The sequence below is a fragment of the Streptomyces sp. R818 genome (assembly GCF_056172735.1).
The window spans coordinates 50,386-107,377 of record NZ_JAOCNE010000004.1; the positions used below are offsets into that span (position 1 = coordinate 50,386).

46 protein-coding genes and 3 pseudogenes (1 of these 49 cut by a window edge) are annotated in these 56,992 nt (G+C 72.6%); 23 read left to right on the forward strand and 26 right to left on the reverse strand.

Annotated elements, in window-relative coordinates; all coding sequences use genetic code 11:
* Positions 1–179: 179 nt before the first annotated feature.
* The 8 genes from N5I75_RS13115 (at position 180) to N5I75_RS13150 (ending at position 10,139) form a co-directional block, all read left to right on the forward strand.
* Positions 180–1,787 carry an alpha-amylase family glycosyl hydrolase gene (locus N5I75_RS13115; RefSeq protein WP_476677115.1) on the forward strand — a complete coding sequence of 536 codons (1,608 nt, stop codon included), beginning with the start codon at positions 180–182 and terminating at the stop codon, positions 1,785–1,787.
* A gap of 89 nt (positions 1,788–1,876) precedes the next feature.
* A complete protein-coding gene (locus N5I75_RS13120; protein ID WP_476677117.1) occupies positions 1,877–2,089 on the forward strand; it encodes a DUF5999 family protein in 213 nt (70 codons plus the stop codon).
* Between the two features lie 76 nt (positions 2,090–2,165).
* On the forward strand, positions 2,166–3,179 hold the full coding sequence (locus tag N5I75_RS13125; RefSeq protein ID WP_476677119.1) for a LacI family DNA-binding transcriptional regulator: 1,014 nt from the start codon (positions 2,166–2,168) through the stop codon (positions 3,177–3,179).
* A 275-nt stretch (positions 3,180–3,454) separates the two neighbouring features.
* Positions 3,455–4,873, forward strand: coding sequence for an extracellular solute-binding protein (locus tag N5I75_RS13130; protein ID WP_476677121.1), 1,419 nt, complete (start codon positions 3,455–3,457; stop codon positions 4,871–4,873).
* 84 nt (positions 4,874–4,957) lie between these two features.
* Positions 4,958–5,860, forward strand: coding sequence for a carbohydrate ABC transporter permease (locus N5I75_RS13135; RefSeq protein WP_476677868.1), 903 nt, complete (start codon positions 4,958–4,960; stop codon positions 5,858–5,860).
* A gap of 43 nt (positions 5,861–5,903) precedes the next feature.
* Positions 5,904–6,779 (forward strand): carbohydrate ABC transporter permease, encoded by an 876-nt coding sequence (locus N5I75_RS13140; protein ID WP_476677870.1) that lies wholly within the window; start codon positions 5,904–5,906, stop codon positions 6,777–6,779.
* A 96-nt stretch (positions 6,780–6,875) separates the two neighbouring features.
* The gene (locus tag N5I75_RS13145; protein WP_476677123.1) at positions 6,876–8,483 is read left to right on the forward strand and encodes a glycoside hydrolase family 13 protein; all 1,608 of its coding nucleotides are present in this window, start codon (positions 6,876–6,878) and stop codon (positions 8,481–8,483) included.
* 252 nt (positions 8,484–8,735) lie between these two features.
* Positions 8,736–10,139 (forward strand): PP2C family protein-serine/threonine phosphatase, encoded by a 1,404-nt coding sequence (locus N5I75_RS13150; RefSeq protein ID WP_476677125.1) that lies wholly within the window; start codon positions 8,736–8,738, stop codon positions 10,137–10,139.
* 33 nt (positions 10,140–10,172) lie between these two features.
* Here the strand turns inward: N5I75_RS13150 and N5I75_RS13155 are convergent, their stop codons facing one another.
* Positions 10,173–11,654, reverse strand: coding sequence for a DNA-binding protein NsdB (locus N5I75_RS13155; RefSeq protein ID WP_476677126.1), 1,482 nt, complete (start codon positions 11,652–11,654; stop codon positions 10,173–10,175).
* 234 nt (positions 11,655–11,888) lie between these two features.
* On the opposite strand from N5I75_RS13155, the gene N5I75_RS13160 reads away from it, so the two are divergent.
* Together N5I75_RS13160 and N5I75_RS13165 are read left to right on the forward strand one after the other, a co-directional pair.
* Entirely contained in the window at positions 11,889–13,040 is a 1,152-nt protein-coding gene (locus N5I75_RS13160) for an aminoglycoside phosphotransferase family protein (RefSeq protein ID WP_476677128.1), read from the forward strand.
* 220 nt (positions 13,041–13,260) lie between these two features.
* Entirely contained in the window at positions 13,261–15,240 is a 1,980-nt protein-coding gene (locus N5I75_RS13165) for an N-acetylmuramoyl-L-alanine amidase (protein WP_476677872.1), read from the forward strand.
* 107 nt (positions 15,241–15,347) lie between these two features.
* On the opposite strand, the gene N5I75_RS13170 is transcribed toward N5I75_RS13165, so the two are convergent.
* The 3 genes from N5I75_RS13170 to N5I75_RS13180 form a co-directional block, all read right to left on the reverse strand.
* Complete coding sequence (locus N5I75_RS13170) at positions 15,348–15,845, reverse strand: hypothetical protein (protein ID WP_361061644.1); 498 nt, start codon at positions 15,843–15,845, stop codon at positions 15,348–15,350.
* Positions 15,846–15,946: 101 nt separating this feature from the next.
* Positions 15,947–18,832: an ATP-binding protein gene (locus N5I75_RS13175; RefSeq protein WP_476677130.1), complete on the reverse strand. Its 2,886-nt coding sequence runs from the start codon at positions 18,830–18,832 to the stop codon at positions 15,947–15,949.
* A 36-nt stretch (positions 18,833–18,868) separates the two neighbouring features.
* On the reverse strand, positions 18,869–19,528 hold the full coding sequence (locus tag N5I75_RS13180) for an ABATE domain-containing protein (RefSeq protein ID WP_476677132.1): 660 nt from the start codon (positions 19,526–19,528) through the stop codon (positions 18,869–18,871).
* A gap of 48 nt (positions 19,529–19,576) precedes the next feature.
* Here N5I75_RS13180 and N5I75_RS13185 point away from each other — a divergent pair, with 48 nt between their 5' ends.
* Positions 19,577–20,302, forward strand: coding sequence for a leucine-rich repeat domain-containing protein (locus N5I75_RS13185; protein WP_476677134.1), 726 nt, complete (start codon positions 19,577–19,579; stop codon positions 20,300–20,302).
* A gap of 17 nt (positions 20,303–20,319) precedes the next feature.
* On the opposite strand, the pseudogene N5I75_RS13190 reads toward N5I75_RS13185, so the two are convergent.
* The 6 genes and pseudogenes from N5I75_RS13190 to N5I75_RS13215 form a co-directional block, all read right to left on the reverse strand.
* Positions 20,320–21,245 (reverse strand): annotated as a pseudogene (locus N5I75_RS13190) (universal stress protein).
* 149 nt (positions 21,246–21,394) lie between these two features.
* A complete protein-coding gene (locus N5I75_RS13195) occupies positions 21,395–21,637 on the reverse strand; it encodes a DUF397 domain-containing protein (RefSeq protein ID WP_476677136.1) in 243 nt (80 codons plus the stop codon).
* An 84-nt stretch (positions 21,638–21,721) separates the two neighbouring features.
* Entirely contained in the window at positions 21,722–22,903 is a 1,182-nt protein-coding gene (locus tag N5I75_RS13200) for a thiolase domain-containing protein (RefSeq protein ID WP_476677138.1), read from the reverse strand.
* Positions 22,903–23,994 (reverse strand): thiolase domain-containing protein, encoded by a 1,092-nt coding sequence (locus tag N5I75_RS13205; protein WP_476677140.1) that lies wholly within the window; start codon positions 23,992–23,994, stop codon positions 22,903–22,905. The genes N5I75_RS13200 and N5I75_RS13205 overlap by 1 nt, the downstream gene beginning before the upstream one ends.
* A gap of 1 nt (position 23,995) precedes the next feature.
* On the reverse strand, positions 23,996–24,970 hold the full coding sequence (locus N5I75_RS13210) for an OB-fold nucleic acid binding domain-containing protein (RefSeq protein WP_476677142.1): 975 nt from the start codon (positions 24,968–24,970) through the stop codon (positions 23,996–23,998).
* Positions 24,971–25,393: 423 nt separating this feature from the next.
* Entirely contained in the window at positions 25,394–26,194 is an 801-nt protein-coding gene (locus N5I75_RS13215; RefSeq protein ID WP_476677144.1) for a crotonase/enoyl-CoA hydratase family protein, read from the reverse strand.
* Positions 26,195–26,354: 160 nt separating this feature from the next.
* Here N5I75_RS13215 and N5I75_RS13220 point away from each other — a divergent pair, with 160 nt between their 5' ends.
* On the forward strand, positions 26,355–27,977 hold the full coding sequence (locus N5I75_RS13220) for an acyl-CoA synthetase (protein ID WP_476677146.1): 1,623 nt from the start codon (positions 26,355–26,357) through the stop codon (positions 27,975–27,977).
* A gap of 40 nt (positions 27,978–28,017) precedes the next feature.
* The gene (locus N5I75_RS13225) at positions 28,018–28,800 is read left to right on the forward strand and encodes a GNAT family N-acetyltransferase (protein ID WP_476677148.1); all 783 of its coding nucleotides are present in this window, start codon (positions 28,018–28,020) and stop codon (positions 28,798–28,800) included.
* Here the strand turns inward: N5I75_RS13225 and N5I75_RS13230 are convergent.
* Entirely contained in the window at positions 28,797–29,636 is an 840-nt protein-coding gene (locus N5I75_RS13230; protein ID WP_476677149.1) for an alpha/beta fold hydrolase, read from the reverse strand. The genes N5I75_RS13225 and N5I75_RS13230 overlap by 4 nt on opposite strands.
* A gap of 129 nt (positions 29,637–29,765) precedes the next feature.
* Between N5I75_RS13230 and paaK the strand changes: the two genes are divergently transcribed.
* Positions 29,766–31,067 carry a phenylacetate--CoA ligase PaaK gene (paaK, locus tag N5I75_RS13235; RefSeq protein WP_476677151.1) on the forward strand — a complete coding sequence of 434 codons (1,302 nt, stop codon included), beginning with the start codon at positions 29,766–29,768 and terminating at the stop codon, positions 31,065–31,067.
* 7 nt (positions 31,068–31,074) lie between these two features.
* Here the strand turns inward: paaK and N5I75_RS13240 are convergent, their stop codons facing one another.
* Complete coding sequence (locus N5I75_RS13240) at positions 31,075–32,580, reverse strand: acyl-CoA synthetase (protein WP_476677153.1); 1,506 nt, start codon at positions 32,578–32,580, stop codon at positions 31,075–31,077.
* 140 nt (positions 32,581–32,720) lie between these two features.
* Here N5I75_RS13240 and N5I75_RS13245 point away from each other — a divergent pair, with 140 nt between their 5' ends.
* On the forward strand, positions 32,721–35,216 hold the full coding sequence (locus tag N5I75_RS13245) for a penicillin acylase family protein (protein WP_476677155.1): 2,496 nt from the start codon (positions 32,721–32,723) through the stop codon (positions 35,214–35,216).
* A gap of 33 nt (positions 35,217–35,249) precedes the next feature.
* Here the strand turns inward: N5I75_RS13245 and N5I75_RS13250 are convergent.
* Positions 35,250–36,804 (reverse strand): annotated as a pseudogene (locus N5I75_RS13250) (acyl-CoA synthetase); the annotation flags it as partial.
* Between the two features lie 283 nt (positions 36,805–37,087).
* Positions 37,088–38,191, reverse strand: a complete 1,104-nt coding sequence (locus tag N5I75_RS13255; protein WP_476677157.1) for an NAD(P)H-dependent flavin oxidoreductase — start codon at positions 38,189–38,191, stop codon at positions 37,088–37,090.
* A 179-nt stretch (positions 38,192–38,370) separates the two neighbouring features.
* On the opposite strand from N5I75_RS13255, the gene N5I75_RS13260 reads away from it, so the two are divergent.
* Entirely contained in the window at positions 38,371–40,188 is a 1,818-nt protein-coding gene (locus N5I75_RS13260; RefSeq protein WP_476677159.1) for a serine hydrolase domain-containing protein, read from the forward strand.
* Positions 40,189–40,207: 19 nt separating this feature from the next.
* On the opposite strand, the pseudogene N5I75_RS13265 reads toward N5I75_RS13260, so the two are convergent.
* The 5 genes and pseudogenes from N5I75_RS13265 to N5I75_RS13285 all read right to left on the reverse strand — a co-directional run bounded on the left by N5I75_RS13265 (position 40,208) and on the right by N5I75_RS13285 (position 46,745).
* A pseudogene (locus N5I75_RS13265) lies at positions 40,208–41,772 on the reverse strand (phytoene desaturase family protein).
* Positions 41,773–41,800: 28 nt separating this feature from the next.
* Positions 41,801–44,074: a serine/threonine-protein kinase gene (locus N5I75_RS13270; protein WP_476677161.1), complete on the reverse strand. Its 2,274-nt coding sequence runs from the start codon at positions 44,072–44,074 to the stop codon at positions 41,801–41,803.
* A complete protein-coding gene (locus tag N5I75_RS13275; RefSeq protein WP_476677163.1) occupies positions 44,038–44,988 on the reverse strand; it encodes an oxygenase MpaB family protein in 951 nt (316 codons plus the stop codon). Before N5I75_RS13275 ends, N5I75_RS13270 begins: the two co-directional genes overlap by 37 nt.
* Before the next feature lie 55 nt (positions 44,989–45,043).
* Positions 45,044–46,222, reverse strand: a complete 1,179-nt coding sequence (locus N5I75_RS13280) for an acyl-CoA dehydrogenase family protein (RefSeq protein WP_476677165.1) — start codon at positions 46,220–46,222, stop codon at positions 45,044–45,046.
* A 91-nt stretch (positions 46,223–46,313) separates the two neighbouring features.
* A complete protein-coding gene (locus N5I75_RS13285; RefSeq protein ID WP_476677874.1) occupies positions 46,314–46,745 on the reverse strand; it encodes a four-helix bundle copper-binding protein in 432 nt (143 codons plus the stop codon).
* Between the two features lie 441 nt (positions 46,746–47,186).
* Between N5I75_RS13285 and N5I75_RS13290 the strand changes: the two genes are divergently transcribed.
* From N5I75_RS13290 to N5I75_RS13305, 4 genes are all read left to right on the forward strand, one after another.
* On the forward strand, positions 47,187–48,125 hold the full coding sequence (locus tag N5I75_RS13290; protein WP_476677166.1) for a cation diffusion facilitator family transporter: 939 nt from the start codon (positions 47,187–47,189) through the stop codon (positions 48,123–48,125).
* 143 nt (positions 48,126–48,268) lie between these two features.
* Entirely contained in the window at positions 48,269–48,673 is a 405-nt protein-coding gene (locus N5I75_RS13295; RefSeq protein WP_476677168.1) for a VOC family protein, read from the forward strand.
* A 375-nt stretch (positions 48,674–49,048) separates the two neighbouring features.
* On the forward strand, positions 49,049–49,555 hold the full coding sequence (locus N5I75_RS13300; protein WP_476677169.1) for a response regulator: 507 nt from the start codon (positions 49,049–49,051) through the stop codon (positions 49,553–49,555).
* Positions 49,556–49,662: 107 nt separating this feature from the next.
* Positions 49,663–50,775, forward strand: coding sequence for an ABC-2 transporter permease (locus N5I75_RS13305; protein ID WP_476677171.1), 1,113 nt, complete (start codon positions 49,663–49,665; stop codon positions 50,773–50,775).
* A gap of 72 nt (positions 50,776–50,847) precedes the next feature.
* On the opposite strand, the gene N5I75_RS13310 is transcribed toward N5I75_RS13305, so the two are convergent.
* Positions 50,848–51,483, reverse strand: a complete 636-nt coding sequence (locus N5I75_RS13310) for an HdeD family acid-resistance protein (RefSeq protein WP_476677172.1) — start codon at positions 51,481–51,483, stop codon at positions 50,848–50,850.
* A gap of 167 nt (positions 51,484–51,650) precedes the next feature.
* On the opposite strand from N5I75_RS13310, the gene N5I75_RS13315 reads away from it, so the two are divergent.
* Positions 51,651–52,040: a DUF488 domain-containing protein gene (locus tag N5I75_RS13315; RefSeq protein WP_476677174.1), complete on the forward strand. Its 390-nt coding sequence runs from the start codon at positions 51,651–51,653 to the stop codon at positions 52,038–52,040.
* A gap of 21 nt (positions 52,041–52,061) precedes the next feature.
* Here N5I75_RS13315 and N5I75_RS13320 read toward each other — a convergent pair whose 3' ends face one another.
* From N5I75_RS13320 to N5I75_RS13330, 3 genes are all read right to left on the reverse strand, one after another.
* Complete coding sequence (locus tag N5I75_RS13320; RefSeq protein ID WP_476677175.1) at positions 52,062–52,430, reverse strand: helix-turn-helix domain-containing protein; 369 nt, start codon at positions 52,428–52,430, stop codon at positions 52,062–52,064.
* A 79-nt stretch (positions 52,431–52,509) separates the two neighbouring features.
* Complete coding sequence (locus tag N5I75_RS13325; protein ID WP_476677177.1) at positions 52,510–52,869, reverse strand: luciferase domain-containing protein; 360 nt, start codon at positions 52,867–52,869, stop codon at positions 52,510–52,512.
* Between the two features lie 57 nt (positions 52,870–52,926).
* Positions 52,927–53,499 carry a PadR family transcriptional regulator gene (locus tag N5I75_RS13330; protein WP_476677179.1) on the reverse strand — a complete coding sequence of 191 codons (573 nt, stop codon included), beginning with the start codon at positions 53,497–53,499 and terminating at the stop codon, positions 52,927–52,929.
* 102 nt (positions 53,500–53,601) lie between these two features.
* On the opposite strand from N5I75_RS13330, the gene N5I75_RS13335 reads away from it, so the two are divergent.
* Positions 53,602–53,994, forward strand: a complete 393-nt coding sequence (locus N5I75_RS13335; RefSeq protein ID WP_476677181.1) for a nuclear transport factor 2 family protein — start codon at positions 53,602–53,604, stop codon at positions 53,992–53,994.
* 4 nt (positions 53,995–53,998) lie between these two features.
* On the opposite strand, the gene N5I75_RS13340 is transcribed toward N5I75_RS13335, so the two are convergent.
* The 3 genes from N5I75_RS13340 to N5I75_RS13350 form a co-directional block, all read right to left on the reverse strand.
* Positions 53,999–54,799 carry an isocitrate lyase/PEP mutase family protein gene (locus N5I75_RS13340; protein ID WP_476677183.1) on the reverse strand — a complete coding sequence of 267 codons (801 nt, stop codon included), beginning with the start codon at positions 54,797–54,799 and terminating at the stop codon, positions 53,999–54,001.
* Between the two features lie 75 nt (positions 54,800–54,874).
* Positions 54,875–55,306, reverse strand: a complete 432-nt coding sequence (locus N5I75_RS13345) for a Zn-ribbon domain-containing OB-fold protein (RefSeq protein WP_476677185.1) — start codon at positions 55,304–55,306, stop codon at positions 54,875–54,877.
* Between the two features lie 124 nt (positions 55,307–55,430).
* Positions 55,431–56,123: a TetR family transcriptional regulator gene (locus tag N5I75_RS13350; protein WP_476677876.1), complete on the reverse strand. Its 693-nt coding sequence runs from the start codon at positions 56,121–56,123 to the stop codon at positions 55,431–55,433.
* A 165-nt stretch (positions 56,124–56,288) separates the two neighbouring features.
* Between N5I75_RS13350 and N5I75_RS13355 the strand changes: the two genes are divergently transcribed.
* Positions 56,289–56,992, forward strand: the 5' portion of a protein-coding gene (locus N5I75_RS13355) for an electron transfer flavoprotein subunit beta/FixA family protein (protein WP_476677187.1). The gene runs 85 nt beyond the window's last position; 704 of the gene's 789 nt are visible here — the first part of the coding sequence; the start codon lies at positions 56,289–56,291; its stop codon lies beyond the right edge, outside the window.

Here is a 56,992-nt window from a genome sequence, read left to right on the forward strand (position 1 = left end):
GCGTCGACGGGGGCGAGCCTCACGGTGATCGGACGCGACGCCGACGCGGCCGAACTGGGCCGCACGGCGCACTCGGTGGTGCACCATGTGATGAGTCCGGTGGCCGTGGTCCCGCACACCTGATCCACGGGGACGCCCGGCCCGCCCGGCCTTTCCCGACCGAGAGGCAGCTCGCGTCCATGACCTCGTTCCGCCCCGCCCCGGCCTGGCTGTCCGACGCCGTCTTCTACCAGATCTACCCCCAGTCGTTCGCGGACTCGGACGGGGACGGCATCGGGGACCTCGGCGGCATCACCGAGCGGCTCGACCACCTGTCCTGGCTCGGCGTGAACGCCGTCTGGATCAACCCGTGCTTCGCCTCCCCGTTCCGTGACGCGGGCTACGACGTCGCGGACTACTTCGCGCTCGCCCCGCGCTACGGCACCGACGACGACCTGGCCGCGCTGGTGGACGCCGCCGGGCGGCGCGGCATCCGGGTCCTGCTCGACCTGGTCGCCGGGCACACCTCCGACGAGCACGCGTGGTTCCGCGCGTCCGCGCACGATCCGGACGACCACCGCTACATCTGGAGCGCGGACGGCGTCCCCCCGGGGTTCGTCCGCTCGCCCGGGCCCCGGCCCGGCGGCTACCTGCCGAACTTCTTCGACTCGCAGCCCGCCCTCAACTTCGGTTACGCGCGCGAGAGCGCGGCCGAACCGTGGCGCCAGCCCGTCGACGCCGAGGGCCCGCGCGCCAACCGGGAGGCGCTGCGCGCGGTCATGGACCACTGGCTGCGGCTCGGCGTGTCAGGGTTCCGGGTCGACATGGCGGCGTCGCTGGTGAAGGACGATCCGGGCAAGCGGGCCACGGCGCGGATCTGGACCGAACTGCGGCACTGGCTCGACCGGGCCCACCCGGACGCCGTACTGCTCGCCGAGTGGGGCGATCCGCAGGTGTCGGTGCCGGCCGGGTTCCACGCCGACTTCTTCCTCCAGTTCGGCGGGGAGACGGACGGGCTCGCGATGCGTTCGCTGTGGAACAACGGGGCGGGCACGCGGAACGAGGCATGGGCGCCGCTCGACTGCTTCTTCGACGCCTCGGGGCTCGGCTCGCCCCGCCCGTTCGTCGAGGCGTGGCGCGCGGCGGACAGCGCGCTCGGCGACACCGGGTTCGTGTCGCTGCCCACGTCCAACCACGACTTCTCCCGCCTCCACTGCGGGCCGCGCACGGCGGAGCAGCTCCCGGCGGCGTTCGCCTTCCAGCTCACCTGGCCGACGCTGCCCGCCCTCTACTACGGCGACGAGATCGGGATGCGGTACGTCCCCGGCCTGCCCGACACCGAGGGAAGTGTCCTCGGGCCGGACTACAACAGGGCCGGTTCCCGTACGCCGATGCAGTGGGACGACGGTCCCGGCGCGGGTTTCTCCTCCGCGCCCGAGGAGCGTTTCTACCTGCCGCTCGATCCCGCGCCGGACCGCCCGTCGGTCGCCGCGCAACGGGCCGACGAGGGCTCGCTGCTGCACCTCGTACGCCGCCTCGTCGCCCTGCGCGCCTCCGCTCCGGCACTCGGCGCCCGCTCCCCCGTCGAGGTGCTGCACGAGGGGCATCCGTTCGTCCACGTCCGGGGCGGGGAGTTCCTGGTGGTGGTGAATCCGGCGGGCGGGCGGCGGACCTGGGCCCCGTCCGAGCCGGGGCGGCTCGCGGGGGCGCGGCCCGTGGAGGTGTCCGGGGTGCGGATCGCCGCGGACGGCTCGACTGTCGAGGCGGACGGATTCGGGTACGGCGTCCTCGCTCTGACGACGGACTGAGACATTGCCGCGACGATGACTTCACACCCGGGCGGGAGTCTTACCCCACGAGGAACTTCTCCCGAGAACTCTCCGTCCGGAGGTGCCCGATGTGCTCCCACCAGCCCCCGTGCCCGGCCGCCGACCGCCCCGACCACGACGCGGCCCGCGTCGTCGCCGCCCACCCCGAGCAGGGATGGAGCCTGCTGTGCAACGGCACGATCGTCTTCGACGACACCGGGGAGCTGCTGCCGGGCGGCGACGTCCGGGCGCCGGTGCGGCAGTTGTGGCCGGGGGCGCGGAGGGTCTCGCTCGCGGCGTGAGGCACGTCCCTGAGTCCGTGACCGGATGTCACCATCACGCAAACTGCTCGCAATCTTTTGCGCTAATCTTGCGCACATGACGCGCAGACTTGCTCAGGTGGCGAAGAAGGTCGGAGTCAGTGAGGCCACGGTCAGCCGGGTGCTCAACAACAAACCCGGCGTCTCGGAGGCCACACGACAAGCGGTCCTCACCGCACTCGACGTACTCGGCTACGAGCGGCCGACCCAGCTGCGCGGGGAGCGGGCCCGCCTGGTCGGCCTGGTCCTGCCGGAGCTGCAGAACCCGATCTTCCCCGCCTTCGCGGAAGTGATCGGCGGCGCCCTCGCCCAGCAGGGCCTCACACCGGTGCTCTGCACGCAGACCAAAGGCGGGGTCTCCGAGGCGGACTACGTGGAGCTGCTCCTCCAGCAGCAGGTCTCCGGGGTGGTCTTCGCCGGCGGTCTGTTCGCGCAGGCCGACGCCGAGCACGGGCACTACCAGCGCCTCGCGGAGCGCAACGTCCCGGTGGTGCTCGTGAACGCCTCCATCGAGCGGCTCGGCTTCCCGCGCGTGGCCTGTGACGACGTGGTCGCCGTCGAGCAGGCATGGCGCCACCTGGCCTCCCTCGGCCACGAGCGGATCGGGCTCGTCCTCGGCCCCGAGGACCACATGCCCTCGCGCCGCAAGCTCACCGCGGCCCGCGCGGTCGCCCGCGCCACCGGCGGCAAGCTCCCCGACCACGCGATCGAGCGCGCCATGTTCTCCCTTGAGGGCGGCCACGCGGCGACGACCCGGCTCCTGGAGCGCGGCATCACCGGCATCATCTGCGCCAGCGACCCGCTCGCGCTCGGCGCCGTGCGCGCCGCCCGCCGCGCCGGGCTCTCCGTGCCGCAGGACGTGTCGGTGGTCGGCTACGACGACTCGGCGTTCATGAACTGCACGGAGCCGCCGCTGACGACGGAGCGCCAGCCGATCGAGGCGATGGGCCGCGCCGCGGTCGAGCTCCTCGTGGCGCAGATCCAGGGCGGCACGGTCCCCGCCGGCGAGCTGCTCTTCGAACCGGAACTGGTCGTGCGCGGCTCGACGGCACCGCCCCCGGCCGCCAAGTAACCGCGCGACGAGCGCAACCAAGCGCAACAGAACGCAAGAAACGGACGCCACGGGTCCGCCGCACGACGGCGGGCCCGTGACGCGTACTCCCCCCTTGACTTCAACCTGTTAATTTTTTGCGGAGTACGCGCGACATCTTGCGGAGATCCGTCGTCGGTGCTTGAGTGTGGCACGCCCCCGGCACGCACCTCCCCGTGCAGCCCAGTGCCGCGGGCCTCCACGTTCCTGCCTGCCTGTACGCACAGGCGGGCTCAGGCCCGAAGGGGACTCAACCGATGAGAAGCACCACCTGGTCACGTCCTGTCCGCCGCACGTCCGCGGTCGCCATCGCCACCGCCCTCGCCCTGGGCTCGCTCGCCGCTTGCGGCACCAGCAGCAGCTCCGACGACGGCGGTTCGGGCGGCACCGGGTCGAAGGCCGACATCAGCGCACCGCTCGACCCGAAGACCAAGGTCACGCTGACCATCGACTGCATGCCGCCGAAGAACAAGGCGGCCGAGCGGAAGGAGTGGGTGGAGGACGTCAAGGAGTTCAACAAGAAGTACCCGAACGTCACGATCGACGGTAAGTCGACCGCCGGTCAGTGCGAGGAGCCGGCCCGGTTCACCGCCGCCCTGAAGGCGAAGTCGCAGCCGGACGTCTTCTACACCTACTTCACCGACCTCCAGCAGGTCCTCGACAACAACGGCGCCGAGGACATCACGGCGTACGTCACCCCCAAGACCGTTCCGGCGATCGACTCGATCGACCCGAACGTGATGAACGCCCTGAAGAAGGACGGCAAGCTCTACGGCCTGCCGACCAGCAACTACACCATGGGCCTGCTCATCAACCGCAAGCTGTTCAAGCGGGCCGGGCTCGACCCGAACAAGCCGCCAGCCACCTGGGACGAGGTCCGCACCGCCGCGAAGAAGATCGCCGGGCTCGGCAACGGCATATCCGGGTACGGCGAGTACAGCGCGGAGAACACCGGCGGCTGGCACTTCGCCGCGGCCCAGTACAGCCTCGGCGGCGACATGGTCACGGCCGACGGCAAGAAGGCCGCGTTCAACGACGCGACCGGCAAGCAGGTCGTCCAGCAGCTGCACGACATGCGCTGGACCGACGACAGCATGGGCAAGACGCAGCTGCTGAAGTGGGGCGACCTGCAGAAGCAGATCGCGTCCGACAAGCTCGGCATGTTCCTCGCCGCGCCCGACGACGTGACGTACATGGTCCAGCAGCTCGGCGCCGAGTACGAGAACTTCGGCATGGGCCCGATCCCCGGCGGCAAGGCCACGCTGTTCGGCGGCAACGACTACATGATCAAGAAGGGCTCCTCGCCCGACAAGATCAAGGCGGCCGTCGCCTGGCTGAACTTCAAGACGCTCACCCCCGCCAAGGGCCAGTTCGACTGGGCCCGCACGAAGGCGGACAAGCTGCCCGTCGGCCTGCCGCAGCCGAACTTCTTCACCGGTGAGATCAAGGAGCAGGACCTGAAGTCCCGTACCGACAACGCCACGATGCCGGTCGAGAACTTCAAGGCGTTCATGGACAACCCGGTGCCCGGCAAGGCCGAGCCGCCGAAGGCGCAGGAGATCTACAAGGTCCTCGACAACGTCATGTCGGGCGTCCTGACCAACAAGGACGCCGACATCGACAAGCTCCTGTCCACCGCCGAGCAGCAGGTCAACCAGGTGCTGGCCAACCAGTAAGCCGCCCCGCCAGTACCTGTGATCCGAGGAGTGACCATGTCGGCCCCGACGCTGCCCGCGAAGTCCCCGCAGGCCGCACCGCCCATGAAGCGCCAACTCAGCACCCCGAGCTGTTCGCTGGCGCGCGCCGTGAGACGCAACCTGACCGCTCACGGATTCCTGATCGGCGCGGTGCTCTGCTTCTCCTTCTTCTCCTGGTTTCCCATGGTCAGGGAGTTCATCCTGGCCTTCCAGAAGACGAAGGACGGCCGCACCACCTGGGCCGGCTGGTCCAACCTCACGTACGTCTTCAACGACCCGGCCTTCGGGCAGGCCTGGCGCAACACCCTGCTCTACACCGCGCTCGCCCTGGTCCTCGGCTTCGCCGTCCCGTTCCTCGTGGCGGTCCTGCTCAACGAGTTCCGCCACGGCCAGGGCTACCTGCGGATGCTCGTCTACCTGCCGGTGATGCTCCCGCCGGTCGCCTCGGTCCTGCTCTTCAAGTACTTCTACGACCCCGGCTACGGCCTGTTCAACCGCGTCCTCGGCGTCTTCGGAATCCCCGAACAGCAGTGGCTGCAGTCGACCGACACCGCGATGCTCTCCGTCGTCATCGCGGCGACGTGGATGAACATGGGCGGCGCCACCCTCATCTACCTCGCCTCGCTCCAGGGCATCCCCGGCGAGCTGTACGAGGCCGCCGAACTGGACGGCGCCGGTCTGTGGCGCAAGATCTGGCACGTGACGATCCCGCAGACGCGGCTGATCCTCTCGCTGATGTTCCTCATGCAGATCATCGCGACGATGCAGGTCTTCACCGAGCCGTTCCTGCTGACGAACGGGGCGGGCCCGGAGGGCTCCACGACCACCGTCGTCTACCTCATCTACCAGTACGCCTTCAACTTCAACAACTACGGCGGCGCGGCGGCCCTCGGCCTCGTCCTGCTCGTCCTGCTCGCGGTCTTCTCCGCGGTGTACGTCCGCCTCAGCCGTTCGCAGGACGACTGACGCCCAAGGGAGTTGGGATCTCACCGACATGGCTACCGACACGATGCGCCCCCGCACCCTGATCTCGCCGTCCACGCTCGGCCGGCGCCGCGGGAAGATCATCTACTGGACCGTCTTCGGCGTGACGATGGGCCTGTTCACGCTCGTCTTCCTCGGCCCGCTGTACTGGATGGTGACCGGCGGTCTCAAGACCACCGCCGAGATCGTCCAGTCCCCGCCCACCCTCGTCCCGCACAGCTCGCACCCCGAGAACTACAAGGACGCCTGGCAGGTCATGGACCTCGCCAAGCTCCTCTTCAACACCCTCTACTACGCGTTCGGCGCGCTCGCCTTCCAGCTCGTCCTCGACGTGGCCGCCGCGTACTCCCTGTCCAAGCTGCGGCCGGTCTTCGGCAACGTCGTCCTCGGCATGATGCTGGCGACGCTGATGATCCCGGCGACCGTCCTCGTCGTCCCGCAGTACCTGACCGTGCTCGATGTGCCGATCTTCGAGCGCAACCTCCTCAACAGCCCGTGGGCGATCTGGCTGCCGTCCGTCACGAACGCCTTCAACATCTTCCTGCTCAAGCGGTTCTTCGACTCGATCCCGCAGGAGCTCCTCGACGCGGCCTCCATCGACGGCGCCTCCTCCATGCGCACCCTGCGCTCCGTGGTCCTGCCGATCTCCCGGCCGATCCTCGGCGTCGTCTCCATCTTCGCGGTGGTCGGCGTGTGGAAGGACTTCCTCTGGCCGATGCTGACGCTGCCGGACCCCGCCAAGCAGACCCTGAACGTCGGGATCTACTCGCTCTCCAACGGCGTCCCGCAGAACCAGCTGATCGCCGCGCTCACCATCGCGTCGGTGCCGACGCTGATCCTGTTCCTGCTCTTCCAGCGCAACATCATGGGCGGTCTGACCGCCGGCGGCCTCAAAGGCTGATCCCGGCCCGCCCGCACTCTCCACTCTCTGTCGCGTGCCGCCGCGCACCCCCTCATCGGGGCGCGGCGCGCACCGCCCTGCCCGAAAGGACCCCTCGTGGCCGACGACTGGTGGCGTTCCGCAGCCATCTACCAGGTGTACGTCCGCAGCTTCGCCGACGGTGACGGCGACGGGACGGGAGACCTCGCCGGGGTCAGAGCACGCCTGTCCTACCTCGCCGAACTGGGCGTCGACGCCATCTGGTTCACGCCGTGGTACCGCTCCCCCCTCGCCGACGGCGGCTACGACGTCGCCGACTACCGCGTGATCGACCCGGCGTTCGGCACCCTCGCCGAGGCCGAGAAGCTGATCGCGGAGGCCCGGGACCTGGGCATCCGCACCATCGTCGACATCGTGCCCAACCACGTCTCCGACCAGCACCCCTGGTTCCAAGCGGCGCTCGCGGCGGGCCCCGGCAGCCCCGAGCGCGAGCTGTTCCACTTCCGTCCCGGACGCGGCGACAACGGCGAGCTGCCGCCCAACAACTGGCCCTCGCAGTTCTCCGGCGAGACCTGGACCCGGGTGCCCGACGGCGAGTGGTACCTGCACCTGTTCACCGCCCAGCAGCCCGACCTCAACTGGGCGCACCCGGCGGTCCGCCAGGAGCACGAGGACGTACTGCGCTTCTGGTTCCAGCGCGGCGCGGCCGGCGTCCGCATCGACTCCGCCGCCCTCCTCGCCAAGGACCCGGCGCTCGCCGACGCCGTCGACGGCGACGAGTCCGGCTACGTGGACCGCGACGACCTCCACGCGATCTACCGCTCCTGGCGCGCGATCGCCGACGAGTACGACGGCGTCCTCATCGGCGAGCTGTGGGTGCCCGACCCCGAGCGGTTCGCCCGCTACCTGCGCCCCGACGAGCTGCACACCGCCTTCAACTTCGACTTCATGGCCCGGTCCTGGGACGCGGCCGAGCTCCGCGCGTCCATCGACAACACCCTCGCCTACCACGCCCCGGTCGGCGCCCCGGCGACCTGGGTCCTGTGCAACCACGACGTGACCCGCACCGTCACCCGCTACGGCCGCGAGGACACCCGCTTCGACTTCGCCGCCAAGCGGTTCGGCACCCCGACGGACCTGACGCTCGGCCTGCGCCGCGCCCGCGCCGCCGCCCTGCTCTCGCTCGCGCTGCCGGGCTCCGTGTACCTGTACCAGGGCGAGGAGCTGGGCCTGCCCGAGGCCGAGGTCCCGCGCGACCGCATCGAGGACCCGATGCACTTCCGCTCCGGCGGGGTCGATCCTGGGCGCGACGGGTGCCGGGTGCCGCTGCCGTGGTCCGCGCACGGGGTGTCGTACGGCTTCGGGAACGCGGGCGAGCCGTGGCTGCCGCAGCCCGCGGAGTGGGGCACGTACTCCGTCGAGAGCCAGGAGGCCGACCCCGCCTCGATGCTGGCGCTGTACCGCGCGGCGCTGCGGCTGCGCGCCGCCGAGCCGGGGTTCGAGGGCCTCGACCTGACCTGGCTCGACTCGCCCGAAGGCGCACTGGCGTTCGCACGTGCCGACGGTGTCGTGTGCGTCGTGAACCTGGGCGCCGCCGAGCCGGTTCAACTGCCGCCGTACGAGCGGCTGTTGTTGTCGAGCGACGCTCTCGACCCCGATGGCCGGCTGCCGAGCGACACGGCGGTGTGGCTCAGCACGACGCCCCGGACGACCCCCCAGGCGTAGCCTTCCCTACGGCGTTCGGCTTCTCGCGCATCGGCGCACGATCGAACGCGTCTACGCCGTTTCCTACGCTTCTCCCGGCCGTCAGTTCGACTGCGACGGCCGGGAGAGGCGTCCCGGAGGACAACGACATATGCCAGAAGCACCACCGCATCGGGTCTGGCGAAATGCCTTACGAGGCCAGGCGGCCTGTGCCACAGTCGTAGACGGTCCTCCCGTCCGCCGTGGCCCTCGGCGCCTGCATCGGAGTTCGTCATGTCTCCCCATGTCTTCGCGGACCGCCCCACCGGCCAGCCGCCGGAGCGTGGCACGGTCGACGCGCTGATCTCGCAGACACGGCGGCTCCTCGGTGACGTCGACGCGGTCCGCCGGGACACCCCGGGCCCCACCGACGGCGAGGCGGACGCCGAGCTGCGCTGGCAGCGCGCCCTGTACGAGCTCGCGGTGCACCAACTCAGCGACCTCGACCGGCACTTGGCCCAGCTGCGCGAGGGACCCGCGCCCCGGACCGCCGCCGCCGTCGACGCCGAGCGGCTCCACAGCTCCCTGGTCAGCCGGGTCGGCAGCGCCGAGTGGAACCTGCTCACCGACGAGGTGACCTGGTCCGACGAGCTCTACCGCATCCTCGGCCGCGACCGCTCCGCCCCCGCCCTGACCCTCGACGAGCTGCCGGCGCTCGTCCACCGCGACGACCAGCCGAGACTGACCGCGATGGTCACGGACTGCCTCATCGACGGCAAGTCGATCGACGGGGAGTTCCGCGTCGTGCGCCCGGACGGATCCGTGCGCACGGTGCACATGATGGGCGAGCCCGTGCTCGACGCCGACGGCTCGACCGCCTCGATGTGGGCGGTCGTGCGCGACGTCAGCGAACTGCGCCGCAGCCAGCGCGCGGTGAGCGAGACCCGTGACTCGCTCCAGCGCCAGCGGCACATCGCGCAGACCGAGCACAGGCTCGCGGTCGAGCTGCAGGAAGCCGTGCTGCCGCCGTGGCGTGGCTCCCTGCGGCTCCCGCACGGACTCGACGTGGCCGCCCGCTACCTCCCCTCCCCCGTCGGCGGCCTCATCGGCGGCGACTGGTACGACGTACTCGAACTACCCGATGAGCGCGCCCTGTTGACGGTCGGCGACCTCTCCGGGCACGGTGTCGCCGCCGCCTCGGGCATGGCGATGCTGCTCGGCACCGTCCGCGGCATGGCGGTCTGCGGCACCGCCCCGGACGAGGTGCTCGCCCGGCTGAACCACCTCCTCCTCGCTACCCCGGGCCCCTCCCTGGCCAGCGCCCTGTGCTGCCGGTACGACCCGGCGGCCCGCACACTGGCGTGGGCGCAGGCGGGACACCCCGCCCCGCTGCTCTTCCGCGACGGGTCGGGGCGTGCGCTCACGCCACCCGAGGGCGCGCTCCTCGGAGCGGCTCCCGGCGCCCGCTACGGACACGCGCGCCAGACACTGCGCGCCGGTGACGTCCTGCTCCTGCACACCGCCGGTCTGGTGCCCCGGCACAACGGTGACATCGCGGCGGAACGGCTGCTCGCGCTCGCGCCCGGACTGGCCACGGCCTCCAGCGCACAGGAGTGCGTCGGCGTGGTCGTGGACGAACTGGGCACGGGTGAGCGCGAGGACGACGCCTGTGTCCTGGTCGCCCGGATCGGGCACTGAACTCCCCGCGGTACTCCTCGTACGGGGACCGGGTCAGGCCTGGGCCCGCTTCACCCTCGGCCTCGGCAGGGCCAGCTTGATCTCCGTCCGCAGCTCCTCGATCTTCGGGTAGCCCGCGAACTGGCCGGTGAGCCGGTACATCTCGCGCAGCCGGTCCCAGGTGCGGTGGGACGAGTTCGACCCCATGGACGACAGGGCGAGGCGGGCGTAGCGGTCCGCCTGTTCGGGGTCGTCGGCGATGAAGCAGGCCGATGCCATGGACAGGTGGTCGAAGATCTTCGAGCGGTCGCGGCCGCCCGCGCGGAGCGCGAGCGCCTCCTTGGCGTGGCGCTGCGCGATGATCGCGGCGCCCGGCTCGTGCTCGGCGAGGGTGCGGTAGGCGAGGGCCTGCATACCGTGCAGGTCCGCCTCGTCGAACATCTGCATCCAGGTGGGCGGCTCCACATCGCCCCGGTCGGAGACGAAGAGGTCCTCCGCCTCGCCGAGGGTGCGGCGCATGGCCTGGCCCTTGCCGAGCGAGGCCTGCGCCCAGGCCTCGATCGTGTAGAGCATGGCCTTGGTGCGGGGCAGCACCTCGTCGCCCGAGCCGGACTTGGCGAGCTTCATCAGGTCGAGCGCCTCGTCGGGGGCGCCCAGGTGGATCTTCTGACGGGCCGCCCGGGAGAGGGCCTCGCCCGCTCTCGGGCGGTCGCCGCCCTCGCGCGCGGCGTGCGCGGCGATGACGAAGTACTTCTGGGCCGTGGGTTCGAGGCCGACGTCGTGGGACATCCAGCCCGCGAGGACGGCGAGGTTGGCGGCGACGCCCCACAGGCGCCGCTGCAGATGGACAGGGTGTCGGTAGGAGAGCATCCCGCCGACCTCGTTGAGCTGGCCGACGACCGCCTTGCGCTGCAACCCGCCGCCGCGGGAAGCGTCCCAGGCCCGGAACACCTCGACCGAGCGCTCCAGCTCCTCGATCTCCTGCGACCCGATGGGGGCGGCCTCGTAGCGGTCGAACCCAGCGGGGTCGGCATGCAGGGGATCGTGGGAGGTCGGTGCGTCGGCCGCGAGGACCGGGTCGGTGTGCAGCCAGTCGTGCATGGCGCTGCTGAGTGCGGATCCTGCGGCGAGCGCGGCACCCGCGCCCACCAAGCCGCGTCGGTTGAGCATGAGGTCCATTCCCGTGAATTCGGTGAGGACCGCAGCTGTCCGCTCGGGCGCCCACGGCACTCCGTCGGGGCCCTGTTGCTCCGGGCCCTGCCGTCTTCCTGCGCGCCCGCGTCGGACGAGACCGAGATCCTCGATGGTCACGACACGGCCGAGTCGCTCGGTGAACAGCGCCGCCAGCACCCGCGGCACCGGATCGCGCGGGATCTCTCCCATGTCGATCCAACGCCGCACCCGCGAGGTGTCCGTCGCCAGCTGGGGGTGGCCCATGGCCGCCGCCTGCCGGTTGACGAGCCGCGCGAGTTCGCCCTTGGACCAGCCGGCCAGGCCGAACAGGTCGCTCAGGCGGGTGTTGGGTTGTCCGTTCACGTGAGCCCCCAGGTTCTCGGCTGCAATCGACAGTAGCCCTCTGTCAGTTGCTGAGCGACTATTCGCCAGGGTTCGCCAGGGTGCGCCAGCTGTCGGGCTCCTGCCCCTGGGGTGTCAGGTAGGAATGCGCCACCCCGACCCGGTCGACGCAGGGGCATTCCCCAGGGTGTACCGGTCGGCCGGGCCGGGGCCGCGCACGCAACTCGTCGGCACGCGAAGGGATCTGTCTCGCCCATGTACGCAGCATCGTCCTCCGTGTCCGCCCCGCCCCGGTCGCCCCGTCCCCTCCGTCCGGTGGTGCCCGGCAGCGGCCCGTACCTCGACCCCGTGCGGCCCGCGGGCCCGGCGCTCGGTGGCGTCGGCCGGCCGCGTCGCGCCCCGGGGATCGGCACCCCACCGCTCAGCGGGAGACTCGACTTGTCCGGCCCCCAGGGCGCCCAGTTGCGCACGGCGATCGCCACCGTGCACCGGATCTGCCCGGAGTTCCATCCGGTGCAGGTGCTGCGGCGCAGTCCGCGCTCCGTACTGCTCGTGGGAACGACCGGGCGCAGCACGGCCGTGGCCAAGTGTTTACTCGACCACTCCCCCGCGTGGACCGCGCGGGTCAGGCACGAAATAGCCGCATACCGTTCGTTCGTCCGACACCGGCCGCCGGTGCGGGTGCCGCGTCTCATCGCGGCGGACCCGGACAACGGCACGCTGGTGATCGAGCGGATGCCCGGCCGGGTGGCGGCCCTGCAGCGCCACCCGGCCGAGGCTCCGCCGCGGGCGGACGTGCGGGCCACGCTCGGCGCGATCTGCCGGCTCAACCAGTGGCGGCCCCCGGCGGGCACCTTCGAGGCGCCGCTGGACTACGCGGAGCGGATCAACAAGTTCCACGATCTGGGCCTGCTGACCGACCGGGACATGGGTGATCTGCAGAAGCTGCTGCACGGCATCGCGCACGCGGCGGGCCGCGGCGGCATGGGCCAGTTCTGTCACGGTGACGCCCTGCTCTCCAACGTGCTGCTCTCGCCCGCCGGTCCGGTGCTCGTGGACTGGGAGCACGCGGGGTGGTACCTGCCGGGGTACGACCTGGCGACTCTGTGGGCGGTCCTCGGTGATGCCCCGGTGGCGCGCCGGCAGATCAGCCAGCTCGCGCAGTCCGGCGGCCCCGCCTCGCGCGACGCGTTCCTGGTCAATCTGATGCTCATCCTGACCAGGGAGATCCGTACCTACGAGACGGCCGTGCAGCGTTCGCTGCGCGAGCAGACCCCGGCGGCACCGGGAGCGGCCCACCCCGGTGCTGCGCCGTCCGGCGAGGAGCAGCGGCTGTTGCTGCGCCGCCTGCACGACGACTGCAACATGGCCCGCAAGGCGGTCCGTGCGGCGGTCGGCACTCGCTGACGGGGACGTGGTTCCGCGGCGCGCCGACGAGGGTGGCGCACCGCGGATCTTCGTCGTTCGGGAGCCGTTCACGGCTCGCCCCAACCCCCCTCTCCTGTAAGTGCATTGGTCTACTCCGGTGACGCGTCGCAGGCGGCGTTCCGGCGCCCCTGGGATGATTGACTGATCGGTGGTGAGCCGATACCACTGGTGCGACCACCAGCGCTTCCAGGAGGCACCGTTGCACCGGTCCACCCGTATCCCCTCCGGCAGACGTTCCCGTACGGGAGTGCGCGCGGCCGGCACGCTCGCCACCGCCGCCCTGCTCCTTCCGCTGCTCGGCGCGGCCCCGCCCGGGGCCGCCGGGGACGACGCGTCGGGGCGGCTGCAGGGGGCGTTCGCCGCCGCGGCGGCCGAGTACCGGGTGCCGCAGAGCGTGCTGCTCGGCGTCTCGTACCTGCAGTCGCGGTGGGACGCGCACGACGGCGCGCCGAGCGTCACCGGCGGCTACGGCCCCATGCACCTGACCGACGCGCGCACCGCGATCGCGGAGACCGTGGCGCACGACCACGCGGAGGGCGATGCGCGCGGCGACGACTCGCGCGCCCCGCTCAGGGCGTCCCGGACCGTACCCCTCGACAAGCAACTGCCCCTGCGCCTGAAGACGCTGCCGCGCGCGGCGGAGCTCACCGGCATCCCCGCCGAGCGGCTCCGCAGCGACCCGGCGGCCAACGTACGCGGCGGCGCGGCGCTGCTCGCCGCCGCGCAGAAGCGCCTCGGCAAGCCGCTGAGCGACACCCCGGCCGACTGGTACGGCGCGGTCGCGGCGTTCTCCGGCGCCGACGACGAGGCGACCGCGGCGACGTACGCGAGCGATGTCTTCGCGGTGATCCGCGACGGTGAGCGGCGCACGACGGACGACGGCCAGCGGGTGGCGCTCGCCGCCGACCCGGCCGCGAAGCCGCAGGCGGCGCAGTTGGAGTCGATGGGCCTGCGCCGGACGGACGCCTCGGAGACCGAGTGCCCGCGGACGGTGTCCTGCGAGTGGATCCCGGCGCCGTACGAGGAGTTCGGCGACGGCGACTACGGCAACCACGACCTGGCGGACCGGCCGAACGACCAGAGCATCGACTACATCGTCATCCATGACACGGAGGCGACGTGGGAGCAGACGCTGAAGCTGGTCCAGGACCCGACGTACCTCGCCTGGCACTACTCGCTGCGCTCGACCGACGGGCACATCGTGCAGTCGATCAAGGCGAAGGACGTCGGCTGGCACGCGGGCAACTGGTACGTGAACGCGAAGTCGATCGGTCTGGAGCACGAGGGTTTCCTCGCGCAGCCCGACTCCTGGTACACGGAGGAGATGTACCGCTCCTCGGCGCGGCTCGTGCGCTACCTCTCGAAGAAGTACGGCATTCCGCTGGACCGGCAGCACATCCTCGGCCATGACACGGTGCCGGGCCCGACGGCGTCGACCATCCCGTCGATGCACACCGACCCGGGTCCGTACTGGGACTGGGCGCACTACTTCGCGCTGATGGGCAAGCCGTTCCATCCGTCGGCGGGGCCGCGCGGCGGCGCCGTCACCATCCGGCCCGACTTCGCCTCGAACCAGCCGGAGTTCACCGGCTGCACCAAGGCGGGCGAGCTCTGCGCGCCGCACGGGTCGAGCGCGGTGCGCGTGTACACGGCGCCGAGCGAGGACGCTCCGCTCGTCAAGGACATCGGCCTGCGGCCGGGCGGTCAGCCGTCGACGATCGACGTGAACGACATGGCGTCGCGGGTGTCGACGGGCCAGCAGTACGCGGTCGCCGACCGCCAGGGCGACTGGACGGCGATCTGGTATCTCGGCCAGAAGGCGTGGTTCGAGAACCCGCGCAAGCAGCCGACCGCGGTCGACGCCAAGGCGCTCGTGGTCACGCCGAAGGAGGGCGCGAGCGAGATCCCGGTGTACGGGCGGGCCTACCCTGAGGCGTCCGCGTATCCGGCGGGCATCACGCCGCAGGCGATCTCGCCGCTGCCGTACAAGCTCCTCGCCGGGCAGCGCTATGTGATCGGCGGGCGCACCACGGGCGAGTACTTCTACTCCCCCACGTTCGACACCTCGACGCACAAGGTGGTCAAGGGCGAGGACGTGTACTACGAGATCCAGTTCGCGCACCGGGTCGCGTATGTGCGGGCGGCGGACGTCCGGGTGGTGTCGTCGAAGGCGTCGTGACGGCCTCGGCCGCACACCGAGCAGCCATCGGATAGAGGGGGCCCGGATCCGCGCGGGAGCGGATCCGGGCCCTTGTGTCTCAGGGTGTCGCGGGGTGTGTCAGTGGTTCACGCCTGCTGGAACAGCTCCGCGGGCAGCGGCTTGAGCAGCGCGTACAGGTCGTCGGTGATCGGGCGGTCCCAGGACGCGATGGTCACGAGGACATTGTCGCTGCGGTCGAACTGGACGCAGGAGATCCGCGTCTCGGAGAGCTTGAGGCGCCGCACGATCAGGAGGTTGTCGCCCTGCATCACCGGGACGTCCTCGACGCCGGTGACCGTGACCTCCTCCTCGTTCTCCAGCGCGATGAGGAGCTGGGCGACCTCGAAGGGGATCTCGCCCTCGGCGGTGTCCCGGGCCGGGGAGCCCTCCGGCAGATTGCCGATGATCATCGCGGGGCCGCGGCCGCCGAACAGGTCGTAGCGCAGGAACACGCCCTGGCAGCTGCCGTCGGGGGCGGGCAGCAGGCCCGCGCCGAGATTGCCCGGCCAGTCGCCCGGATCCATGGCCAGGACGTCGAAGTCGGGGCCCGCGGGGGTGGCTGCGCGGCGGCGGAGGAAGGACATGCGGTCCATCGTACGTCGCTCGCGGCGTGATGCCCGCCTCGGGGTTTGGCAACCGGATTTCTGGTCAGCGGCTGCCGCGACAGGGGTTCGGGGCCGCCATGTCAGGGAGGGAGCGCTGCCGCGAGGCCGGTCTGGTCCGTGCCGATCTTGCGGTAGACGGCCGACAGGAGGCGGACCACCGTCCGCTCGTCGAGGTGCAGCTCGGCGGCGGTCTCGGCGGGGCAGAGGCCGCGCGCGGCGCAGCCCGCCGCCGCGCGTTCGCGTGCGGTCAGCGTGTGCGTGGCCGGGCTGCGCAGGGGCCGGGGCCGCAGACCGGCGGCGGCGAGTTCGTCGCGGGCCCGCTCGGCGAGGCCGTCGGCGCCGCAGGCGGCCGCCGCCTCCAGGCCCCGGTAGAGCTGGTCGGCGGCGTCGGCTCCGCGGCCCGCGCGGCGCTGCTCCGCGCCGAGGGCGACGAGCGAGCAGGCCAGTTCGTAGCCGGCCGGTGAGCGTTCGAGGTGGGCGACGGACTCCTCCAGGAGCTTGCCGCGCGCCGCGCCCGTCGAGACCTCGGCGGCGGCGCGCAGGGCCTGGCCGATCGCGGACGGGGCGCCGAAGTGGCGGGCGCGTTCGACGGCGTCGTGGGCGGTGGCGAGGGCGCGGGCCGGGGCGTCATGGGCTTCGGCGCGGGCGAGGTGGAGCTGCCAGGGGCACCAGGCCGGGTTGCGCATGCCGCGCGGGTCGAGCCGGCGCCCGGCGGCGGCCAGCTCCTGGGCGGCTTCCTTGGTGCGGCCGAGGGCGAGGAGGAGTTCCCCGTACACGGTCTGCGCGTCGGGGAAGACGACGGCCGCGGGGAACGGCTGCCCGAAGGAGTACGTCTCCGCGACCGTCCGGGCCTCCTGGACCCGGCCGCGCGCGAGCAGCACCTCGACGAGCGTGCCGACCGCGTACCAGTGGGCGGGTGTGCCGGGCCCGACGCGCTCGGCGAGGCGCAGACCCGCGCGGGCGAAGTCCTCGGCCTCGGCGAGCCGCCCGCGCCGGTGGCGGACGTAGCCGAGCAGGGTGTACGCGAAGGAGAGGTGGCCGCCGCGCCAGCCGGCGTGCTCGAAGTCGGCGATGCCCTCGACGAACAGCTCCTCGGTGCGGCCGGGCCGGTCGGCGTAGAGGAAGGAGAGGGCGACGAGGACGGGGACCTCGAAGCCGCGGTCGTCCTCGGCGGCCCAGCGCAGGCCGCCCGCGAGGGCGCGTTCGGCGTGGTGGATCACGGTGGCGGCGGGTTCGCCGCGCAGGGTGGCGTCCCAGGTGCGCAGGCCGATGATGTAGCGCTCGGTGAGGTCGCGCCCTGTGAGCCGGTCGGCGAGTTTCGCGAGGCGCCGGGAGCGGGCCGGGGAGTCGGGTTCGTCGGCGCGGAAGGCGTCCCACATGAACTGCTCGGCCTGGAGGCGGAGGCGGACGCGGGGGTCGGTGGTGTGCCGCATCTCCCGGGCGAGGGTCTCGGAGGCCTCGGCGAGCCGGTCGCTGTGGGCGAGGACCTGGGAGAGCCGGTAGACGATGCCCTGGCGCAGGGCCGGGTCGGAGATCGGCTCCTCCAGGGCGGCGCGCAGGTGGTTGACGGTGGTGGCGGGCTCGGTGAGCAGGGAGGCGCTGCCGAGTTCGTAGAGGACGACGGCGCGGTCCTCGAAGGGCGGGGGTTCGCGCAGGGCGCGGGCCAGGTAGCGGCGGGCGGCGTCGGGGGCGCCCGCGCGGACGGTCTCGCGGGCGGCGGAGCGCAGTTGCTGCACGACCCAGCCGTCGCCGTCCGGGTGGGTCTCCAGGAGGTGGCGGGCGGCGGCGGCCGGGCCGAGTCCGGCGTCGACCAGGGTCCAGGCGGCCTGGCCGTGCAGGGCGACGCGGATGCCGCTGGGGATGGCGCGGTAGACGGCGGTGGCGATCAGCGGGTGGACGAACTCCAGGGTGTCGGCGCCGGTGAGGATGCGCGCGGTGCGGAGCCGGTCGGCGGCGTCCGCGGCCTCCTCGGCGCCGAGCCCGGCGACGCCCGCGGCCAGCTCGGGCCTGATCTCGGTGCCGAGGACGGCGCAGGCCCAGGCGAAGCGGACGGTGGAGGTCCCGAGGCGTTCGAGCCGGGCGATGAGTCCGCTGCCCTTGACGGCGGCGGCGAGGTCACGCAGTAGGTGCGCCGCGTTCTCGGTCGGGGTGAGGCCGCGGTCGTGCACCTTCGCGGTGAGTTCGACGGCGACGAAGGGGTTGCCCGCGGTGACGGCCCAGCACTCGCGGCAGAACGCGTCGTCGGCGTGGGCGCCGACGGACTCGCGGACCATGTGGGCGATGGCGGGCGCGCTGAGCGGTTCGAGGCCGAGGGGGCGCCGGCCCGCGCGGTCCGGGAGCCCCCTCAACGCCTCGGCGTGGTCGGGCAGTTCCTCGGGCCGGTAGGCGACGACGAGCAGCAGCGGCAGCTCCTCGGCGCGCGGCGCGAACGCGGCGAGCCAGCTCAGGGACTCGGGGTCGGCCCAGTGGGCGTCGTCCAGGACGAGGACCATGGGGGCGCGGTCGACGGCGAGGTGGGTGAGGACCCAGTCGAGGCCGTCGCGCAGGCCCTGCGGGTCCGGCGGCGTCCCGTCCGCGGCGGCGCACAGGCCGAGGGCGGGGCCGACGATGGCGTACCAGCTGCCGAGCCGGGAGCGCAGTTCCGGCTCGGGGACCCCGGCGAGCTGGGGCTGCACGAGCTGGCGCGCGACGTGGAAGGCGACGCCCTGTTCCTGGTCGCCGCCGCGGGCGTACAGGACGGTGCAGCCCTTGGCGGCGGCACGCCTGCGGACCTCGGCAAGGAGGGAGGTCTTGCCGAGCCCCGCGGGCGCGGCGACGGCGAGCAGTGCGCCGTGCGGTCGCTCGGGCGGTTCCACGCCGCCGGGGCGGAGCCCGGCCAGCTCGTCGAGCGCCTCGTCGACGACAGCGAGTTCGCTTTCGCGTTCGAGCAGGGGCCGTCTGCCCCGGCCGCCGCGCTGCTGCACCATGCCCTCAGCGTACGCCGGACCGCTCGCGCCGGAGCCTCATGTGCCCTTCTGTGCAAGGGAGTTGATGGTCATGTGGTGGCGCTCGTGGTGGCGGGCGACGCGCGCCCGGTTCCCGCAGGACGGCTTGCACCACTCCTGGCGCGGGTGCTCCTTGAGGAAGTACCGCACGCAGCGGGGCGCGTGGCAGGCCCGCAGCCGCTCCCGGTCGGCGCTCGCGAGGAAGGCGAGTGCGGCGCGGGCGAGCGCGGCGGTGAGGAGGTCGGTGCCGGACGCGTCGGCGGTGACGACCGTGTCCCGCACGGCCGGGGCGGCGTCGGCGGTGTCGTTCCCGTCCGGCCAGCTCAGGACGGGGGCGGTGGTCACGCGCGCGGCCGCCGCGTTCAGCCGGGCCACCGCGTCGGCGACGGGCAGCAGCCGCCCGGCGTCGGCGGGGCTCGGCTCCCCCGGGCGGACGGCGCGCGCGAACAGGGCGCGCACGGCGGCCCGCACCGCGCGGACCCCGGCCAGGCTCTCCTCGTCGCCCGTGAAGTGCGCGTCCAGCGGCAGCGCGGAGACGTGGTCCCGCACCCAGGCGCTGAGGCCCTCGGGGGCGAGGAGGTCGTCGGCGACACCGCCGTGGCCGTCATGGCGGATGGTGAGGACGAGGTCGAGAACGAGCCGGGTACGGTCCGGCCCCGCCGGGCTGAGGTCAGGCATGTGTTTAATGATAGGTTCCGCGTCCACCATTAGGCGCTGGAGGGGCTCGTGAACGGTGACCGCACGCTCTCGTACTGGCGGGCGGGCCTGGACTCCGTACCCGACGAGGTGTGGAGCCGTCCGGCGCTGGAGATCCTGCTCCTGCCCGACAACCGCCTCACACACGTCCCCGACCGCATCGGCACGCTGACCGCGCTGCACACGCTCGACCTCGGCCACAACCGGCTGGCCTCGGTGCCGGACGCCGTCGGGGATCTCACCGGCCTCACCCGGTTCCTCTACCTGCACGACAACGAGCTGACGGAGCTGCCGGACAGCGTCGGCGCCCTGGACCGGCTCGCGTATCTGAACGTCGGCGAGAACCGGCTGACCGCGCTGCCGGACACGCTGGGCTCGATGGCCGCCCTCGTCGAGCTGCGCGCGCAGCACAACCGCCTCACGGCGCTCCCCGACAGCGTCGGCCGACTCACCTCGCTCCGCGAACTGTGGCTGCGCGGCAACGAGCTGACCACTCTCCCCTCCTCCGTGGGCGACCTGCGCGCCCTGCGGGAGCTGGAGTTGCGCGAGAACGCCTTCGGCGCCGTGCCGGAAGCGGTGCGCGGTCTTCCGGCGCTGCGCAAACTGGACCTGCGCAGCAACCGGCTGCGGGAACTGCCCGGCTGGATCACGGAGCTGCCCGCTCTGGAGAAGCTCGACCTGCGGTGGAACGACGTACGCGTAGCGCCCGGCCTGCTCGCGGAGCTGGCCGGGCGCGGCTGTGTCGTCCTGCGCTGAGTCGCCGCCGAAGAAGCTCAGTCCTTGCCGGGCGCGGGCGCCGGAGGCACGATCGCGACCGGGCTCGCCGCGTGCAGGAGCACCGCCTGGGTGACCGAGCCGAGGATCGGCGCGGGGCGCGTGAAGCGGCGGCGGTGGCGGCCGACCACGACCAGATCGGCGTCGCGCGAGTTGGCGACGAGGTGGCCCGCCGCGTCGCCCGGCGCCACGTACAGGTCGGCCTCGACGTCGGGGTGGGACTTGCGCCGCTCCGTGACGGCGGCCTCGGCCAGGCGCAGCGTCTCCTGCTCGGCGGCCTCCTGGTCGACGGTGGTCGGCGCGAAGTCGCCGAACGCGGACCAGGCGAGCACCGGCCACGGATAGGCGGCGACGACCTGGACCCGGGCCCCGCTGCGCGCGGCGTGCGCGAAGGCGAAGTCGAGCACGGTGTCGTCCGGATCGGCGGCTTCGTCGGGCTGCAGACCGACCACGACACGCGGCCCCGGCGGCACCGGCGTGTCACCGTGCACCGTCCGGCCCGGGGGCGGCACGACGACGACGGGGCAGTGCGCGTCGCGCGCGGCGGCCACCCGTTCGAGCCGAGCAGCAGGCTCGCGAAGCCGCCGCGCCCGCGCGAGCCGAGCACCAGGAGCTGGGCCTCCGCGCTCATCTCGGGCAGCACGGCGGCGGGCAGCCCGTCGCGGCTGATGAACTCCAGGGGCGGCAGCCCCGCGCGCGACTCCAGGGCCTTGCGTACGTCCCCGATGACGCGGTCGTCGGCGGGCTCGTCGGGCCCGGCGACGAGCACGTCGGCCTGGAGCTGGGGCGCGTACTGCCGCACATGCACGATGCGCAGCTCCGCGCCGCGCCGGGCCGCGTCGGCGAGCGCCCACTCCAGGGCGCGCTTGCTGTCGTCGGACCCGTCGACCGCGGCGACGACGGGCAGGGGGTGCGGCGTACTCATGGCTTCTTCGCCTCCGACACGGGGCACGCTGCGACCGTGCCCTCATTGACCAGCAGTTCCTCCACCCAGGCTCGCGCACACGGGAGCCGCGGGACAGGGCCGAAGGTCGCGTGTCGGAAAGCGGGGCGGAGTGACCGCGGGAGCGGCCCCTACGTCAGGTCGAACTCGCCCTCGCGGGCCCCGAGCACGAACGCGCCCCACTCGTCCGGCGTGAAGATCAGCGACGGGCTCTGCGGGCTGCCGCTGTTGCGCATCGCGATGAACCCCTCCACGAAGGCGATCTGGACATCGCCCGCCCCCCTGCTGCTCGAACGCCAGTCCGCGTTGCTCAGATCCAGGTCAGGCTTGTCCCATCCCGCGAGCGGGTGCTGGTCGATGGTGCTTTCGGCCACGTCCGTGCTCCTCCCGGTTCGTCGTCCGTGCGCCAGCCTAGCGATCGGTGCGTACGGCGGACAGGCCGCGACGGCGGCGATCGTTCACCGCGTGGGCGGCTCGGCGCCGACCAGCCACATGGAGAAGAACTGCGAGCCGCCGCCGTAGGCGTGCCCGAGCACCTTGCGGGCGCCGTCGACCTGGTGCTCCCCCGCCTGCCCGCGCACCTGGAGGGCGGCCTCGGCGAAGCGGATCATGCCGGAGGCACCGATGGGGTTGGTGGACAGGACACCGCCCGACATGTTGACGGGCAGGTCGCCGTCGAGCTCGGTGACGCCCGCCTCGGTGAGTTTCCAGCCCTCGCCCTCGTCGGCGAAGCCGAGGTTCTCCAGCCACATGGGCTCGTACCAGGAGAAGGGGACGTACATCTCGACGGCGTCGATCTCGCGGCGCGGGTCGGCGATGCCCGCCTGCCGGTACACGTCGGCGGCGCAGTCCTTGCCGGCCTGCGGGGAGACGAAGTCCTTGCCCGCGAAGAGGGTCGGCTCGCTGCGCATGGCGCCGCCGAGCAGCCAGGCGGCCGGTTTCGGCGCGCGCGCCGCCCCCGCCCGGTCGGTGAGGACCATCGCGCAGGCGCCGTCGGAGGACGGGCACGTCTCGGAGTACCGGATCGGGTCCCACAGCATCGGCGACGCCTGGACCTTCTCCAGGGTGATGTCGTGCTCGTGGAGGTGCGCGTACGGGTTCTTCAGGGCGTTGCGCCGGTCCTTGTACGCGACCAGGGAGCCGACGGAGTCGGGCGCGCCGGTGCGCCGCATGTAGGCCCGGACGTGCGGCGCGAAGAAGCCGCCCGCCCCGGCGAGGAGCGGCTGCTGGAACGGGATGGGCAGCGAGAGCCCCCACATCGCGTTGGATTCGGACTGTTTCTCGAAGGCGAGGGTCAGGACGGTGCCGTGGACGCGGCCCGCGACGAGGTTGGTCGCGACCAGCGCGGTCGAGCCGCCCACGGACCCGGCGGTGTGCACGCGCAGCATCGGTTTGCCGACGGCGCCGAGCGCGTCGGCGAGGTACAGCTCCGGCATCATGACGCCCTCGAAGAAGTCGGGCGCCTTGCCGATGACGACGGCGTCGATGTCGGCCCAGGTCAGTTCGGCGTCGTCCAGGGCGCGGCGCGCCGCCTCGCGCACGAGCCCGGCGATCGACACGTCGCGGCGGGCGGCGACGTGCTTGGTCTGCCCGACGCCGACGACGGCCACGGGCTCCTTGCCGGTGCGGCTGCTGCTCATCACGGCTCCTCCCCTTCGACGGCTTCGCGTGCTTCGAGTACGGCGACGAGGTTCTGCTGCAGGCAGGGCCCCGAGGTGGCGTGGGCGAGCGCCCGGCGGGACTCCCCCCGGTGGATGCGGGCGGCTGCCTCGCCGATCCGGACGAGTCCGGCGGCCATGACGGGGTTGGCGGCGAGGGCGCCGCCGGACGGGTTGACAAGGACGTCGTCGCCGAGCCGCAGCGCTCTGCGCAGGACGACTTCCTGCGAGGTGAACGGGGCGTGCAGCTCGGCCGTGTCGACGGGGTGTCCGGAGTCCTCGAAAGCCCCGGCGTGCTCGGCGGCGAGCCGCGTCGAGGGCGAGTCGGTGAGGTCGCGGACGCCGAGGCTGTGCGCCTCGATGCGGTGGTCGATGCCGCGGATCCAGGCGGGCCGCTCGCACAGCTCGCGGGCGCGGTCCCCGGCGGCGAGGATCACGGCGGCGGCGCCGTCCCCGACGGGCGGGCAGTCGCCGGTGCGGAGGGGGCGGACGAGGTAGTCGCCGTGCGGGACGTCCGCGCCGCGGAGCTGTGCGTGCGGATTGCCCTCGGCGGCCTCGCGGCTGCGGGCGGCGACCCCGGCCAGGGCGGGCTCGTCGGTGTGGCCCGCGTCGATGAGCGCCCGCGCCTGCAACGCGGCGAGGGCTACGGAGTCCGGCCACAACGGGGCCACGTAGTACGGGTCGAGCTGCCGGGTCAGTACGTCCCGCACCGAGCCGGGCGACGACTTCCCGTAGGAGTACACGAGCGCGGTGTCGGCGTCGCCGGTCAGCAGCTTGGTCCACGCCTCGTACAGCGCCCACGCCCCGTCCATCTCGACGTGCGACTCGGAGATCGGCGGCCAGGCCCCCACGCCGTCGAGCGCCATCGTGAACGAGAAGGCACGCCCGGCGAGATAGTCGCTCGACCCCGAGCACGTGAAGCCGATGTCGCTGGTCCGCAGGCGTGTCGCGTCGAGCACCTCGTGCAGCACCGGCATCAGCATCTCCACCTCCGACTGCTCGTCGGTGGAGCGCCGGTGGGCCGTCTGCGCGAAGGCGACGACGGCGATGTCCCTGATCGGCGGTCGCCGCATCTCAGATCAGCTCCTTGTACGAGTCGTAGTCCGCGTCCGGTTCGCCGGTCGGCCGGTAGTGGTCCGGGTAGCGCCCGCCCTCGCTCCACACGGGCTCGACCCGCAGGCCCATGCGGACCTCGTCGTACGGGATGCCGGCGATGCGGCCGTGCAGTGCCAGGTCGGCGCCGTCCAGGGCGATGTGCGCGTAGACGTAGGGCAGTTCGATGTCGAGGTTCTTCGCCTTGACGTTGACGATGCAGTACGTGGTGACCGTGCCGGCCGGGCCGACCTCCACCTGCTCGGTCGTGGCGACACCGCACGTGGGGCAGGCGCCGCGGGGCGGGACGTAGACCTTGCGGCAGTCGGGGCAGCGTTCGCCCACGGTGCGGTGGTCTCCGAGGGCCTTGATGTAGCGGCTCTGGGCGGCGCCCGGGCTGTAGGTGTAGTCGAGGCGGGCGGGGGCGACGATGCCGGTGACCGCGTCGCTGTACCGGGCGTTGTGCGGGGTGGTTCCGGGGTGCGCCGCGGCGGCGTTGCCGTCGTCCGGCTCGAAGCAGGCGATGTCCGTGATGGCGCCCGTGCGGTCCTCGTCCGGGGTCCAGCGGATGCGGACGCGCATGCCTGTGCGGACGGCCTCCGGCCCCGGGGCGTCCAAGGCGTGCAGCAGGGCGGTGTCGGCGCCGTCGAGTGTGACGAGGACCCAGGCGAAGGGGGTGGTCAGGGGCTGGCCGCGGCGGGGTGCGGGGTTCCAGGCCCAGGTGGTGACGGTGCCGGTGGTACCGACCTCCACGAGGTCACGCAGCTCCTCTGCGGTCACGGGGTCGTACTCGACCGGCGGAACGAGGACGCTGCCGCTGGGGGTGCGGGCTCCTAGGCAGGTTTTGTGTTTGAGGCCGGTCAGGAAGGCGCTCTGGACGGGGCCCAGGGAGCGGGTGAAGGGGAACTCCACGACCAGAGGTGCGCGCAGTATGTCTGTCGGGGCCGGGTTGTTCATCGGGGCTCCTTCGCTTCGGCGGGCCGGGCTTGGTGTACGGAATTGCGTTCGTCGCTGTGTACGGGCCGCGTCGTGGTTGCCCGCGCCCCTCAGCGGTCGCGTCTGCCCCGCCGGCGTTGTCTCGCGGGTGCACGGCTCGTCGTGGCTGGTCGCGCAGTTCCCCGCGCCCCTGCGATGCGCACTTCGTGCGGCATCTTCCTGCCCGGGGCCGCCCCCTGGAGGCGCGGCGTAGCCGCACGCCTTCAGGGGCGCGGGGAACTGCGCGAGCAACCACGGCGCGAGGCGCGGTCGCCTCCCCACGGCCACCCGGCAGACGCTCCGAGGGGCGCGGGGAACTGCGCGACCAGCCACGACGTGAGGCGCACTCGGCGACGAGACCGGGCGGGGCAGGCGCCGGGCCGGGACGAAGTGGCCCCGGGCCCGTCACTCCCGCCGGAATCGCGGAGCGCGCCGCTCCGCGAAAGCCCGCGCCCCCTCCTTCGCATCGGCCGTGTCGAAGACCGGCCACCCGCGCTTCAGCTCCGCGGCGAGCGCCTCCGCCTCCGGCAGCCCCGCGTTGTCGTACACGGACGCCTTCACCGCCTCCACGGCCAGTGGCCCGCACGCGTTGACGCGGTCGGCGATCTCCAGCGCCGCGTCCAGGGCGGTGCCGTCCGGGACCACCCTCCCCACCAGCCCGATCGCGGCCGCTTCCGGCGCCGGATAGGGGCGCCCCGTCAGCAGCATCTCCAGCGCATGGGTGCGGGCGATCTGGCGCGGCAGCCGTACCGTCGAGCCGCCGATCGGGAACAGTCCCCGCGCCACCTCGAACAACCCGAAGGTCGCCGACTCCCCCGCCACCCTGATGTCCGTACCCTGCAGGATCTCCGTACCGCCCGCCACGCAGTACCCCTCCACCGCCGCGATGACCGGCTTGCGCGGCCGGTGATGGCGCAGCATCGCCTTCCAGTGCAGGTCGGGGTCGGCGGCAAGGCGGTCCCGGTACTGCTGCCCCGCCATCCCGTCGCCGGCCAGCGCTTTGAGGTCCATCCCGGCGCAGAACGTCCCGCCCGCCCCGGTGAGCACGACGGACCGGACGGAGTCGTCCGCGTCGGCCGCGACCCAGCCGTCGTACAGGCCGACGAGCATCGGCAGGGACAAGGCGTTCTTCGCCTCGGGCCGGTTGAGCGTGAGCACGAGCGTGGCGCCCTCGCGCCGCACGTCGAGATGTTCGGTCCCGTCCATGGCTGACCTCCCTGAGACGAGAACAGGTTGCAGGAGGCGGCGAGCCAGTTCAAGGGTTTTCTGACAGACAGTCAGATTACTTGCGCGAGGGCCCTTCCCCCTTCCCCGCTCCTCTGCTCTGATGACGGCCACCGAGACGGTGCGACGGTCAGGAGGAGCGGTGGAGTACAACCTTGCCGACCTGTTCGAGTCGGTCGTCGACGTGGTGCCGGACCGCGAGGCCCTCGTGTACATCGACCACCCCGGTACGGGCGCGGAGCGCAGACTGACCTACGCGGAGCTGGACGCCGCGGCCAACCGCGTCGCCCACCACCTGATCGACAGCGGCCTGCGCCCCGGCGAACACCTCGGCCTGCACCTCTACAACGGCGTCGAGTACCTGCAGACGGTGCTCGGCTGCCTCAAGGCCCGGGTCGTGCCCGTCAACGTCAACTACCGGTACGTGGAGGAGGAGCTGGTCTACCTCTACCGCGACGCCGATCTCGTCGCCCTCGTCTTCGACGCCGAGTTCACCGACCGCGTGGCCGCGGCCCTGCCCCGTACGGACAAGCTGCGGCACCTGATACGGGTGGGCGCCCCGGCGTCCGACGCCGCGCCGCCCCTCGAAGCCGTCGGGTTCGCCGAGGCGGAGGCGGGCGCGTCGGACGGGCGCGGGTTCGGGCCGCGTTCGGCGGACGACCAGTTCATCATCTACACCGGCGGCACCACCGGTATGCCGAAGGGTGTGATGTGGCGCCAGGAGGACCTGTTCTTCTCGGGGCTCGGAGGCGGCGCGCCGACCGGTGAGCCGGTCACGCGCCCCGAGGAGCTGGCCGAGCGGGTGGCGGCGGGAGGTGCCGGCATCACCTTCTTCCCCACGCCACCGCTGATGCACGGCACCTCCACCCTCACCGCGTTCATCGGCTTCCACTTCGGGCAGCGCGTCGTCGTCCACCGCAAGTTCGTGCCCGAGGAAGTGCTCCGCACGATCGAGAAGGAGCGGGTGACGAGCGTGTCGCTGGTCGGCGACGCGATGCTGCGCCCGCTCATCGACGCGCTGAGCGGCCCGCTGAAGGGCACGGACTGCTCGTCCCTGTTCAGCGTCTCGTCGTCGGGCGCGATCATGTCGGACACGGTCCGCGCCCAGTTCCAGGCGCTGGTGCCGAACGTGCTGCTGCTCAACAACTTCGGCTCGTCCGAGTCCGGCTTCAACGGCACGGCGACGGACGACTCCGGCGCGGGCCGGGGTTTCCGGCTCCGGGTCAACTCCCGTACGCGGGTGGTGGATCCGGCGACGTACGAGCCCGTCGCCGTCGGAGAGGTGGGCCGGATCGCCCAGCGCGGCCACGTGCCGCTCGGGTACTACAACGACCCCGGGAAAACCGCCGAGACCTTCTTCCACAAGGGCGACGAGCGCTGGGTGCTGCTCGGGGACATGGCGACGGTCGACGAGGAGGGCATCGTCACCGTCCTCGGCCGGGGGTCCCAGTGCATCAACACCGGCGGCGAGAAGGTCTACCCGGAGGAGGTCGAGCAGGCGCTCAAGTCGCATCCGGACGTCTACGACGCGCTGGTCGCCGGTGTCCCCGACGCGAAGTGGGGCAACCATGTCGCCGCCGTCGTCCAGCTCAGGACCGGCGCCCCCGCCCTCTCCCTGGACACCCTCCAGACCCACTGCCGCACCCACCTGGCCGGCTACAAGATCCCCCGCCAGCTGGTCCTCACCGACACCATCCAGCGCTTCCCGAGCGGCAAGGCGGACTACCGCTGGGCCCGCGCGGTCGCCGCCGACGCGGCCCGCTAATCCGGTTGCCGGGCGCCGGGGCCGCTGCTGAAGTGGCCGGATGGACCAGGAAGCGGTGCTCTCCCTCTTCGACCGGCAGCTGCGGCGCGACGCGCGGCCCGACGACCCCGGCACACGGGTCGAGCGGGTGGGGAACGTCGTGCGGCAGGCCGGGCCCGGCGACGCCTGGAACGGGGTGCTGTGGTCCGACCTCGACGCGAACAGCGCCGATGCCGCGATCGCCGAGCAGGCCGCCTTCTTCCGCCACCTGCGCGTCGAGGCGGAGTGGAAGGCGTACGGGCATGACCTGCCCGGCGATCTGGGCGCACGGCTGGTCGCCGCCGGGTTCGTGGCCGAGGAGACCGAGACGCTGCTCGTGGCGGAGACGGCGGGGCTCGCGCTCGATGCCGCACCGCCCGAGGGGATCGAGCTGCTGCCGGTCACCGAGGAGGCCCATGTCGAACTGGTCGAGCGGGTGCACGCGCGGGCGTTCGACGGTGGCCGCTCCTCGATCGGGCACCAGGTGCGCCGGCAGCTCGCGCACGATCCGGGGACGGTGCCCGCCGTGGTCGCGCTGCACGGCACCGAGCCGGTCAGCGCGGCACGGCTCGAACTGAACGCGGGCACGGACTTCGCGAGCCTCTGGGGCGGCGGCACCGTGCCCGAGTGGCGCGGGCGTGGCGTCTACCGGGCGCTGGTGGCGTTCCGTGCGCGCATCGCCGCCGCGCGCGGATACGCGTACGTGCAGGTCGACGCCACGTCGTACAGCCGGCCCATCCTGGAGCGCCTCGGCTTCGTGGCGCTGGGGACGACCACCCCGTACGTCCTGTCGGTGCGGCCCTAAGCCGCCAGGAACTCCGCCACCCGCGCCACGAAGAACTCCGCGTCGTCCAGCCAGGGGTAGTGCGCCGCGCCGGGCTGCACCTCGACCCGTCCTCGCGGGTAGCACTTGGCGGCGCGGTGGACGAGGTCGGGGCGCGGGCCGCCGTCCAGTTCGCCCGCGAGCAGCAGCACCGGGGCGTGGAGGCGGGAGAGGGCGGCGCGGGTCGCGGGCGGGTCGTAGGCGCCCTCGGCGGCGTAGCGGGCCTCGGCGCGTTCGTTGGTCTGGGCGTCGGTGCGGGCCGCGTGGGCGCGGGCGCGCTCGTCCCAGCGGCCGTAGAAGAAGGCGTCGTAGAGGGAGTAGTCGGCGTCGTTCTGCCCGGCGAGGAACTTCTCGTACTCGGCGTGGGCGGCTTCGAACCAGGGTTCGTGGCGGCGGAGTTGTGCCGCCGCGCGGCGGTCGTCCGGGGTGGCGCGCAGCCCGAGCGCCCATTGCGCGGAGGTGACCAGGACGAGCCGGGCGATCCGTTCGGGGTGGCGGGCGGCGTGCAGGACGGCGAGGTTGCAGCCCGCCGAGTGGGCGAGGACGTCCACGCGGTCGAGGTTGAGGTGGGCGCGGAGCGCCTCGACGTCGGCGACCTGCCGGTCGCAGCGGTACGTGGACTCGTCGGCCGGGACCGCGGAGTCGCCGGTGCCGCGCAGGTCGAGGAGGTACAGGGTGCGGTGGGCGGTGAGGCCGCCGAGATCGCCGAGGTACTCGGAGGCGCGCATCGGGCCGCCGGGCACACAGATGAGGGGCGGGCCCGAGCCTCGTACGTGGCAGGCCAGTTCGGTGCCGTCCGGCGCGGTGAACGTGAACATGACGTGATCATCACAGCCGGGCGGCGGCAGCGGCAATGACGCATCCCTTGACGGGAGGCCCCCGGCCTTGAATTACTGGCGTCCAGGTCAACCGAATGATCGGTCGGTGCGAGTGCGGGAGTGCGGTCGATGACGTCGACGACGACGCGATGGTGGGACGAGGGCGAGCGCCTGGGCGCGGACGAACTGCGGGCGCTCCAGCTGGAGCGGCTGCGCGCGACGCTCGGCCGGGTGTACGCACGGGTGCCGTTCTACCGGGAGGCCTTCGACAAGGCGGGCGTGCGCCCCGAGGACTGCGGCTCGCTCGCCGATCTGGCCCGTTTCCCGCTCACGACCAAGGCGGACCTGCGGGACAACTACCCGTTCGGGATGTTCGCCGTCGAGCGGTCCGAGGTGCGGCGGCTGCACGCGTCGAGCGGGACGACCGGGCAGCCGACGGTCGTCGGGTACACCGAGGACGATCTGTCGATGTGGGCCGACATGGTGGCGCGCGCGATCCGCGCCGCGGGCGGCAGGCCGGGCCACAAGGTGCATGTGGCGTACGGGTACGGCCTGTTCACGGGCGGGCTCGGCGCGCACTACGGCGCGGAGCGGCTCGGCTGCACCGTCATCCCGGCGTCCGGCGGCATGACCGCCCGCCAGGTCCGGCTCATCCAAGATCTGGAGCCGGAGATCATCATGGTGACGCCGTCGTACATGCTGACCCTCCTCGACGAGTTCGAGCGCCAAGGCGTCGATCCGCGCTCCACGTCCTTGCGGACCGGGGTCTTCGGCGCGGAGCCGTGGACCGAGGAGATGCGGCGCGAGATCGAGGAGCGGTGCGGGATCGACGCCGTCGACATATACGGGCTCTCCGAGGTCGTCGGGCCCGGCGTCGCGCAGGAGTGCGTCGAGACGAAGGACGGGCTGCACATCTGGGAGGACCACTTCTACCCGGAGATCGTCGACCCGATCACGGGCGAGGCGCTGCCCGACGGGGAAGAGGGCGAGCTGGTCTTCACCTCCCTCACCAAGCAGGCCATGCCGGTGATCCGCTACCGGACGCGGGATCTGACGCGACTCCTTCCGGGGACGGCGCGGCCCGCGTTCCGCCGCATGGAGAAGATCACCGGGCGCAGCGACGACATGGTGATCCTGCGCGGGGTGAACCTGTTCCCGACGCAGGTCGAGGAGATCGTGCTGCGCACCCCGGGCGTGGCGCCGCACTTCCAGCTCCGGCTCACCCGGGAGGGCCGGATGGACGCGCTGACGGTCCGCGCGGAGGCCAGGCCCGACGCGACGCCCGACGAGCGGGAGGCGGCGGCGCGGGCCATCGCCGCGCGGATGAAGGACGGGGCCGGGGTGAGCGTGGCCGTCGAGATCGTCGACCCGGAGACGCTTGAACGCTCGGTCGGCAAGATCAAGCGGATCGTGGACCTCCGGAACCGCTGACGGCCCCCTACAGCGCCTCCCGCAGCTCCCGCTTGAGGATCTTGCCGCTCGCGTTGCGCGGCAGTTCGTCCACGAAGACGATCCGCTTGGGCGCCTTGAAGTGGGCGAGCTTCTCGCGCGCGTGGGCGAGGAGTTCCGCCTCCGTCACCTCCTGGGCGCGGACGACGACCGCCGTCACCGCCTCGATCCACCGCTCGTCCGGCAGCCCGATCACCGCCGCCTCGGCGACGGCGGGGTGCGTGTAGAGCGCGTCCTCGACCTGCCGGGAGGCCACGAGCACGCCCCCGGAGTTGATGACGTCCTTCACACGGTCCACGACGGTGAAATACCCCGCGCTGTCGCGCACCGCCAGGTCACCGGAGCGGAACCAGCCGTCCCTGAAGGCGTGCGCCGTCTCCTCGGGCTTGTCCCAGTAGCCGTCGCACAGTTGCGGGGAGCGGTAGACGACCTCGCCGGGTGTCCCGTCGGGCACGTCCTTGCCGTCCTCGTCGACGATCTTCGCCTCGACGAACAGGACGGGCCGCCCGCACGAGTCCATCCGCCCCTCGTGCTCGTCGGGTCCGAGCACGGTCGCGAGCGGGCCGATCTCGCTCTGCCCGAAGCAGTTGTAGAAGGCGAGGCCGGGAAGGCGCTCGCGGAGCCGTTCGAGGACGGGCACCGGCATGATCGACGCGCCGTAGTACGCCTTGCGCAGCCCCCCGAGGTCGCGGGACGCGAACTCCGGATGCTGCGACAGCCCGATCCACACGGTGGGCGGCGCGAAGAGACTGTCGGCCTCGCCCGCCTCGACGAGGTCGAAGATGCGGGCCGCGTCGGGCGCGTCGAGGAGCGTGCTGGTCGCGCCGACGGCGAGGTACGGCAGGAGGAAGACGTGCATCTGCGCCGAGTGGTACAGCGGCAGCGAATGGACCGGCCGGTCCGTGTCCTTGAGGTCGAGCGCGTGGATCGCGCTGACGTACTCGTGGACGAGGGCCCGGTGCGACATGCGGGCGCCCTTCGGCAGGGCGGTGGTCCCGGAGGTGTAGAGGAGCTGGACGAGGTCGTCGGCGCCGGGCTGCTCGCCGTCGTGGGGCGCGGCGCCCGCGAGCCGCGCGAGCAGCGACTCGTCCGCGTCGCGCAGCGCCAGCGTCCGTACGCCGTCCGGCAGCCGGTCCGCGAGGCCGGGGTCGGTGAGGACGAGCGCGCTGCCGGACTGCTCGACGATGTAGGCGAGGTCGTCGCCGGTCAGGTTCTGGTTGACGGGGACGTGCACGAGGCCCGCGCGGGCGCAGGCCAGGAACCCGATGAGGTAGGCGTCGGAGTTGTGCCCGTAGGCACCGACCCGGTCGCCGGGCGCGAGGTCCAGGCCGCGCAGCACACCGGCCGCGCGCGAGACCGCGTCGTCGAGCTCCTCGTACGTCCATGAGCGCGGCCCGTAGCGCAGGGCGACCCGCGCCGGGGTGCGGCGGGCGCTGCGCCGCAGCACTCCGTCGACGGTGCTGACTGCCGCTGCGGACGCCGGTGACCTCGTCATGGCGTGATCCTCTGCGCCCGGGACGGCCGGGTCAAGACGCGTGCACGGCGTGTGCGGCCCGGGTGCGCAGACCCCTCGGCAGCCGACATACCGATTGGTACGCTCAGCCGCTCCTGCCCGCACCAGCAGTTGGGAGCACGATGCGCATCCGTCCGAGACCACGGCGCCGCACGGTCGCCGGGATCGCCCTGCTGACCGCGTTCGTCACCACGGCCGCGCTGCCGTCGGCCGCCGCCGACCGGGCCGACCGGGCCGAGCGCCCGCACGGCGGCGGCCTCTCCGCCACCATCCGCTACACCGAGTACGGCATTCCGCACATCGTCGCCGAGGACTACGCGGACCTGGGCTTCGGCACGGGCTGGGCGCAGGCCGCGGACCAGGTGTGCACGCTCGCCGACGGGTTCCTGACCGTACGGGGCGAGCGCTCGCGCTGGTTCGGCCCGGACGCGGCGCCCGACGGCTCGCTCTCCTCGGCGACCAGGAACCTCGCGAGCGACCTGTACTTCCGCGGCGTACGCGACACGCGCACGGTGGAGAAACTGCTCGCCACGCCCGCCCCGGCCGGGCCCAGCAAGGACGTCGAGGACGCGATGCGCGGCTGGGCCGCCGGGTACAACGCGTGGCTGAAGCAGAACCGGATCACCGACCCGGCGTGCAAGGGCGCGGCCTGGGTGAAGCCGGTGACGACGCTGGACGTGGCGGCGCGCGGGTTCGCGATATCGGTGCTCGGCGGGCAGGGGCGCGGGGTCGACGGGATCACGGCGGCACAGCCCCCGACAGCCGGCACAGCCGGCACAGCCGGTACAGCCGGTACAGCCGGTACAGCCGGTACAGCCGGTACAGCCGGTACAGCCGGTACGCAGCGGAAAGCGGCGCCTTCGACGGAGCAACTGGCGGCCTCGGCACGCGAGTTGTTCTCGCAGGCCGACTCCGACATGGGGTCGAACGCGGTCGCCTTCAGCGGGGACGCCACCGCGAACGGGCGCGGGCTGCTGCTCGGCAACCCGCACTACCCCTGGCAGGGAGGCCGCCGCTTCTGGCAGTCGCAGCAGACGATCCCGGGCGAACTGGACGTCATGGGCGGCTCGCTGCTCGGCACCACGACCATCTCCATCGGGCACAACTCCCGGGTCGCGTGGAGCCACACGGTCGCGACCGGCGTCACCCTCAACCTGCACCAGCTGACCCTCGACCCGTCCGACCCGACCGCGTACGTGGTCGACGGCAAGCGGGAGAGGATGGTGCAGCGGCGCGTGACGGTCCCCGTGCAGGGCGGCGCGGACGTGACCCGCACGCAGTGGTGGACCCGGTACGGCCCCGTCGTCACCTCGCTCGGCGCGCAACTGCCGCTGCCCTGGACGACCACGACCGCGTACGCGCTCAACGACCCCAACGCGGCGAACATGCGGGCCTCCGACACCGCGCTCGGCTTCAGCAAGGCGCGCTCGACGGAGGATGTGCTGCGGGCGCTGCGCCGCACCCAGGGCATCCCGTGGGTGAACACGATCGCCGCCGACTCCCAGGGCCACTCCCTCTTCACCCAGTCCCAGGTCCTGCCGCGCGTCACGGACGATCTGGCGGCGCGCTGCTCGACGCCGCTCGGCAAGGCCACGTACCCGGCGTCGGGCGTCGCGGTGCTCGACGGCTCGCGCGGCGACTGCGCGCTCGGCCGGGACAAGGACGCGGTGCAGCCCGGGATCTTCGGCCCGTCGAGGATGCCGGTCCTGAAGGACGCGCCGTACGCGGAGAACTCCAACGACAGCGCCTGGCTGGCCAACGCGGACCGGCCGCTGACCGGGTACGAGCGGATCTTCGGCACGGTCGGCACGCAGCGCTCCCTGCGGACGCGCGGCGCGGTCGAGGACGTGGCGGCGATGGCCGGCAAGGGCGGCCTGCGCGTCGCGGACCTTCAGCGGCAGCAGTTCGCCGACCGGGTGCCGGCCGGTGACCTGGCGGCGGCGGACACGGCGAAGGCGTGCGCGGCGTTGCCGGGCGGCAGGGCGACGGCGGGTGACGGCACGTCCGTCGACGTGTCACGGGCGTGCTCGGTCCTCGCCCGCTGGGACCGCACCATGGACACCGGCAGCCGGGGCGCGCTGCTCTTCGACCGGTTCTGGCGGAAGCTGACAGCGGCGGTCCCGGCCGACAAGCTGTGGAAGGTGCCGTTCTCGGCCGCCGACCCGGTGCGCACGCCGAACACGCTCTACACCGCACAGCCCGGTTTCGCGACCGCGCTCGCCGACGCCGTGGCCGAACTGCGGAACGCGGGCATCGCGCTGGACGCGAGACTCGGCGAGAACCAGTTCGTGGTGCGCGGCGGCGAACGGATCCCGGTGCACGGCGGTACGGAGTCGCTCGGCGTGTGGAACAAGGTCGAGCCGGTCTGGAACCCTGCGGGCGGCGGCTACACGGAGGTGGCGCACGGCTCCAGCTACATCCAGGCGGTGGGCTGGGACGGCGGACGCTGCCCGGTGGCCCGTACGTTGCTCACGTACTCCCAGTCCTCGAACCCGAACTCGCCGCACTACAGCGACCAGACGCACCTGTACGCGCGGAAGGGATGGGTCACGGAGCGGTTCTGCGAGCGGGACATTCTGCGCTCGCCCGCGCTGAAGGTGGTGCGGGTGCGCGGCTGACGGCCGTCGGTCACGACGGCTGACGGCCTTCCGTCACGACGGCTGACGGCCGTCCGTCACGTGACGGGGGTGCGGGGCCCGTCCTTCCCAGTACGGGTCCCGCAGCCGCCGTTTGTACAGCTTGCCGTTGGGGTCGCGGGGCATCGTCCCGACGAAGTCGACGCTCTTGGGCCGCTTGTAACCCGCGAGCCGCGTCTCGCAGTGGGCGAGGATGCCGGCGGCGAGGGCGTCGTCGGCCGTGTGGCCCTCGGCGACCTCGACGACCGCCTTGACCTCCTCGCCCCAGTCGTCGTGCGGGATGCCGAACGCGGCCGCGTCGGCGACGGCGGGGTGGGTCAGGAGCACGGACTCGATCTCGGCGGGGTAGATGTTCACACCCCCGGAGATGATCATGTCGATCTTCCGGTCGCGGAGGAACAGATAGCCGTCCTCGTCGAGCACGCCGAGGTCGCCGACGGTGAAGAAGTCTCCGATGCGGTTCTTCTTCGTCTTCCCCTCGTCCTTGTGGTACGCGAATCCGCCGGTCTTCATCTGCATGTACACGGTGCCGAGCTGCCCCGCGGGCAGCCGGTTGCCGTCGTCGTCGAAGACGGCCAGCTCACTGATGGGCCACGCCTTGCCGACCGTCCCGGGCTTCTTCAGCCACTCCTCGGCGGTCGCGAAGGTGCCGCCGCCCTCGCTGGCCGCGTAGTACTCCTCGACACAGGTGCCCCACCAGTCGATCATCGCGCGTTTGACGTGGTCGGGGCAGGGGGCGGCGCCGTGGATGGCGTGCCGCATGGACGTCACGTCGTACGCGTCCTTCACCTGCTGCGGCAGCGCGAGGAGGCGGTGGAACTGGGTCGGGACCATGTGGGTGTGCGTGCAGCGATACGTGTCGATGGCGCTGAGCATCCCCTCCGGGGTCCACTTGTCCATGAGGACGACCGGATGCCCGATGTTCAGCGCCGCGCCCGCGAACTGGAGCACCGCCGTGTGGTAGAGCGGCGAGCACACCAGGTGCACGTTGCCGTCGAACGGCTTGATCCCGAAGATGCCGAGGAAACCGCCGAGGTAGGCCTCCTCGGGGAGCTTGTTCTGCAAGGGGCGGCGGATGCCGCGCGGGCGGCCCGTCGTTCCGGAGGTGTAGTTCATGACCCAGCCGAGGGTGCGGTCCTCCGGGGGTGACTCGGGCTGGCCTGCGAGGAGTTCGGCGTAGGGGCGGAAGGTGTCGATGCGGTGGTCTCCGACGGAGTAGCGGTGGGTCGGGGGGAGGCCGGCCTCGTCGGCGGCGGCGCGTGCCTGCTCGGCGAAGCGGTCGTGCGCGATCAGCGCCTTCGCTCCGCTGTCGGCCACTATCCAGGCGATCTCCGGGCTACGAGTGGGTGGGGCTCGCCTGGGCCTGGAGCGGGTAGGCGGTGAAGAACTCGACGCCGTTCGGGAGCACGACGGCGAACACGTCGCCCTTTTGAGCCCGGCTCGGCGCAACCCGTGCACCATCGCGTTGCGGCGGCGTGCAGGCGTCCTGCGGACCAGGTTTCGGCGCCCGGGTGGTGAGGACGGGGCGCCCGGGGTCAGCGGTGGCTTGGGCCCAGAATCCGTTCGGGGGTTTGTGGGGTCGGGCATCGGGGTTCCTCTCTGCGGAGTGCGGAGCGCTTTTGCGGGGCGCTTTTGCGGGCGGGCGGCATCCCGTCTGCCGGGAGGTGTCTCGATGCCGGGTGCGGGCCGCGTCGTGGCTGGTCGCGCAGTTCCCCGCGCCCCTGAAGGCCTGCGGCTGCGCCGCGCCTCCCCGCCCCGCGCCCCTGAAATGGCGCACGCAGTGCGCATTTCAGGGGCGCGGGGAACTGCGCGGCCAGCCACCACGGCGTCGTACTCGCCCACGGCCGTGGCCCCTACGGCGATCCGGCGATCCGGTTCAGGCGGGTGATCGCCTCCTCGAAGCCCCGGGTCAGGTCGTCGAAGACGGCTTGGACAGGGCGCTCCGAATTCATCCGCCCCACTATCTGACCGACCGGCGTGCCGAGCAGCGGTTCGACCTCGTACTTCTGGATCCGGGACACCGCCTCGGCAACAAGCAAGCCCTGCAAAGGCATCGGCAGGGCCCCGGGCCCGTCAGGGCCGTCCCACGCGTCCGTCCACTCCGTGCGCAACTGCCGCGCAGGCTTCCCAGTGAGCGCGCGCGAGCGCACCGTGTCGCCGGAGCCCGCGGCGAGCAGCTTCCGGGCGAGGGCCGGCGACGTCAGCTCCGCCTCAGTGGTCGTCAGCCACACCGACCCGAGCCACACCCCCTGCGCCCCCAGCGCAAACGCCGCCGCGGCCTGCTGCCCGCTCCCGATACCCCCCGCGGCAAGCACCGGCAACGGCGCGACCGCCTCGACCGCCTCGGGCGTCAGCACCATGGAGGCGATCTCCCCGGTATGGCCCCCGGCCTCGTACCCCTGGGCCACGACGATGTCGATCCCGGCGGCAGCATGCTTACGGGCATGGCGCGCGCTGCCCGCCAGCGCGGCGACGAGCACGTCGTGCGCGTGCGCGCGGGCGATGACGTCCGCCGGGGGCGACCCGAGCGCGTTGGCGAGGAGCTTGATCGGATAGTCGAAGGCGACATCGAGCTGGCCGCGCGCGACCTGCTCCATCCACCCGGTGATCCGCCACCCGGACGCCTCCCCCTCGGCGAGCTCCGGCACGCCGTGCTTGGCGAGGGTGTCCCGGACGAACTGCCGGTGCCCCTCGGGGATCATCGCCTCGACGTCCGCCTCGGTGACCCCCTCGACCTTCTTCGCGGGCATGACGACGTCGAGCCCGTACGGCCGCCCGTCGGCGTGCGCGTGCAGCCAGTCGAGGTCGCGGGCGAGTTCGTCGGGGGCCGTGTAGCGGACCGCGCCGAGCACGCCGAACCCGCCGGCCCTGCTGATGGCGGCGGCCACCGCGGGGAACGGGGTGAAGCCGAAGACGGCGTGCTCGATGCCCAGTCTGTTGCTCAGCTCCGTCTGCATGCGCGCAGGATGCCGCAGCGGACCGGACGACGGAAGACCTTTTCTGATACAGCGTCAGATTCCACGGGAGCCGAGTACGCACCGCGTACGCGGTTCACGGTGGTTGACACGAGGCATGACTGACATGAAAGTTTCACCCGTCCAAGGAGATCCCGAAAGATACTTTCAGGAGGCTGCTCATGAACGCACCGGACCGGGACAGATCGCGGAGCGGCCTCACCCGGCGCCAACTGGGCGCGGCCGGATTCGCGTTGGGCGGCGCCCTGGCCCTCGCCCCCTTCCCCGCGGGGCCCGCTGCGGCCGCCACCGCCACCGCCGCCGCCACCGGGAAGAAGCCGCGCCCCACCCTGCGCCACGGCTCCCCCGAACGCGCGGGCCTGCTCGCGGGCCACCTGCGGCAACTGGTCGCCGACGCCGAGAAGTTCCTCGGCCCCTCCCCCAAGCACCCCTGGTACGCGGGCGCCGTACTGCTGGCGGGGCGCGGCGGCACGGTGGCGCTGCACCAGCCCATCGGCAAGGCGGTCCGCTACTCGCACTACGACGACGCGACCGACACCGGCGTCGAACTCCCCGCCGAGCAGCAGATCGACATGGCCGAGGACACCGTCTTCGACCTGGCCTCGGTGTCGAAGCTGTTCACGTCGATCCTCGCCGTGCAGGAGATCGAGCGCGGCCACCTGGAGCTCGAGGGGAAGGTCGCCGCCTACCTCCCGGAGTTCGCGGGCGCGGGCAAGCAGGACGTCACCGTACGGCAGCTCCTCACGCACACCTCCGGGTTCCGGTCCTGGATCCCGCTCTACAAGGAGCCCACGCGCGAGGGACAGCTCCGCCTCATCTGGAACGAGGCGCCGCTCAACCCGCCCGGCGCCGTCTACCTCTACTCCGACCTCAACCTCATCTCGCTCCAGCTCGTCCTGGAGAAGCTCACCGGCAAGACGCTCGACGTCCTGCTGCGCGAGCGGATCACCCGGCCGCTCGGCATGGACCGCACCCGCTACAACCCGCCCGCCTCCTGGAAGCCGCGGATCGCCGCGACGGAGGACGCGCGGGCGCCCTGGTCGGGGCTCGACCGCGGCCTGGTGTGGGGTGAGGTGCACGACGAGAACGCGTTCGGGCTCGGCGGCGTCGCGGGCCACGCGGGCGTGTTCTCCAGCGCCTGGGACCTCGCGATCCTCGGCCGCACGCTCCTCAACGGAGGCGTCTACGGCAGCGCCCGCATCCTCTCCGAGAAGTCGGTGGAGCTGATGTTCACCGACTTCAACACGGCCTTCCCCGGCGACGAGCACGGCCTCGGCTTCGAGCTCTACCAGCACTGGTACATGGGCGCGATGGCGACCCCGCGCACCGCGGGGCACACCGGGTTCACCGGCACCTCGATCGTCCTCGACCCGACGACCGACTCGTTCCTCATCGTGCTCGGCAACTCCGTGCACCCCGTGCGTACCTGGCGGTCCGGCTCCGCACCCCGGGTCGCCGCGGGCAACAACATGGCGCGCGCCGTCGCCGTACGTCCCGCGCACGGCCGCACCGCCTGGTTCTCCGGGATGACGAGCGCGGCCACCGCCACCCTCACCCTCCCCGACCTGCGCCTCACCTCCTCCGACGCCCGCCTGACCTGCTCCCTGTGGTGGGACACGGAACCGCGCTCCGACCTCCTCTTCCTGGAGGTCTCCACCGACGGCGGCGCCTCCTGGAAGCCGCTCCCCTTCACCACGGACCGGAACGACACCGACCAGGACGGCACCCACCCGGCCGGCACGGCCGACGGCTGGTCGGGCCGCGCCTGGCACCGCCTCACCGCGGACCTCGGCGGCTTCGCCTCCGCGTCCACACGCGTGCGCTGGCGGTACACGACGGACCAGCTCTACGTGGGGCGCGGGGTGTACGTGGACGGCGTACGGGTCACCGACGGCCGCCGGGCGGTCGCCTTCGACGAGGCGCGCCCGGCCGACTCCTCCCGGATCGAGGCGGTCGGCTGGACGGCCTCCAAGGACTAGCTCCGAACGGAGAACGGGGTCAGCGGCCGAGCACCGCCATCGCGGCGTTGTGCCCGGGGATGCCGCTGACCCCGCCGCCGCGCACCGCGCCCGCGCCGCACAGCAGCACGTTGGCGTACTCGGTCTCCACGCCCCACCGGCCCGCACCACCCGCACCGTCCTCCTCCCCTCCGCGTACGGGAAGGACAGGGCGCCGTGGAAGATGTGGCCGCCGGGCAGGCGCAGGTCGCGTTCCAGGTCGAGCGGGGTCTTCGCCTCGATGCAGGGGCGGCCCTCGGCGTCCTCGGCGAGGCAGTCGGCGAGCGGTTCGGCGAGGTGGGCGTCGAGCTGGGCCAGGGTCGCCTTCAGGAGGTCGGCGCGGGCCGCGTCGTTGTCCTCGGTGAACAGCCGCGCGGGGGTGTGCAGGCCGAAGAGCGTGAGGGTCTGGTAGCCGCGCGCGGCGAGGTCGGGGCCGAGGATCGTCGGGTCCGTCAGGGAGTGGCAGTAGATCTCCGAGGGCGGCGCGGACGGCAGCGCCCCGGCCGCCGCCTCCGCGTACGCCGTCGCCAGCTCCTCGTACCCCTCGGCGATGTGGAACGTCCCGGCGAACGCCTCGCGCGGGTCGACGGAGGTGTCCTTCAGCCTCGGCAGCCGCTTGAGCAGCATGTTCACCTTGAGCTGGGCGCCTTCGGCGGGGGCGGGCGGGGCGGTGCCGAGGAGGCGGGCGAGGTCCTGCGGGGAGGCGTTGACGAGGACGTGGGAGGCGGCGATCGTGCCCTCCCGCTCCCCGTCCGCCGTCCTGTACGTCACCTCGGCGCGCCGCCCGTCCGTCTCGATCCGGGTCACCTCGTGGCCGGTGACGAGGCGGGCGCCCGCCGCGCGGGCCGTCGCGGCGAGGGCGCCGGTGAGCGCGCCCATGCCGCCGACGGGCACGTCCCAGTCGCCGGTGCCGTTGCCGATCACGTGGTAGAGGAAGCAGCGGTTCTGGGCGAGCGCCGGGTCGTGGGCGTCGGCGAACGTGCCGATCAGCGCGTCCGTGAGGACGACGCCGCGCACCAGATCGTCCGTGAAGCGCTCCTCGATGCCGACGCCGATGGGCTCCTCGAAGAGCAGCCGCCACGCCGCGTCGTCCCCGACGCGCTCGCGCAGGGCGGCACGGCTCGGCAGCGGTTCGGTGAGCGTGGGGAAGACGCGTTCGGCGACGTGCCGGGTCGTCTCGTAGAACCCGGTCCACGCCTCGTACTCGCGCTCGCCGCCCGTGAGGCGGGCGAACGCCTCGCGCGTACGGTCCTGGCCGCCGCCGACCAGGAGCCCGGTGGGACGGCCGCCGCGGACGGTCGGCGTGTACGAGGAGACGGTGCGCTGCCGCACGGCGAAGTCGAGCCCGAGGTCGGCCACGATCTTCTTCGGCAGGAGGCTGACGAGGTAGGAGTAGCGGGAGAGGCGGGCGTCCACGCCGGTGAACGGGCGGGTGGAGACGGCGGCGCCGCCCGTCGTGCCGAGGCGCTCCAGGACGGTGACGGTGCGGCCCGCGCGGGCGAGGTAGGCGGCGGCGACGAGACCGTTGTGGCCCCCGCCGACGATGACGACGTCGTACTGGTCCAAGACACGCTCCCTGGTTTCGCGCGGGGCGTCAGGAGCGGCCCCGCTGACGCAACGCGGCGACTCGACGGTACAGCTGAACCGCCTCCGCGCCCCGGCCGAGCTGTTCCAGGCACTGCGCCTCGTCGTTGCGGCTGGCGAGCGTGTCGGGGTGGGCCGCGCCGAGGACCCGTTCGCGGGCGGCGGCCACGGTCCGGTACTCGGCGAGCGCGTCCTGCCAGCGCCCGAGCCAGCCCAGCCCGACCGCGACCTCCCGGTGGCTGACGAGGGTGTCGAGGTGGTCGGGGCCGAGGACCCGCTCGCGGATCGCGCACACGTCGCGGGCCTCGGCGAGTGCCTCCTCCCAGCGGGACAGGCGGCCGAGGTTGACGCCGAGCCCGTGGCGGGCGCGCAGCGTCTCCGGGTCGGTGGGGCCGCTGACCCGGGTACGGTCGTCGACGAGGTCGCGGTAGAGGGTGAGCGCCTCCGCGCTGCGGCCGAGGCGGCCCAGGCTGATGCCGACCTCGTAGCGTGCGGCGAGGGTGTCGGGGTGGTCGGGGCCGAGCGCTCGCGCGCGTGCTCGCGCCACCTCGCGGTAGGCGTGCAACGCCTCGTTCCAGCGCCCCAGCCGGCCGAGGGTGTAGCCGACTTCGCAGCGTGTGACGAGGGTGTCGGGGTGGTCGGGGCCGAGGACGCGGGCGCGCGCGTCGACGACCTCCTTCGCCATGCGGTACGAGTCCTCCAGGCGGCCGAGGCGGCTGAGGTTGAAGGCGAGGTTGTGGCGGCAGCGCAGGGTGTCGGGGTGGTCGGCGCCCATCACCCGCTCCCGGGCGGCGAGGACCGACGTGTAGACCTGGTGCGCCTCCAGGTGGCGGCCCAGTTTGCCGAGGACGTAGGCGACCTCCTGGCGGGCGCCGAGCGTGTCGGGGTGGTCGGGGCCGAGGACGCGCTCGCGGCCCTCGGCGACGCGCCGGTAGGTGCGCAGCGCGTCGGCGGCGCGTCCGGTGCGGCTGAGCGCGAAGGCGATCTCGTAGTGGCTGGCGAGGGTGTCGGGGTGGTCGGGGCCGAGGGCGTGCTCGCGTTCGGCGGCGACGGCGCGGTGGACCTCGCCGGCCTCGGCCCAGCGGCCGAGCCGGCCGAGGCTGAGGCCCGCGTTGTGCCGGGAGAGGAGGGTGGCGAGCAGCTCCGGTGCCGGGGTGGGGCGTTCGGGGGGCTCGGGCGGGGCGCTGCCGGCTCCGGTGGCGGGGCGCGGGATCCATTCGCCGGAGAGTCCGGCCGCCGCGTCGGGCGGGGTCGGGCGCGGGCCCGCGCCGCCGGTCGCCTTGTGGCCGGTGGTCATTCCGCGGGTCCACGACGGCAGGCGCGGCTCGCGCGTGAGGGGCTGTGCGGTGACGACCCGGGTGTCCGGGTGCGGGACGACCTGTGGGGTCCGCACGGTGGGCACGTACGCGCCGCGCGCGGAGCGTCCGGTGGCGATGCGGCGGCCCAGTTCGCGGGCGTCGGGCGGGCGTTGCTCGGGGTTCTTGGCGAGGAGGTCGAGGATGATCCGCTCGACGTAACCGGGGAGTTCGGGGCGGTGGCGGCGCGGCGGGGCGGGCGGGGTGTCGCGGTGGCCGACGAGGACGGCCCAGGCGTCGTCGAGGTCGAACGGGGGCGCTCCGGTGGCGAGTTCGTACAGCACGCAGCCGAGCGAGTACAGGTCGCTGCGCTGGTCGACGTGGGCGCCGCCGATCTGTTCGGGCGACATGTAGTGCGGGGTGCCCATGGCGATGCCGGTGCCGGTGAGGCGGGCGGTGAAGCCGATGTCGGCGCCGAGCCGGGCGATGCCGAAGTCGCAGATCTTCGCCGTGCCGTCGGCCAGGCGCACGATGTTGGCGGGTTTCAAGTCCCGGTGGACGATGCCTTGTTCGTGGGTGTAGGCGAGGGCGGCGGCGATCTGTTCGGCCATGTCGACGACGTCGTCGACGGGCAGCGGATGGTGCCGGTTGTCCTCCAGGAGCTGGCTGAGGTTCTTGCCCTCGAGCAGCTCCATCACCAGGTAGAGGATGCCCTCGTACTCGCCGAAGTCGTGCACGACGGTGATGCCCCGGTGCTGGAGCGCCGCCGCGACCCGCGCCTCGCGGCGGAAGCGCTCGCGCAGCACCCGGGTGAAGGACGGGTCGCGCTGGGGAGCGAGCGGCTTGAGGCACTTCACGGCGACATGGCGGCCGAGCGACTCGTCGCGGGCGCGCCACACCTCGCCCATCCCGCCCCGGCCGATCCGGTCGAGCAGCCGGTACCGCCCGTGGATCAGGGTGTCGTTCCCGCTCTCCTCCAGCTCTGGCATGACCCGCTGTCGCCCCCGTCGCCTCGCCGCGCGGCCCCCGGGTCCAGTATGGGCACGCGGGTGCCGACTTTGAACGGTGCCGGGCGGGTGTGGGGGCCCAGTCGAGCCATGGCCCGCAGGATGTGTTTCGGGGGCAGTTGCCAGCGCACGCGGGCGGGGATCGCGCGCAGCGCGGTGCCGATGGCGCGCAGGCGCCGGGTGACGACGGCGGGGGCCGGGGCGGGGCGTCCGTACAGCTCGTGGGCGTAGGGCGGGAGCGAGGCGTAGGCGAGGTCGGCGACGCGCCGCCACAGCAGTGCGCGGGCGGGGACGAGGAGGGCGTGGGTCGGCGGGTGTTGCAGGAAGTCGTCGACGACGCGGGCGTCCGGCCCTGCGGCCAGTTCGGACCGTACGGAGGTGAAGTAGGCCGCCAACTCGGCCCGGCTGTGCGGTACTTCGTCCGGGTCGAGGCCGACCAGGCGGGCGCTGGTGCGGTGTTCGGCCAAGTAGCGGTCGGCCTGGGCGCCGGTGAGCGGCACGCCGGAGCGCCGGGCGATGTGCAGATAGGAGCCGATCTCGGCGCAGTGCACCCAGAGCAGCAGTGCGGGCTCGTCGACGCCGTAGCGTTCGCCGGTGTCCGGGTCGGTGGCCGACAGCATCCGGTGGATCTTGCGGACCCGGGCGCCCGCCTTCTCGGCCGCCTCCGTGGTCCCGTACGTCGTCGTGCCGACGAAGCCCGCGGTGCGCATGAGGCGGCCCCAGGCGTCGCGCCGGAAGTCGGAGTTCTGCATGACGCCGGCCACGGCGCGCGGGTGCAGCGCCTGGAGGTACAGGGCCCGGATGCCCGCCACCCACATCATGGGGTCGGCGTGCAGCTGCCAGGTCACGGAATCGGGGCCGAAGAGACCCGGATCCGCCGTGCTCGTCTCCGTCACCCGCGCCTCCCGTCGTCGCCGCCCCCGCTCCCGCAAGTGTGCGGGACGGCGGATGTCAGCGGCGCACCCGGGGCATCCCGAGGCCGATCCAGGAGATGATCTCGCGCTGGATCTCGTTGTTGCCGCCGCCGAAGGTGAAGATGACGGCGGAGCGGTAGCCGCGCTCCAGTTCGCCGTGGAGGACCGCCCCGGCGCTGCCCTCCTTCAGGGCGCCCGCCGCCGCGACGACCTCCATCAGCCAGGCGTACGCGTCGCGGCGGGCCTCACTCCCGTAGACCTTGACGGCGGAGGCGTCCTGCGGGGTGAGGGTGGCGTCCTGGAGGGCGCTGACCATCCGCCAGTTGAGGAGCTTCATCGCGTCGAGCCTGGTGTGGGTCTGCGCGAGGCGCTTTTTGACCCAGCCGAGGTCGATGACGCGGCGGCCGTCGGCGAGCTTGGTCTCCATCGCCCAGCGCTGCACGTCGTGCAGGGCGCGGATCGCCATGGTGCCGTGGGCGGCGAGAGTGACGCGCTCGTGGTTGAGCTGGTTGGTGATCAGGCGCCAGCCCTTGTTCTCCTCGCCGACGCGGCGCGAGACGGGGACCCGGATGTCCTCGTAGTAGCTCGCGGTGGTGTCGTGCGAGGCGAGTGTGGTGATGAGGGTGCAGGAGTAGCCCGGGTCGGAGGTCGGTACGAGCAGCATGGTGATGCCCTTGTGGGGCGGTGCGGCGGGGTCGGTGCGGACGGCCAGCCAGACCCAGTCGGCGGTGTCGCCGTTGGTGGTCCAGATCTTCTGGCCGTTCACGACGTAGGTGTCGCCGTCGCGGACGGCCCGGGTCTTCAGGGCGGCGAGGTCGGTGCCGGCGTCCGGTTCGCTGTAGCCGATGGCGAAGTCGAGTTCGCCGGAGAGGATGCGCGGCAGGAAGAACTCCTTCTGTTCGTCCGTGCCGAACTGCATGATCGTCGGGCCGACGGTGTTGAGCGCCATGAGCGGCAGCGGAACGCCCGCCTGGGCGGCCTCGTCGAAGAAGACGAACTGCTCGACCGGGGTGAGGCCGCGCCCGCCGTACTCCTTCGGCCAGCCGACCCCGAGCCAGCCGTCCGCGCCGAGGCGGCGCACGGTCTCCCGGTAGAAGCGCTTCTGGGCGGCGGGTTCCGCGTAGCGGGCGGAGGCGTGGTCGGGGACGAGGTCGGCGAAGTAGGCGCGCAGCTCGGTGCGCAACTGCTGCTGCTCGGGCGTGTAGGCGAGGTGCACGGCCCCTCCTGGCGGTCGACCGGCCGGTGTCGGCGCACACAGTAGAACCCGTTGCAGAAATAGGGAATGCCCCGCCGCTGACGGACCGGGCTCAGCCGAGGACGGCCAGGAAGTCCGTGCAGGCGCGGGCGCACGCGCGGCACTGTTCGGCGCAGTCCGCGGCGTCCGGGAGGCCGTCGCAGGCGTGCGCGCACTCCAGGGCGACGGCCCGGCACCACTCCACCTGGAGCCGCAGCCCGTACTCGTCCCGGTGCGTCTCCTCCGAGAGCAGCCGGCAGGTCGCGTCGCAGACCTCGACGCACAGGAGCAGGGAGCGCCGCAGATCGTGCCGCTGCCCCTCGCGCTCGGCGTCCCAGGCCGACGGGCGGCGCGCGGGGCCGCCCTGCAGCGGCGGGGCGAACGGGCCCGGCTCCAGGAAGCTGACCCGCAGGGCGGTGGCGCGGGCGCACTCGGTGCAGGCCTGGGCGCAGGCGAAGCGGCTCTCGAGGAAGCGGACCAAGGTGTCCTTCGGCGGTTCGGTCATCAGGGCGGGGTCTGCGGCCTCGGTGGTCTCGGCGCGGAGGTGCGACTGCTTCGCCAGGGGGGTCACCGGCCCGGCTCCTTTCGGGAAACGTCTGCGTCCGCGCCGGGTAGCCGGATCGCCCGGGGCCAAACCGGCCCGGCGGCGCGAGACCCCGCAAATCCTGTGCGGCGGGCGGCGCACAGGGGTACGTTCGGCGCGCCATTCACGCCCGCGCGCCCCCTGTCCGGCCGGGCGGCGCGCGGGAACGCCGACGCCGACGGCGACTCCCCGGCGAACACATCGGCCCGGGAGGGGGTCTTCACGCTGGTCCGCCGGTTTACGGCGCGGGGCGCCGGTTACCGGGGACGGGGTACGGCGCGCGGTCGCGGCCCGCCGGTTCCCGGCCCGCCGAGGCTGCCGCACACCCCTGGTAACCACCCTTCACACCCTGTGAGTTGACACGTGAGCGACCCCGAGAAGTCCGGCGCGCAGGAGGACCGCAAGACCCGGCTCACGGTGCTTGTGGCGCTCGGCGCGAATCTGGTCATCGCCGTCGCCAAGGCGATCGGCGGCGTCATCGCGGGCTCGCCCGCCCTCCTGTCGGAGGCGGCCCACTCGGTGGCCGACAGCCTCAACGAGGTGTTCCTCCTCGCGGCACTGCACCGCAGCCGCCGCCCCGCGGACCGGCGGCACCCCTTCGGTTACGGCAAGGAGCGGTTCTTCTGGTCGCTGCTCGCCGCGGTCGGCATCTTCGTGATGGGCGGCTGCTTCTCCTTCTTCCAGGGCTTCGAGGCGCTGACCGGGCCGAACACCCAGGAGTCGCACACCGGCTACACGGCCGGGCTGATCGTCCTCGGCGTCGCGCTCCTCGCCGAGGGCGCCTCCCTGGTCCGCGCGATCCTCCAGGTCCGCGCCCAGCCCGGCAAGGGCATCGGCTCCGACCCGGCGCTGCGCACGGTCCTCGCCGAGGACAGCACGGCCGTGCTCGGCGTGCTCCTCGCCGCGGGCGGCATGGTCCTGCACATGGTCACCGGCAACGTCGTCTGGGAGGGCTCGGCGTCCCTCGCCATCGGCGCGCTCCTGGTCTACGTCGCCTTCGGACTCGGCAAGAGCGCCCGCGAACAGCTGATCGGCGAGGCCGTCGACCCGGAGCTGCGGGAGGGCATCCTCGCACTCCTGGAGAAGCAGCCGGAGATCGACTACGTGGCGGCGCTGCACACGATGCAGCTGGGCATGGACTCCACGCTCGTGGCCGCCCGCGTCGACCTGACCCCGGGCATCGACAGCGAACACCTGGAGCTGGTCAGCGAGCGCATCAAGAAGTCGATCCAGGAGAGGTGGCCGGAGGCCGACCAGGTCTTCCTCGACGTCGTCGACATACCGCAGCGCGTACGCGAGTGAACGCCGCGCGTGAGGGGGCGCGGGTGAGGCGGGCGGGGCGCATGAGGCGGCGCGCATACCGTGCGCGAACGCGAAGGCTGACGATTCGGACATGCGTCCGGGGGTACTCGCGGGGCGACGGAGAGCGAGACCGGGGAGGTCCGATGAGCCACGTGGAAGCGGCGGTGCTGGTCTTCGACTGCGCGGAGCCGGAAGAACTGTGCGAGTTCTACCGGGTGCTCCTCGACGGGGAGGTCCAGCCGCCGGACGGTGGCAGCCGGATCGAGCTCGTCGGCGCGAACGGCACCCGTCTGGCGTTCCGCCGCGACCTCAACGCCGCCCCCGCGAGCTGGCCGCGCCCCGACGACTCCCAGCAGGCCCACCTGGATCTGCTGGTGGCGCCGGAGCACCTGGACGCCGTGGAGCGCGAGATCGTCGGGCTCGGCGCCCGGCCGCTGGAGACGCGTGGCAACGGGGGCCGTACGGCTTCGCGGTTGTACGCCGATCCGGCCGGGCACCCCTTCTCGCTGCGCAGCGCGGAGCAGGTGGCGAAGCCGAAGGCGAGCTGATCGCTCGACAGCGCACCACGGGGCTCGCGCGCGGTCGCGCACGGCCATATGCCGCACGACCGTTCATGTCGACCGGTGGCCGCGCTCCGTCCGTCTGTACAGCCGTCTACAAGCCGTATCTGATCCTTTCTGTCCGAAAAGAGGTCCACTCATGAGCACCCGGCCGCGCGCCCCTCACCCAGAAGAGACCAAACACGAGGTCAGGGGCGCTGTGCGCACGTGCCGCCCGGCCCGCGGCGACGCGCGCGACACCGCCCAGCCCGAGAATGAGCGGGAGAACGACTGGAATCTGGTGCGCGGAGAGGATTGAGAGCCCCTTCCCCCGCGCGCGTACGGGCATATGCTGTCGGTGCCGACGAGGGGAGGCACCCGGCGATGCCCACCGCTGCACGGCCCAAGATCCTGGTCGTCGACGACCGCGAGGACACGCTCTTCGCGATGGAGAGCGCCCTCGCCCCGCTCCGTTACCCGCTCGACCGCGCCAACACCGGTGACGACGCCCTGAAGGCCGTCCTGCGCGGCGGCATAGCGGTGGTCCTCCTGGACGTGCTGATGCCCGACGTCAGCGGCTTCGAGGTGGCCCACTACATGACGCGCCTGGAGCAGACCCAGGACATCCCGATCATGATGATCACGGGCGCGGGCCAGGACCCCGCGCTCGCCGTCAAGGCCTTCGAACTCGGCGTCGCCGACTACGTCGTCAAGCCGGTGGAGCCGTGGGTGATGCGGACGAAGGTCCGCTATCTGTACGAGACGAGCCTGCGCATCCACGCCCTGCGGGAGCGTCTGCGGATGCATGAGGCGGAGGACGAGGGCGTCTCCCCTCCCCCGGCTCCCCCGGCCGCGCGCTTCGAGGACCGTCCGCTGCCGCGACCGGCCTGATCGCACCCACCCGCACCGCGGGTGTCGATGCTCACATCGGCCCGGCGGCGCATTCCATCCATGTGGTTGTACAGTACAACTTGGTTAAGAGTTGTATAGGCCAACCCATGGAGGTCCTGCTCATGCCCGCCGATCAGCGAGCGGCGCTGCGCCACGTCCTGACTCATCTGCTGACCCCGCTCCTGATGTGCGTCGGCATGGGCCTCGCCTACCTCGGCGCGTTCGCCGCGCCCGAGCCGCACCACCTGCCGGTGGCCGTCGTCGGCTCCGGGCCCGAGGCCAAGGTCTTCGCGCAGACCGTGAAGGACAAGGCGGGCGACGCCCTCGACGTGCGGACGCTTCCCAGCCGCGACGCGGCGATCGACCAGCTCAGGACGCGGCACATCGACGGGGCGTACGTACCGGGCGAGAAGGCTCCGGAGCTGATCGTGGCCTCCGCCGGGTCGGACACCACCGTCTCCGTCGTCCAGAAGATCTTCACGCCGGTCGCCGCGCAGCAGGGCGAACCGCTCAAGGTGACCGACGTGGCGCCGACCGTCTCCGACGACCCGACGGGGCAGGGCCTGTTCTTCCTGCTGGTCGCGGTGAGCATCGGCTCGTACGCGTCGGTCGCCGTCCTGGGCGGCGCGGGTGCCGCGCTGCGGATGCGGGCGCGGGCGCTCCTCGCGGTCGGCGTCTCCGCGGTCGTCGGCCTGCTCGGCGCGGCCTTCGCGGGGCCCGTCTTCCACCTCGCCCACACCGGCCTGTGGGGCGTGTTCGGCATGGCGTGGCTGTACTCGGCGGGCATCCTGCTGATCGGCGTCGGCCTGCACACGTTCCTCAAGCGGTGGACGACACTGGCCGTGATGGTGCTGTTCGTGATGCTCAACTTCACCAGCTCCGGCGGGGTCTTCCGCCCCGAGCTGCAGAACGGCTTCTTCGCCTCCCTGCACGCCTTCTGGAACGGCGCGGGCTTCGTCGAGGGCGCCCGCAGCCTCCTCTACTTCGACACCTACGGCCTGGGCCGCCACGTGTGGACCCTCGTGGCGTGGCTCGCCGTGGGCGCGGTCGTCCTCGCGATCGCGGGGTTCGCGGAGCGCCGGCGCGGCCGGGCGCTCGTGCCCGCGGCGCCGGTGGAGAAGACCAGTGAGAAGGAGACCAGTGAGAGGGAGGCCGGCGAGAAGAAGGCCGGCGAGGGGGAGGAAGTCGAGGAGGAGCTGGAGGAGGCCGTGGGCGTCTGACGCCCGGCTCCTCGGCCAATGCCGCGCCCCGCGCTCGTCATGAGCGCGGGGCGCGGTCGTACGGGTCGGGGCTCAGACGTTGTGCGGCAGCTTCCTCGCCCGGCTCCGCAGGAGGAACGCCTCGACGATCTCCACGACGCCCATCGCCACCAGCCAGATGCCGCCCACCAGGGTCAGGACGGCGACGGACTCGAATGGCGACACGATGAGCACGATGCCCGCCATCGCGCTGACGATCCCGAGGAAGATCTGCCAGCCGCGCGCGGGCATCCCCGGGTCGGACGCGGCCGCCGCGGTCTGCGTGATCCCGCGGAACAGCCAGCCGATGCCGATCCACAGGGCGAGCAGCAGGATCGACTGCATCGCGCCGCGGAAGCAGAACAGGCCGAGCAGGACGGAGACGGCGCCGCTGATGAACGCCATCACGCGCAGCCCCGTCGTCACATGCGTACCGAACGCGGTGACCAGCTGGAAGACGCCGCTGACCACGAGGTAGACGCCGAAGAGGATGCCGGCGGCCCACAGGGAGGCGCCCGGCCAGACGAGGACGAGCACGCCCAGGACGAGCGCGGCGACGCCGGCGAGGAGGACCGCCTGCCACGCGGCGGCGGCGAGTCTGCCGAGCGGACCCTCGGGACGGCGCGTTCGCTCGTCCTCGGCGCTGTGGCTGCGGTGCGGAGTCTGCGGTTCGTGCGGTGCTTGGGTCATGTCCGACTGTTCGCGCTGCAGTGCGGTGACCGCCAGCGGGGTTGGGCCGAACGGGTGACGCGGGCGGCCACCGGCCCCGTGCGCGACCGTACGCGGCTGTACGGGGCTGTACGCAGCCGGACACGGCACAAAGCACGCGATGCATGGCAGAGCAGCACAATGGAGCCATGACCGCACACCCGGACCCCGCGTCGTTCCCGGCCCGCCGTGTCTACGATCCGCCGTCCCCGTCCGACGGCACCCGCGTGCTGGTCGACCGGCTGTGGCCGCGGGGTGTCTCCAAGGAGCGGGCCGCCGTCGATGCGTGGCTCAAGGAGATCGCGCCGTCCAGGGAGCTGCGCTCCTGGTACCACGAGGACCGCGAGGGACGGTTCGGTGCGTTCGCCGAGCGCTACGAGGCGGAGCTGGCCGGGCGGGACCGCGCCGCTCTCGTCGACCACGTACGCGCGCTGGCCCGGCGGGGCCCCGTCACCCTGCTGACCGCGGTGAAGGACATCGAGCACAGCCACGTACCCGTGCTCGCGCGCCACCTCGCGGCGTCCGGCGACGGCTCGTAGGGCCCCGTCACCGGACCCGGCTCACGCGGCCAGGCACACCGTGCCCCGGCCGCCGCGACCCCGCGGGCCGATCGAGGTGACGGCGGTGACGGAGACCGGGCGGCGGCGCTGCGCGGCCCGCGCCAACTCGCCCTGCGCGAGCGCAAGTACTTCGACGAGGCCGAGGCCGAGCGCGCCCGCGGCGGCGGCGAGCATCTCCGAGGACGCCTCCTTGCGGCCCCGCTCCACCTCGGAGAGGTAGGCCATGGAGATCCCCGCGACGTCGGCCACGTCCTGCAGCGTCCGCCCCTGGGCCCGGCGCCGCCGCCGCAGCACGTCCCCGACGACATGGCGCCACAGCGGCTCCTGAGCGCGGACGGGACGGGGCCTGGGGGTCTCGTGTGTGCTCATCGGCCCAGATTAAGGCGGACGCCCCGGCCCGTAGCCGGGCTTCGCCCAGGGCGATATCGCGGCCGCGCCCCAACTGCTGTCAGGAGGCGCGGGGGCGTTCCCAGTCGCACGGGCCCGAGGGGCATGCGTGCGCGTCGTGTTCCTTGAGGGCGAGGCTCACCAGGCTCAGCAGCAGCTCCACATCGGTGTCGCACTCCAGGAGCACGGTGATCCATGAGGCGCCCGGCTGGACGCGGATGGCGCTGCTGTGCCGCAGTTGCGGGAGCAGCCGCTCCACCGCCGTCGACGTGAGGTAGAGATCCGCACAGTCGTCGGCGTGGAAATGGACGAGTTCGTGGCCCTCAGCGCCGAAAGCGTGCCCAACCGAGCACCGGGGCGGGCCACTTACCAGGTGCGGCCATGTCCCGAGTTCGGTCATGGCGCGCTGGGCCGCGGTCATGCCTCCATCCTCGCGCACGCTTCACCTGGAGGACCAGCCCCGGCAACCGTCGCGTACCTAAGCGTCCTTCCCGGCAGCGGCCCGGCGCCGCTCCAGGACCTCCAGGACGCGTCGGCCCCAGCGCAGGTACTCCTCCTCCAGGGCGATGCCGCCGAGCAGGGTCAGGTACGGGCCGACGCGCTCGCCCTCGGTGAGGAACGTGGCCTCGTCGAGACCGCCGAGCAGGTGCCGGCGCACCCGCTCGTAGCGGGCGAGCTTGCCGTGCGCCCAGGCCATGCGCTCCTCGACGTGGCCGCGCACCGCGTCGAGGTCGCCCGCGTCGGCGGCCTGCACCTTCACCATCAGTTCGTCGCGCATCGCCATCGGCTTCGGCTGCCGCGCGGTGAACGCGGCGAGGTCGGCCCGGCCCGCCTCCGAGAGCGTGAACATGCGCTTGTTGGGCCTGCGTTCCTGCGGCACCACACGCGCGTCGACCAGTCCCCCGGCGGCCAGCCGGTCCAGCTCGCGGTAGAGCTGCTGGGGCGTCGCCGCCCAGAAGTTCGACACCGAGACGTCGAAGATCTTCGCCAGGTCGTACCCGGACGCCTCGCCCTCCAACAGGGCGGCCATGACGGCGTACTTGAGAGACATGTGGACACCCTACAGCCCGGCGATTATTCTCCTCCGCACCTAGTCAAAAAGTTGGCTATGTGGTCCATGAGCGTTTCGCCTATGAGGGATGAGGTGGGGGCCGTGCACGCCTTCCGTGCCGCCGTGGAGAAGGGCGACCTGACGGCCGTCGAGGAGCTGCTCGCCGAGGACGTGGTGTTCACCAGCCCCGTCGTGTTCAAGCCGTACCCGGGCAGGGCGATCACCGTCGCGATCCTGCGCGGCGTCATGCGGGTCTTCGAGGACTTCCGCTACGTCCGTGAGTTCGGCAGCCCCGACGGCCGCGACAGCGCGCTGGTCTTCGAGGCGCGGGTCGGCGACCGGACCGTCACCGGCTGCGACTTCCTCCATGTCGACGAGGACGGTCTGATCGACGACTTCATGGTGATGGTCCGCCCGCTGTCGGGGGCGCAGGCGCTGGCCGCGGCGATGGGCGCGCAGTTCGACCGGATCGAGGAGGAGGCGGCGGGGGCGTGACGCACTAGGCGTGCGGTCCGGCCAGCTCCTGCACGTCCGCGTAGGTGAGGGCCGCCTTGAGGTCTTCCTGGGGGCGTCCGTCCCGGATGGCCTGGGCGGTGGTGACGGCCGCCGCCAGCGCCCGGCGGTAGAGCAGCGAGCCGAGGCTGACCCGGCGGACGCCCAGTGCGCCGAGTTCAGCGAGAGTGGGGCCGGCCGGCATGTAGAGGATGTTGAGCGGTGTCGCGCAGGCCGCCGCCAGCTCGGCGATCCGCTCCGGGTCCGACAGGCCCGGCACGAACACCCCGTCCGCGCCCGCCTGTTCGTACCTCGCGAGGCGTGCTCGGGTCGCCGCTCGATCGCCGTCCAGCCAGTACGTGTCGGTGCGCGCGTTCACGAACAGCTCGGGCACGGCGGCCTTCACGGCGGCGATCTTCTCGGCGTGCAGCTCGACGGGGGCGAGGGTGCCGTCGGCGCGGCCGTCCTCCAGGTTGATGCCCGCCGCGCCCGCCTCGTACAGGGTGCGGGCGAGCGTCGCGACGTCCCGCGCGTCGTCGCTGAAACCGCCCTCGGCGTCGACGGTGAAGAGGAAGCCGCCCTTGCCGAGTACGCGGGCCAGGGCCACGGTCGCCTCTCGCGTCGCCGCCGCCCCGTCCGGCAGCCCGGCGGCAGCGGCGACACCGAGGCTGGTCGTGCCGACGGCCTCGAAGCCCTGCGCCGCGAGGGCGGCGGCGGAGGCGTGGTCCCAGGCGTTGGGCAGCAGCAGTGGGGCGGGCCGGTGGTGGAGGCGGGCGAACGAGGCGAACGGGGTGGTGTGCGGCGTCATGGCTCCGACGCTAGGGCCGGAACGGTTCGGCGCCGGCCGAACCGTGCGCGTCCGCCCTGGCGGCGCTGTGGGCCGTCAGCGCAGGTGGTCGTCGTCCCCGGCGGGTTCGCAGAGTTCGAAGAGGACTTCCCCGGAGTCGGCACCGGCGTGGACGCCCGCGTGGATGCCGCGCGCGGGGCGCACCTCGGCCCCGACCCACACCATGTGCGGCGCCGTGCCCACGATCCGGCACGGCACGACGAAGTCCTCGGGGAAGCGCACCAGTGCCTCGTTCCGCGCCACTCCGGAGCCGCGGTGCACGACCCGTGTCTGCACCACGATGCCCGGCCCGGCGCTGACCTGCTGCGTCAGCTCGCTCGACGCGCAGACCGGACAGAGCAGCCGCCGGAAGGAGGCAGTGCCGCACCACCGGCACCGCTGATGGCCGAAGCCCGTCGCCGCGGCCTCGTCCACCGGCGTCATGACGCCGCTGCCGCCGGCCCTGGACATCCCGGTTGTCGCTGACATCACTCGGTCTCCCCGCGCTCGTCCGCCGCGCGCCGGGCTGCCGCCTCGGCGCTCTCGCAGCGTATGACACTCAGTGCCGCGCGTAAAGACACCAAGTACCTTTTCAGCGGTTCCGGCACCGTGTTCAGTCCTGCCTCAAGGCCGATTCGACCTGCTGGATGACGCGCCACATGGGGGCACCCTTGGCGGCGACCATGACCACGACCTCCTCCTCGCCACCTCCGTCGACTCCGCCCGCGAGGGCGGGCGCGGGCCGCGCGGGCGCCTCTCCCCAGACCTGCCGTACGAGGCCGAGGGCGTGGTCCACGGCCGCTTCGGCGTCGCCCTTGCCGCCCGAACGCAGCCAGGTGCGCAGCCCGTTGTTGTGCGCGGCGACCACCGACGCCGCCACGACCTCGGCACGCAGGGCGCCGTCCGCCGTGTCGGCCCAGCGCCCGCCCAGATAGCCGGCGAGGGTCCGCTCGTAGCGCCGGACGACGGAGAGTTCGTAGGTGCGCAGACCCGGCACCTCGCGGGTCAAGCGGTAGCGCTGGACGGAGAATTCGGGGTTCGCGGCGTACATCCGCAAGACCAGGCGCGCGGCCCCGCACACCACCTCGACGGCGTCCCGGTCCGGGCGCGCGGCGGCGAGGTAGGCGGTCATGTCGGCCAGGCAGCTCTCGTGGTCCGGGAAGACGGCGTCCTCCTTGGACGGGAAGTACCGGAAGAACGAGCGCCGCCCGACACCGGCCCGCGCCACGATGTCGTCCACGGTCGTCCGCTCGAACCCGCGCTCCAGGTACAGCTGGAACGCCGCCTCGGCCAGCACCTCCCGCATGGGTGCCTTCTTCTGTGACCCGTTGGCCCCGCGCGCCTCGCTCATGCCGGGAACGTAACACCGCGCGCACCTCTTTGGCACTACGTACCTTTACAGAGGGAACTGAGTGCCATACGTTGGCGCTCGTACGAGTCTATGGATGTCCTGCGCGCGAGGAGAGCCGGCGTGAGCTTGAGGATCGTTGTCACCGTGAAGTACGTGCCCGACGCCACCGGCGACCGGCACTTCGCCGATGACCTGACCGTCGACCGTGACGACGTGGACGGGCTGCTCTCGGAGCTGGACGAGTACGCGGTGGAGCAGGCGCTGCAGATCTCGGAGAACTCCAGTGACGATGTCGAGATCACCGTTCTGACCGTGGGTCCGGAGGACGCCAAGGACGCGCTGCGCAAGGCGCTGTCGATGGGCGCGGACAAGGCGATCCACGTCGAGGACGACGACCTGCACGGCACCGACGCGCTGGGCACGTCGCTGGTGCTCGCCAAGGCGATCGAGAAGGCCGGCTACGACCTGGTCGTCTCCGGTATGGCCTCGACCGACGGCACGATGGGCATCGTGCCCGCGCTGGTCGCCGAGCGGCTTGGTGTGCCGCAGGTGACGCTGCTGTCCGAGGTCGCGGTCGAGGACGGTGTCGTCAAGGGGCGCCGTGACGGTGACACCGCCTCGGAGCAGTTGGAGGCGTCGCTCCCGGCCGTGGTGTCGGTGACCGACCAGTCCGGTGAGGCGCGTTACCCCTCGTTCAAGGGGATCATGGCGGCGAAGAAGAAGCCGGTGGAGTCCTGGGACCTGTCCGACCTGGACATCGAGGCCGAGGAGGTCGGCCTGGAGGGCGCCTGGACCAAGGTCGAGTCGGCGGCCGAGCGCCCGGC

Excerpts from the sequence above, each read along its gene's own strand:
- N5I75_RS13300 (WP_476677169.1), top strand. The coding sequence starts at position 49,049 with ATGCCCACCGCTGCACGGCCCAAGATCCTGGTCGTCGACGACCGCGAG.
- N5I75_RS13160 (WP_476677128.1), top strand. The coding sequence starts at position 11,889 with ATGTACGCAGCATCGTCCTCCGTGTCCGCCCCGCCCCGGTCGCCCCGT.
- N5I75_RS13340 (WP_476677183.1), bottom strand. The coding sequence starts at position 54,799 with ATGACGCCGCACACCACCCCGTTCGCCTCGTTCGCCCGCCTCCACCAC.
- N5I75_RS13285 (WP_476677874.1), bottom strand. The coding sequence starts at position 46,745 with ATGACCGAACCGCCGAAGGACACCTTGGTCCGCTTCCTCGAGAGCCGC.
- N5I75_RS13245 (WP_476677155.1), top strand. The coding sequence starts at position 32,721 with ATGCGCATCCGTCCGAGACCACGGCGCCGCACGGTCGCCGGGATCGCC.
- N5I75_RS13240 (WP_476677153.1), bottom strand. The coding sequence starts at position 32,580 with ATGACGAGGTCACCGGCGTCCGCAGCGGCAGTCAGCACCGTCGACGGA.
- N5I75_RS13260 (WP_476677159.1), top strand. The coding sequence starts at position 38,371 with ATGAACGCACCGGACCGGGACAGATCGCGGAGCGGCCTCACCCGGCGC.
- N5I75_RS13270 (WP_476677161.1), bottom strand. The coding sequence starts at position 44,074 with ATGCCAGAGCTGGAGGAGAGCGGGAACGACACCCTGATCCACGGGCGG.
- N5I75_RS13140 (WP_476677870.1), top strand. The coding sequence starts at position 5,904 with ATGCGCCCCCGCACCCTGATCTCGCCGTCCACGCTCGGCCGGCGCCGC.
- N5I75_RS13295 (WP_476677168.1), top strand. The coding sequence starts at position 48,269 with ATGAGCCACGTGGAAGCGGCGGTGCTGGTCTTCGACTGCGCGGAGCCG.
- N5I75_RS13305 (WP_476677171.1), top strand. The coding sequence starts at position 49,663 with ATGGAGGTCCTGCTCATGCCCGCCGATCAGCGAGCGGCGCTGCGCCAC.
- N5I75_RS13130 (WP_476677121.1), top strand. The coding sequence starts at position 3,455 with ATGAGAAGCACCACCTGGTCACGTCCTGTCCGCCGCACGTCCGCGGTC.
- N5I75_RS13215 (WP_476677144.1), bottom strand. The coding sequence starts at position 26,194 with ATGGACGGGACCGAACATCTCGACGTGCGGCGCGAGGGCGCCACGCTC.
- N5I75_RS13210 (WP_476677142.1), bottom strand. The coding sequence starts at position 24,970 with ATGAACAACCCGGCCCCGACAGACATACTGCGCGCACCTCTGGTCGTG.
- N5I75_RS13170 (WP_361061644.1), bottom strand. The coding sequence starts at position 15,845 with ATGTCCTTCCTCCGCCGCCGCGCAGCCACCCCCGCGGGCCCCGACTTC.
- N5I75_RS13310 (WP_476677172.1), bottom strand. The coding sequence starts at position 51,483 with ATGACCCAAGCACCGCACGAACCGCAGACTCCGCACCGCAGCCACAGC.
- N5I75_RS13315 (WP_476677174.1), top strand. The coding sequence starts at position 51,651 with ATGACCGCACACCCGGACCCCGCGTCGTTCCCGGCCCGCCGTGTCTAC.
- N5I75_RS13230 (WP_476677149.1), bottom strand. The coding sequence starts at position 29,636 with ATGTTCACGTTCACCGCGCCGGACGGCACCGAACTGGCCTGCCACGTA.
- N5I75_RS13115 (WP_476677115.1), top strand. The coding sequence starts at position 180 with ATGACCTCGTTCCGCCCCGCCCCGGCCTGGCTGTCCGACGCCGTCTTC.
- N5I75_RS13180 (WP_476677132.1), bottom strand. The coding sequence starts at position 19,528 with ATGCCTGACCTCAGCCCGGCGGGGCCGGACCGTACCCGGCTCGTTCTC.
- N5I75_RS13320 (WP_476677175.1), bottom strand. The coding sequence starts at position 52,430 with ATGAGCACACACGAGACCCCCAGGCCCCGTCCCGTCCGCGCTCAGGAG.
- N5I75_RS13200 (WP_476677138.1), bottom strand. The coding sequence starts at position 22,903 with ATGAGCAGCAGCCGCACCGGCAAGGAGCCCGTGGCCGTCGTCGGCGTC.
- N5I75_RS13345 (WP_476677185.1), bottom strand. The coding sequence starts at position 55,306 with ATGTCAGCGACAACCGGGATGTCCAGGGCCGGCGGCAGCGGCGTCATG.
- paaK (WP_476677151.1), top strand. The coding sequence starts at position 29,766 with ATGACGTCGACGACGACGCGATGGTGGGACGAGGGCGAGCGCCTGGGC.
- N5I75_RS13330 (WP_476677179.1), bottom strand. The coding sequence starts at position 53,499 with ATGTCTCTCAAGTACGCCGTCATGGCCGCCCTGTTGGAGGGCGAGGCG.
- N5I75_RS13175 (WP_476677130.1), bottom strand. The coding sequence starts at position 18,832 with ATGGTGCAGCAGCGCGGCGGCCGGGGCAGACGGCCCCTGCTCGAACGC.
- N5I75_RS13205 (WP_476677140.1), bottom strand. The coding sequence starts at position 23,994 with ATGCGGCGACCGCCGATCAGGGACATCGCCGTCGTCGCCTTCGCGCAG.
- N5I75_RS13255 (WP_476677157.1), bottom strand. The coding sequence starts at position 38,191 with ATGCAGACGGAGCTGAGCAACAGACTGGGCATCGAGCACGCCGTCTTC.
- N5I75_RS13120 (WP_476677117.1), top strand. The coding sequence starts at position 1,877 with ATGTGCTCCCACCAGCCCCCGTGCCCGGCCGCCGACCGCCCCGACCAC.
- N5I75_RS13325 (WP_476677177.1), bottom strand. The coding sequence starts at position 52,869 with ATGACCGCGGCCCAGCGCGCCATGACCGAACTCGGGACATGGCCGCAC.
- N5I75_RS13350 (WP_476677876.1), bottom strand. The coding sequence starts at position 56,123 with ATGCGGGAGGTGCTGGCCGAGGCGGCGTTCCAGCTGTACCTGGAGCGC.
- N5I75_RS13150 (WP_476677125.1), top strand. The coding sequence starts at position 8,736 with ATGTCTCCCCATGTCTTCGCGGACCGCCCCACCGGCCAGCCGCCGGAG.
- N5I75_RS13125 (WP_476677119.1), top strand. The coding sequence starts at position 2,166 with ATGACGCGCAGACTTGCTCAGGTGGCGAAGAAGGTCGGAGTCAGTGAG.
- N5I75_RS13135 (WP_476677868.1), top strand. The coding sequence starts at position 4,958 with ATGAAGCGCCAACTCAGCACCCCGAGCTGTTCGCTGGCGCGCGCCGTG.
- N5I75_RS13225 (WP_476677148.1), top strand. The coding sequence starts at position 28,018 with ATGGACCAGGAAGCGGTGCTCTCCCTCTTCGACCGGCAGCTGCGGCGC.